A 55,098-nucleotide genomic window follows, 5' to 3' on the forward strand; every position below is an offset into this window, starting at 1 on the left:
AGACTTCCTCCACACCTACAACCACCACCGCTGCCACACCGCACTCGACGGACACCCGCCCATCAGCCGCGTCAACAACGCTGCGGGTCAATACACCTAGGGCCTGTCCGGCGGATCATGGCCGGGGCCCCGCCCCTCGGTGGCGAATTCGGCCCAGAGGGTCTTGCCCTCGCCGATGTACCTGACACCCCAGCTGTCGGCCAGGGAGCCACAGATCTGGAGGCCCCGCCCGCCTTCGTCCACGGCCTTGGCATGGCGTAGATGAGGAGCGGTCGGGGCGCTGTCGTTCACCTCGCAGATCAGCGTGCGCTCGCCCCTGATCAGCCGCAGGGTGATCGGTGCCGCTCCGTAGCGGATGGCGTTCGTCACGAGCTCACTGACGACGATCGACACCGCGAAGGTGTCGACGGCCACGCCCCACCGGCTGAGGTACTCGTCGACGTGCCGACGGGCGGGGCCGACGGACGAGGGGTCGGGAAGGACGGGCCACTCGTCCAGCTCGCTCTCGGGCAGGCGGAGCGTCCTCGCGACGAGCAGCACGCGGTCCCGCGCGAGCAGCGGCTCCACGGCGTCAGCCGTCTCCTCCGGTCCCTGCCCCGGGTGGCCCAGCGCGGCCACCAGCCGCTCCGTCGTCGGCCCCTGCCCGTCCGCCGTGGGCGCCGACGCGAGACACAGGATGCTCCCTTCCGGCAGCACCTGCGTGGTGCAGGCGAACGGGGGCCCTTCGGCCCCCAGCAGAGGAGTACGGCCCAGCGGGTCCATGTCCACCGAACCGTCGGGCCGGACGACGGCGAACAGGGATCCGCCGGCGGCCGCCGCGTCGATCCGTCCGCTGACCGGATCGTGCACCACATACGTACAGCTCGCCGTGGTCTCCTCGGCCCCGGCCATCGGGCTCGCCTCCTGGGTGAGCCGCAGCGTGGTGGCGTGGAGCCGCGCGAGGAGTTCGTGCGGGTCGGGATCGAGCATGGCCAGGCTGTACACGGCGGTCCGCAGTCGGCTCATCGTCGCGACCGCGCTGAGGCCGGTCCGCTCGACCTGTCCGACGACCAGGCCCACCCGGGCGCCGGGCAACGAGATCACGTCGAGCCAGGACCCCGCTCCGCTGCCGCCCGGCCGGTGGCGCTGGGCCACCTCGACCGCCCGTCGGGTCGAGTCCTCCTGCCGCAGCGGCCTGTTCTGGAGCGCCGTCATGACGATGTGCTCGCGGGTGAAGCGGAGGGCGTTCTCCAAGCAGGTCGCGGTTCGTGCGGCGACGCCGCCGGCGAGGACGAGGTCGTCGTACGTGTAAGGCTCCGCCCCCGGCTCGCGCCGGAAGTCCACCACCCCCAGGAACTGCCCCCGTACGGTGAGGGGTGCCACGATCCGCGGCCCGTCGGGGCCCCCGGGCGGGGGCGGCGCCAAGGCCGGCGCCGTCGGGAGCTCCTCGCCGAACAGCCCGGGGAGCAGCAGGGCTCCCTGGTGCGGCAGTTCGGTGTCCTCGCCTCCGGTGGCGGCGCAGCGCAGCAGCGGGGCGGAGGCACGAGGCGGCAGGTCGAGGCTCCTTCCCCGCATGACGGCGTCGGTGAGTGCGACCAGGGCGGAGTCGGCGAACGCCGGAACGGTCGCGTCGACCAGCTCCGCGGCCGTCCGGCCCACGTCCAGGCTGGTGCCGATCCGTTCACGCACGGTGTGGAGCAGGTCGAGTCTCTTCCGTGCCCGCTCCCGCTCGGTGACGTCCGTCGCGGTCACCACCAGCCCCAGGGGCTCCCCGGTCCGGTCGTGGAGGCGGTAGGCGGAGGCCGAGAAGATGTGTTCCCGCAGGGGGTCGGCCGGTGGGTGGGAGCGTTTCAGCACGTCCAGCGCCGGTCTGCCGGTGCGCAGCACGTCCCCGAGGATGTCCTCGTCGATGGGGATGCCCACCCGGTCGTAGGTCTCGGCCGCCGGCCGCCCGACGACGTCCTCCTCGAAGGGGCCGCGCACGCCGAGCGCGTACGAGTTGGCCCGGACCAGGCGGAACTCCGGGTCGAGGACGTGCAGCCCGACGGAGGACTGCGTGAAGACGGCGTCCAGGACGGCCTCGTCGAGCGCCGCGAGGTCGCGGTCCGCCCGCCACACTCCCCAGGCGGGTCCCTCCGGACGGTCGGGGACACGTGCGAGAAGCCAGCGGCCGTCCTCCGGCACGGCTGCGAGGAACGCGGCGACGGTCCGTCCCAGCGCGTCCGCCGCCCGACGGTCGAGCAGCCGCTCGGCGGCCTCGCTCCAGCCCACCACCCGCCCGCGCCCGTCCAGGGTCAGCAGCGGCTCGTACTCCGACGACATCGGCGCCTACCCGTCCTCAGGGTCCACGTCCCGTACGTCCACCCTGCCATCCGCCCCGCGGCCCCGCACCGCCGCCGCCCCCACTCGGAACCACCGCGGCCGCACCTGCGCCGCTGGACGGAGCCCTCGGCCTGGAGTGGGGGTCCGCGCCCACGCCGACTCCCGATTCGACGGGCGCGTGCGTCGAGAGCACGGCGGCTGCAAGACCTCAACCATTCTTCAGGTCATGCGTGCCTCGGCTCCCCGCTGTCAGGAACGGGCCATCAAGGCGGCGAGACCCGCCCGTGTGGCGACGTCCGTCTTGCGGAACACCCGCGAGAGGTGGGTCTCGACGGTACGCGGACTGAGGTAGAGCCTGGTGGCGATCGCCTGGTTCGTGAGGCCTTCCGCCGCCAGGTCGGCGATCTCCCGTTCGCGTGCCGTCAAGGAGGCCAGCCAGGGCGGGACGGTGGAGGACGTACGGGGGGCAGGCGGCCTCGTCATCTCGGCCAGACCGACCAGCAGACCCGCGCCTCCGGCGGTGGCCAGCCGGTGCCCCTGCTTCCACATGGCCTCACCGCGCGCTCCGTACCCGGCAGCCGTCATCGCCGGGGCCGCGAGCAGCAGCGACCGCGCCTCCCAGAACACCGCACCGGACCGGGCGCACTCCGTCGCCGCCTCCGAGAGCAGCGTTGCCGCCCTGCCGGCGTCGCCGTGGTGCAGGGCGAGCTGTGCCGCGCTCCGCATCGCGGAGGCCCGTTGCACGCGCAGGCCGAGCCGCTCCGCTTCCCTTCCTGCTCGCTCGGACCACGCGGACGCGGTCGGGACGTCCCCGGTGAAGAGGGCCGCCGTGACGAGGAGTTCCATCAGGAGGGGGCGCATCGAGGGCTGCAGGCCACGGAGGTCGTCTCCCCCGGCCCGGAGGAGGGCGTCCCGGGCGCGGTGCGGATCGCCGCCGGTGAGCGCCGCGTAGCCGAGCATGCACCAGGCCATGGAGGCGCGCCAGTTGTCGCTCGGTCCCATGGCCGCGACGGCCTCCTCCGCAGCCGCCAGTGCCTCCGGATCGCCGGGGGCGGACGACGCGACACGTACCTGGGCCTTGTTGGCCAGGACGAAGGCAAGCAGCTCGCCGCTGCCGATCCCGCGGGCGATGTCCTCGGCTTCGTCCGCCAGTTCCCGGGCCGACCGCAGTCGGCAGGTCTGGATCCGTACATGTGCCTTGCACAGCAGGAGGAGGGGAAGGAGGTAGATCTGTCCGCTGCGCCGGGCGATCCCGAGGCCGCGGTCGGCGTGACGTTCCGCGTCGGTGAAGCGGCCCAGGAACGCCTCCGCCCAGCCCAGCCTGCCCAGCGGTTCGCACAGGGCCGTGAGGTCTCCGTCCGGCAGGCCGTCCAGCACCCCGGCCGCCTGTGCCGCGTACGCGCTCGCCGCGATCACATCGCCCTCGTATGCCTCGCCGAACGCGGCGACCGCCAGTGCCCCCGCTTCGCCGCGTTCGTTGCCGAGGGATCGGGCGTCCGCGAGGGTTCGCGCGACTTCGCTCCGCATCTGCGGATAGGAGGCGTTGTGCGGTGCGGACGAGCTCAGTTCGATCCCGATCGCCACGCGGTCGGACGGTGACGGCTCCGGCTGCCTGCGCAACTCGCGGCGCAGCAGCGCGGTCGCCTCGGGATAGCTTCCGAGGTGCCGTTCCGTCAAGGCGCACAGCACGACGGCCGACGTCCTGACCTCGGTCTCGTCGGGACCGACCGTGCTGATCACCTCGTGCAACAGGTCGCGGCTCTCGCTCAGTCCGCCGGAGGCGCCGAGTGCTCGGGCGCGCCGCAGCGTCAGATCGCGTCGCTCGGCGGCGTGTTCGGGCGTGTGGGGCAGCAGTCGGAGGGCGGTCCGGAGCCAGTGTGCGCAGCTCGTGGGCGCCGTCGCGGCCGTCTGCTCGGCCGCCTGCTTGAGTACGGCGTGCGCCCGCGGGTCCCACGTGGTCACCGACTGTTCGATGTGCCGGGCCTGCTCGACGGCGGGAGCGCCGGTGCGGGCCAGCTCGGCCGCCGCGGCGTGATGGATCTCGGCACGCCGCCGATCCGCGGTGGACTCGTGGACCAGGCTCCGGATCACCGGGTGGCGCAGCACCACGCGGCCGCCCGGGCCCGGCCGAACGAGGTCACGTCGCGCCAGCGTGTCCAGATCGTCGTCGAGTTCGGCATCGGTGCGGCCGGCCACCCTCCCGATCATCGGGGGCGCGGCGTGATCGCCGAGCACGGCGATCACCTCCAGGGTCCGGCGCTGCGACGGGGTCAGCGGGGCCAACTCGCTGAGCAGCAACGCCCCCAGCCCGGTGGGCAGTTCGCCGAGGTCGATCTCGGCGGAGGTGGAGGAGGTCGTTCGGCGACATGCGGCGCCCTCGCGGTACGCGTGCAGGAGGGAGAGAAAGTAGAGCGGGTTGCCCTCCCCCGCCGCGTACAGCCGTGCGGCCCGGTCGCGTGGCAGGTCGGGGGCGAGCCCTTCGACACACTCCTCTTCCGTGAGCGGCGCCAGACCGATCCGGAGGACCGTCCCGGTGGCGGTCTCGCGGCTGAGCGCCGCGGTGAGCGCGGTGGGCGTCTGCCGGTCGCGGCGGGCGACGACGAGGACGACCGGGCCGGGCACGGGGTGCCGGACGAGGTGATCCAGCAGCTCGAGGGAGGCCGGGTCCGCCCAGTGCACGTCGTCCAGCGCCACCATCAGGCCTCCGGCGCCGCCGAGTTGCGTCATCAGCCGGGCCACGGACCGATGGAGACCGAAACGGTCGGCGGTGAGGGGCACCGGCTCGGCCGACGGCCCGGCGCCACGGCCGCCGCCGATGACGCGGGAGATCGCGTCCAGCAGGTCGTGGGCCGGCGGCGGACGGTGGTCCAGCTCGGCGAACGCGTCGGCGAACGGGTGGAACGGGAGGTGCCGCTCGTACTCCGCCGCGCGGCCGCGCAGCACTGTCAGCCCTCGCCGCCGCGCGTGGAGGCAGAACTCCGTCATCAGCCGGCTCTTGCCGATCCCTGCCGCGCCGGTGATGTCGACGAAGGACGGGGCACCGTGGCCCAGCCGGTCGATCACCGTGTCGAGCAGCCCCAGTTCGGCCGTGCGGCCGACGAGGGGGCTCCCACCGTCCCGAGGTGCGGCCGCATCTTCCGATGTGCCGATGGGCGTGTCTCCTCTACCGAACTCCACGGCATTGTCTACCACGTTGAACGGAGTGCCGTTCGAGAGCCGTACACACTCCGCGTACGAGACCCTCGCCGAGGGCGGGGGGCGTGCGGCCCCCGTCTCCTCAGTCGAACAGGCTGAACAGGGCGATGGCGATCGAGACGACGATGCCCACCAGGATTCCGAGGACCAGCGCGACGACCTCGGCGGCGATGAAGACCAGGGCGTAGTCGCCGTTGTGGCTCCATGTGCGCTCCCGCGCGCTGGCGCGGAACGACAGCGACAGGGCCAGGAACGGTCCGAGGATGAGCCCGGTGACGGTGATCCACGTTCCCAGCGCGTAGCCCGACAGCTCATGGGCTCTGCCCCTCGCCATCCGCACCTCCACGGTGCTGCCGGGCTTGTGCGTCGTGGCGGCCTTGTCCAGCGTGACCTGCCGTGAGGGCTCGCCCGCCGCACGCGGGGTGTACGTGCCTGTGCAGTTGGTGCCGTCCGAGTAACCCTGCGCGTCGGTGGCCTCGTAGCACGAGGCGATCCTCAGGTCGCCGTCCACGGGGCCGAACCCCAGGACAGCCGCCAGGTGGGGTCCCGGGAGCAGCCAGATCAGCCACCCCGCGACCGCGAGGCTGACCACCGCTCCGGTCAGACCCACCCTCCGTGCCCATGCCCCCGCCGCTCGCGCCACAGCGTCCACCCTCCTGAAGGCAGCCGGCATGCGGACCGCCTGTGATGTGTACGGCTCACCGAGCCGACCACGACTCGTGACTCCCCGACTCGTGACTCACGACTCGTGACTCTCCCACCCGTCTCGTTGCCGCGAGTCCGTGGTTTCCCTGACATGCCCTCCGTAGTTCAGGGTGCGTGCGGCCGGCCGCGCAGCCAATACGTGGACAAGTACGTGGTTCCACCGACGCCCTCGGGCAGCCGATCCTGCGAGCATCGGCCCCCGTGCCACAGCGCGGCCACGTGAGGCACCACAGCCACGAGCTGCGGCACGGCCGCGTGCCCGTCGCTGCCCGCACGCGGATGATTCCCCCGCCGAACAAGAGGTGCTTTCGTGTCACACCGTCTTTTCGTCTCCCCCGTCCTCGGAGTGCTCCTGGCACTCTCCCTCGCCGCCTGCGGATCCGCGGCGGACAAGGAACCGGCCCTCCCGGGAACAACGGCCGCGGGCAGTAAGGCCGATGGGCGCACGGCTGACGGGCGCGCGACCGGCGAGGGCGCCTCACAGGACTGCCCCGACAAGCACGCGGCGACCGTGCAGGACGACAAGTTCGGAGGGACGGCGGACATCGACCTGTGCGCCCGTCCCGAAGTGCACCGGACAGCCGTCAGCGCGGCCTGGGCCAGTGTCTACAGCAGGCCCACCGTGAGCCCGCCGCTCAACATCATGCCGGTCACCTGCGCGGACGAGACCGAGGGCAGCTGCAAGGTGATCAAGGTGGGTGACACCGAACTGTGCAATCAGGCCAAGCCCGATTGCCACCCGCAGCGCGGCGAGGAGGTGCCCGTGCTCTGTTCCGCCGTGGACAAGCTGAACTCCGACAGGCTGTACTACGGCGTGCTCCTCGACAGCAAGCGCCTGCTGGCCATGGGGACGGATCACGACCGCCGCTACACCCACGACTTCACCGACAAGGGCGACATCCCCGTGGGCTATGTGGATGCCAGGCTTCTGGAGAAGGTACGGGCCCAACTGCCCGCCTGTGACGGCACCCTGCTCCACGGCTCGGGGGCCCGTACCTTCGCGCAGATGCAGGGGCTTCCGCTCGACTGATCATCCCAGCGCTCCCTGCCCCTGCGCCGACCCGAGCGTCGCCGTGGGTACCGACGGTTACGTCATCGCCGGCCTGCTCCCCTCCATCGCCGCCGACCTGGAGGTGTCCACCCCGGCGGCCGGTCAGTCGGTGACCGTCTTCGCCCTGACGCCGGCGCTGCCCGCGCCGCTCATGGGAGCCCTCACCAGTGCCCTGGACATGCGGTCGGCGCGCTTCTGATCGCCCTCGGCGTGTTCGTGATCGGCACCATCGTCACCGCGTCGGGGACGAGTTACGGGGTGGCGATGGCCTCCCGCGTCGTGACCGCCGTGGGAGCGGGCGTCATCACCGCCGCCGCCTCCAGCACCGCGGCCGCCGTCGCACCGCCGGAACGCCGGGACCGGCCTGCTCGCGGCCGTCGGGATCGCCGTCGGCCTCCCCGAGGTGACGCTTCCCGCAGCCGCGCTGTCGGACCGCCCGCGTCCGCTCACGCAGGGCCGCGTGCCGGCACTGCTGGCGGTGACCTCCCTCGCCTTCCTCGGCACCGATCCCCTCCGCCACGACCCCGCACGCGTCCTCACCTGCACCCTCGTCCTCACCCCCCTCACCCTGGCCCGGGCACCCTTCGCGACCCGCACGCTCGCCACCACCCTGGTCTGGGCAGCGATCTGGGCGCGACCGTCGGCGTCGTCGTGGTCCACTCGCCGCGGGCATCACCGGCGTGGCCCTCCTCTGGCACCTGGGAACCGCGGCGCTGGCTCACCGGAGGACCGGCGTGGCCCCCGTCGCGGCGATGGAGAGGTCCCAGAGGCGTGCCGCCTCGTCGGGGTCGATGGCGTACGCGCGGACGCCGCCGTCGTCCATGGGCTGGTCGGGGGCGGAGACGCGGGCGATGTCGCAGTCCTCCAGGTAGAGGCCGCCGCGGCCGTCGAGGAGCGGGGACGTGGCGGCCCACAGGCCGGTGGCGGCTCCCTGGGAAGGGGTCTTGAAGTCCTCGCCGATCACGTTGCCGTGCCCGTCCACCCAGCCGCGGTCGATCTGTTCCTGGAGGTCCATCTCGCGCTGGAGTCCGGTGATGATCTTGCCTGGGTGAAGGGCGAAGGCGCGAACCCCTTCGTCGCGACCGAGGGCGTCCAGGTGCACGGCGAACAGGGCGTTGGCGGTCTTCGACTGGCCGTAGGCCAGCCACTTGTCATAGCCGGTACGGAAGCAGGGGTCGTGCCAGCGGATCCCGGTCAGGGTGTGCCCGGCGGAGCTGTTCACGACGACACGCGCGCCGCCGGCGGCCCGCAGGAGCGGGTAGAGCTCACAGACGAGTACGAAGTGCCCGAAGTGGTTGGCGGTGAACTGGCCTTCCCAGCCGGGCCCGACGCGCCGCTCCGGGGTGGCCATGACCCCGGCGACGGCCATCAGGAGGTCGAGCCGGCCGGCGATGTCGCTGATGTGCGCGGCGGCCGCGCGGACGCCGGCGAGGTCGGTCAGATCCATGGAGACGACCTCGCAGCCCGTCACTCCCTGGAGGGCGGCACGAGCGACGTGGGGGCGGCGGGCCGGAACGATGACCCGGACTCCGGCCGACGTCAGCGCCAGGGTGGTCTCCAGACCGAGTCCGGAGTAGCCCCCGGTCACCACGGCGGTCATGCCGGAGAGGTCCCGGCCGGCCACGATGTCGTCGGCGGTGGTGGCGGCGGAGAAGGGCGAGCCCAGCGGCTGCTGATCAGTGAGAGTCATGCCGCCGACGTTACGATCTAGAGCGAGGTCTAGATCAAGTCCGGGAGTGAGCAGGATGACGAGCGAGGCTGCCGTGCGGTCGCTGAGCATCGGCGAGGTGGCCGGACGGACCGGACTGAGCGTGCACGCCCTGCGCTTCTACGAGCGCGAGGGCCTGCTCGTCGGACCGGTCCGGCGCACGTCGGGCGGCAGGCGCCGCTACACGTCGTCCGACGTCGAATGGCTGCTGATCTGCGTCAGGCTCCGCGAGTCCGGGATGCCGCTCGCCGACCTCAAGCGCTTCGCCGAACTGGTGCGGAACGGTCCGGGCAACGAGGCGGAACGCCTGCGACTGCTCGACACCCATCACCAGCGCGTCGACGCACAGATCCAGGCGCTGGAGGAGTGCCGGACCGTGATCGCCTGGAAGGTCGGCGTCTACGCCGAGCACCTCGCCCGTGACGAGGCCGGCGGACTCTGGGATCCCACCGCCTGAGGCAGGCGTGACCGGCCGCGCCGCGCCGGTGGAGGACTCGCGCGGGGCGGACCGCCGGGTCTGCCGGGCTCCTGCGTGGGGTGCCGCTGTCTCAGCGCGCTTGGCGCGGTCGATCCTGGACAGACGGCCCGCATGCTGACGCTTCTTCTCGTGGTCCTGCCGGCCGTCGCCGCCCTCGCCACCGGCCTCCTCGCCGTCCTGTCGTCCCCCTGGTGGTGGTGCGCGGCCGGCCCCGCGCTCCTGCTCGCCGCCGTCGCGTCGTACGACATCGTCCAGCGACGCCACTCGATCCTGCGCAACTACCCGCTCCTGGGGCACCTGAGGTTCGCGATGGAGAAGATCCGTCCCGAGGTGCAGCAGTACTTCGTCGAACGGAACGTCGACGGCTCGCCCTTCGACCGGGACACGCGTTCCATCGTCTACGAACGGGCCAAGGGAACCGACGCGGAGGACCCCTTCGGCACGGAGCTGGAGCTGTACCGGCCAGGCACCGACTACCTGGTCCCCTCCATGGCCCCGCGCCCCGTGTCCCAGGAACCGCCCCGGGTGCGGATCGGCGGCCCCGACTGCACCAGGCCCTACGGCATGGCCCTGCTCAACGTGTCCGCGATGAGTTTCGGCTCCTTGTCCGGCCGGGCGGTCCGCGCCCTGAACGAGGGCGCCCGACGCGGTGGCTTCGCCCACGACACCGGCGAGGGCGGGATATCGGATCACCACCTGGCCGGCGGTGGGGACCTCGTCTGGGAGATCGGCACGGGATACTTCGGCTGCCGCACGGAGGACGGTGACTTCGATCCACGGAGGTTCGCCGAGAAGGCCGCCTTCGACCAGGTCGCCTGCGTCCTGCTGAAGATCAGCCAGGGCGCCAAGCCCGGCATCGGGGGCGTGCTGCCCGGGTCCAAGGTCAGCCGGGAGATCGCCACGACCCGCGGCGTCCCCGTGGGCCGCACCGTGATCTCCCCGCCGTACCACCGTGTCTACCGGACCCCGAGGGAGCTCGTGCGCTTCGTGGGCCGGATGCGGGAGCTGGCCGGAGGCAAGCCGGTCGGGTTCAAGCTGTGCGTCGGATCGCGCCGCGAGTTCCTCGCCGTCTGCAAGGCGATGCTGGAGGAGGACGTGACACCCGACTTCATCGTCGTCGACGGGGCCGAGGGCGGCACCGGGGCCGCTCCGTTGGAGTTCGCGGACACCGTGGGGCTCCCCCTCACCCAGGGACTGACGACGGTCCACCGGTCCCTCGTCGGCGCGGGACTGCGCGACCGGATCCGGATCGGCGCCTCCGGCAAGATCGCCACCGGCGGCGACATCGTCAAGCGGCTGATCCAGGGGGCCGACTACACCAACTCGGCCCGGGCCATGATGTTCGCCCTCGGCTGCGTCCAGGCCCAGCGCTGCCACACCAACACCTGCCCGGTCGGAGTCGCCACCCAGGACCCCCGGCGCGCCCGGGCCCTCGACGTCGCCGACAAGGCGCGCCGCGTCCAGCGCTTCCAGGAGGCGACGGTCAAGAGCGCCCTGCAGATCATGGCCGCCATGGGCGTCGACGAGCCGGGCGGCCTGACGCCGGGGATGCTGCTGCGCCGGGTCGGACCGGACACCGTACGGTCCCACGCCGACCTGTACGTACCGCTCGAAGCGGGGCAGCTCCTCGCTTCGGCATCGGTTCCGCCTTCGTGGGCAGGCGACTGGAACGCGGCTCATCCCGACCGGTTCGCCCCCCGGTGACCCGGTCGTCGTCCTTCTGAAAGGAGACCCCATGACTCGTACCGTTGCCCAAGTGATCGTCGACGGGCTCGCGGACCTTGGCGTCGGCCATGTCTTCGGCGTGGTCGGCGACGCTCTCAATCCCCTCACCGATGCCATCCGGACCACGGACGGCATCGAGTGGACCGGCTTCCGCCACGAGGAGGCCGCGGCGTTCGCCGCCGGCGCCCGCGCCCAGCTGTCGGGCGAGCTCGGGGTCTGCATGGGCACCGTGGGGCCCGGCTCGGTCCACCTCCTGAACGGGTTGTACGACGCCGCCAAGAGCGGCGCCCCGGTCCTGGCGATCTGCGGCCAGGTGCCGTTGTCGGAGGTGGGGGGCGACTACTTCCAGGAGGTCGACAACGACCTGCTGTTCCGGGACGTGGCCGTGTACCGGGCCACCGTGACCTCCCCCGCCCAGATGCCGAGGCTGCTGGAGTCCGCCGTCCGAGCGGCCGTGACCCGCCGGGGCGTGGCGGTGCTGACCGTCCCCGGGGACCTCGGCGACCAGAAGGTCGAGGACGACCGGCCGCCGAGGTTCGCGCTGCCGCGCCCGGCCGTGACCCGTCCCGACGACCCGGCGCTGGCAGAGGCGGCGGAGGCGATCGCCGCCGGCTCCCGGGTCACCCTCCTCGTGGGGCGCGGTGCCCGGGACTCCCGTGCGGAGGTGCTGCGCGCCGCCGAGCTCCTCGCGGCGCCGATGGTGCTCACGCTCAAGGCCAAGGAGGGGTACGAGGAGGACAACCCGTACGAGGTCGGTCAGACCGGCCTCATCGGCAACCCGGCCGCGGCCCACGCCCTGGACACCTGCGACACGCTCATCCTGCTGGGCACCGACTTCCCGTACCGCGACTGGTATCCGACGGACTGCCGGGTCGTGCAGATCGACGTCCGGGAGGAGCACCTGGGCCGCCGGGTCCCCGTGGACGTGGGGCTGGCCGGGGACGTCGGTGCGACGCTGCGGGCCCTGCTGCCGCTGCTCACCCCGATCGGCTCCCGGACCCACCTCGACGAGGCACGCGAGCGCTTCCTGCGCTGGCAGGAGGGCCAGGCGGACCTCGCCGACCCCGCCCACGACAAGCGTCTCCTCGGGCGGATGCGGGCGCTGTTCGACAACCGGGACGAGGAGATCCGCCCGGAGGCACTGGCGGCGGCGGTGGACCGTCACGCCGCCGACGACGCGATCTTCACCTCCGACACCGGCATGGCCACGGTCTGGCTGTCGCGTCACGTCAGGATGCGCGGCAGCCGCCGGCTGATCGGCTCGTACAACCTCGGCTCCATGGCCAACGCCATGCCCCAGGCCATCGGCGCCCAGCTGTGGGCACCCGACCGCCAGGTCGTGGCCTTCTGCGGCGACGGCGGCCTGAGCATGCTGCTGGGGGACCTCCTGACCATCCGGTCCGAGCGGCTTCCGGTCAAGCTCGTGGTCTTCGACAACCGCCGGCTCGGCATGGTCAAACTCGAACAGGAGCAGGCCGGTCTTCCCGAGTTCGGGACGGTTCTCGACAACCCCGACTTCGCCGCCGTGGCGGAAGCGCTCGGGCTGACCGGTATCCGCGTCACCGAGCCCGGAGAACTGGACGAGGCCGTACGCCGCGCCCTCGCCGTTCCCGGTCCGGTGCTCCTCGACGTCCTGACGAACCCCGCCGAGGTGGCCGTACCCGGCAAGCCGACCGTGTCCCAGGGCTGGGGCTTCGCCATCGCCAAGATCAAGGAGAACCTGCCGTCGGGCAGTGGCTGAGCGGCGCTTCCCTGCATGAGGGAGGGCCCGAACACCTCGTGTTCGGGCCCTCCCTCATGTGCCGTCAGACGTGACGACGGCCGTGGCCCGTGGTGAGGCGGCAGAGGGCGAACAGATGCGCTGAAAACTCCGCGACACAGGTGCGCGGTCCCTCCTCGCGCGGGCATGGAACAGGGCGCCTGCCCCAAGGCTTTCGCCTAGCAGACGCCCTGCGGCGCGGCGCGCCGGCCGGATCAGTCGGTTTCGAGCAGGCCCCGACGCAGGCGCTGCACGGTGCGCGAGAGCAGGCGGGAGACATGCATCTGGGAGCAGCCCAGGTGTTCCCCGATCTGGGACTGGGTGAGCTCTTCGACGAACCTCATGTGGAGGATCTGCCGGTCGCGCTCGTCGAGTTCCGCGATCAGCGGGGCGAGGGCATGGAAGTCCTCCACCAGCTCCATGGCGGGGTCCTCGCTGCCGATGAAGTCGGCCAGGGAGGCCTCGCCGTCCTCGTTCTCGCCGCTCAGCGCGGCGTCGAGCGACGAGGAGTTGTAGCCGTTGGAGGCGAGGCGGGCCTCGGTGACCTCCTCCTCGGTGAGGCTCATCAGCTCGGCGAGCTCCTTGACCGTCGGCGTCCGGCCCAGGCGCGTGCTCAGCTCCTCGGTCGCCTTGGCCAGTTCCACCCGGGCCTCCTGGAGGCGGCGGGGCACGTGCACCGACCAGGACGTGTCCCGGAAGAACCTCTTGATCTCCCCGACGATGTAGGGGACGGCGAACGTGGTGAACTCGACCTCCCTCGAGAGCTCGAAGCGGTCGATCGCCTTGATCAGTCCGATCATGCCGACCTGGACGATGTCCTCCATCTCGTCGCCGCGATGACGGAACCGCCCGGCCGCGTAGCGGACCAGACTCATGTTCATCTCGATGAGGGTGTTGCGCGCGTACTGGTACTCGTGCGTCCCCTCCTCCAGCACCGCGAGCTCCTGGAAGAAGACCTTCGACAGGACGCGTGCGTCCTTCGGCGCGACTGCCAACGCATCCGGGATCACCGGCAGCGTTCCCGTTCCGGCCTCAAATCCCTTGGCCGACATCATGGTGAGCGTCACGCCGTTCCCCTTTCACGTGTGTCCCGAGCCGGGAGTCTTGGCCCTGTGTCAGCTCGCCTACCCGGAGCGGCTAAGTCCACACCGACGAATTTTCGAGAGATTTCCCGAGGAGCGTAACCCGGGTGCGCTCGCCGGGTCGTCCGTACCGCATGTGAGGGGAACTCAGCGGCCCGCCCCAGGGTGTCCGTCGGGGCCGTCGAGCGCCGGGGCTCGCTTCTTCCGCAGGTCGCTGGGCAGAAGGAAGGCAACAGGAAGAGGTCCTGTACCCGGACGTCCCAAGGAGAGACATGGAACGCGATCCCTCGATGAGAGCCGTCGGCTGGGCCCGATCGCTCCCCCTCGGCAGCAGCGTGAAGACGGCACGCGACTGGACACGTGAGCACCTGGCGACCCTCGGCTGGGACCGTACCGCACCTGACTTGCTGGACTCCGTGGTGCTCGCCGTCTCCGAACTGGTCACCAACGCCCACGTCCACGCCCACAGCGACGCGCAGCTCATCCTCACGTGGGACGAGGAGTGCCTGCACGTGACCGCACACGACGCGTCGTCCCGTGTCCCCGAGCAGCGCCGCCCCGACGACGACGCCCTGGGCGGCCGCGGCATGCTCCTGATCGGCGCGCTCGCCGACGATGTGCGGATCCGCTCCTGCCCGCGGGGCAAGGACGTCACCGCCTGCTTCGGCCCGCCCTCGCCCGCCCGGCCCGAATGAGGAACACGCGCTTCACGCGTCCGCGTACGGCGGGGGTCGGCGCGCCTCGCCTCAGCGCCTGAGCGAGGCGAGCAGGGGCTGCCAGTCGATGTGGTTCTCCTCCGTGCCCTGCGGCACGAGGGCGAAGGTGTCGCGTACGAGGCGGGCGAGGCCTTCCTGGTCGCACCTGACCATGGCGCAGTGCCCGGCCGGGCCGAGCCGCAGGAGGAGCCGGCCGTCGGGCGCGGGCCGAAGATGGACTTCTCCCGCGCCGGTGGCGGTCAGCGATCCGGCGAGGACCATCTCACGGTCGACGCGCCACACGACGGGCTCCTCGCCCAGGAGATGGAAGACGATGCTCAGTGCGTGGGGGTCGCGGGAGGTGTAACCGACGGTGGTGTCGATCGGGACCGCCGCGTCCGGGGTCAGCAGCTCCATGGCCATGGGCTGCGTGAGGACGCGCGGCGAGGGAAGGGGCGCGACGGGGGGCTGGGGCATGAGGTCCTCCGGCTGAGGGACGTGGCGAGGGGGTGCGGTGTCCGCTTGACCCGTCCCGTCCCTGCTACACCTCATGCGTACGAGACGGATGCGCCGATGGCGTCGCGGTTTTGTGAAGGTCGCGGGAGCAGGGCCCGTCAGGAGCCGGGAGAGCGGACGCCCGCCAGGGGTCGGCGGAGCGGACGCCCGCCAGAGGTCGGCGAGCCGGGGTCCGTCCGCTGATCCGTTCCGGGCGTCTCAGTGCGGGTGCCGGTCCCCCGGGGCCGCCGAGTCGGCGTACTGCGGCAGGAGGGAGAGGCAGGCCCGGACCCGCTTCCCCTCCGGGTGCGGCTCCACGCTCAGGCTCTCGCAGACGGCGACGACGATCTCGACACCGTGCTGTCCGATCCGCCGGGGATCGTGTCCGCGGGGTACGGGAGCGGCGGCCTCACGGTCGAACACCGAGATCTCCAGGGTGTCCTCACGCAGCTCCAGGAGCAGACGGCAGGGGCCGGCCGTGTGCCGGAGCGCGTTGGTCACGAGCTCGCTGACCACCAACTGCGCCAGCTCGACGCGCTCGCCGGCCACCGGTGCACGCCGCACGGACGGGGCGGCCCCGAGGAAGTCGGCCGTGAAGGCGCGCGCGGAGGCGATCGCTCCGCCGCCGGAGGCGTCGTCGTAGACGACACTCGCGGACAGCAAGGGGTCCCGTGCCGCAGGCTCCGCGGTCATCGCGTCCGTCATGACGCTGGTACTCCCCTCGTTCGGTGGGTGCGCTGGCACCTCGTACCCCGCCTTTCCCCTCTTCGTGGTTTCCACACCGGTCTCCACACGGATCACGCCTTGGTAACGCGTCCGGGCCCCGGAGGCGTGGAGGTCGAACGCCGGCCCGGCGCGGGCCGTGGACCCCGACGGGCGGAGGAACGCCGCCGTGGGCCCGACATCACGGAAAGATATGGTTGCTGCGTGCACGGGACGCGACCGGCGGGGCTCGCGTCCACGGATACGTACGGCACCCGGCGGGTGCCAGGACCGGCGCCACGGGCCGCAGCGACGTGAATCCGTCGCCGAGGGAACCGCAGGCCGACGGAGGCGTCGGCGTACAACTGCGTGAGACTGGTACGGAGGGGGTCGGGAAGGAGGTGTGGTGTCGCCCCGCGCAGTGCGCCTTCCGCTGTCACGTGTCGATCCACCGGATCCGTACCGCCTTCTGGAGAGATGTGGAGATGACCGGTCCGTCGCAAGGCCGCTGTCCTCGGTCCCGGACGCCCGAGGAGTGTCGGCAGGCATGAACACCAACGCCACCCCGTCCGCACGCGAACCGCAGCAGGCGGCCGAGGCCGCCCGGGAGCTCATCGAGCTGCTGGAGGTGCTGTGGGAGCGCGGCCGGGACATGGTATCGGCGACACCGGTCTCGGCAAGCCAGCTGCGCGTGCTGTACAGCCTGGACCGTGAGGAGGGCATCAGCCTGCGCACCCTCGGCGACCTGCTCGGTTCCGCGCCGCCCTCGGTGAGCCGCATGTGCGACCGGCTGGAGGCGCTGGGCTTCGTCCAGCGGCTGCCCAGCCCCGTCAGCCGGAGGCAGCTGGAGCTGCATCTGACCGTGCAGGGCAAGGCGTACCTGCGGGAGCTCCGGGTCCAGCGGGAGAAGGCCCTGCTCGCGGTCATCGCCGACATGCCGCCGTCGAGCCGCAAGGCCCTGCTGCGCGGGCTCACGGGGTTCCACGAGGCCCTGGAGCAGAGCGGGCCGTCCGCCGCGTCCCGCCCGCGCACGCCGCTGAAGGACGTCAGCTCGGCCTGATCTCCGCACGACGCCGAAATGTACGCCAGGCTGGAAACAGGGGCGAGAGCAGGGGCCGGAGCGAGAGCCGACGTCGGCGGATACAGCCGTCACGTGGCGGCCGATGACGCGGCGCCGTGCCAGTCGAGACAGACGACGAGGGCATCGTCCTCCAACGGGCTGCCGCCGTGGTGGGTGGTCAGCTCCCGGAGCATCGCCTGCGGGACCTGCGTGGGCGGCAGCAGGCGCGTCCCCCTGAACGCGCGGGCCAGCGCCCGGTCGCCGTAGCTCTCCCCGGCCGGCGAGACGGCGGCGTACACGCCGTCGCTGCCGAGGAGCAGGCGGTCCCCCGGCCGCACGGTGAACCGCTCGGGGACGTAGACGGTGTCCTCGAACATGCCGAGGGGCAACTGCGCCTCGAAACCGATGGACTCGACGGACTGGCCCCGCAGCCGCCAGAGGCGGGGCGAACCGGCGTCCACGGCCTCCACCTCGCCCGTGGCCAGGTCGAAACACAGGAGGAGCACCGACACGAAGGCGTCGCCCCGGTACTGCGCGTACACGGCCTGGTCGGCCAGCGCGGCCTGGTCCGTGAGGGAGAGACCGGCCCGGCGGGCGTTGCGGAGCGCGTTGATCGCGAGGTTCGTCAGCAGGGCCGCCTCGATGCCCTCGCCCATGCCGTTGGTGACGGTGAGGCTCAGCCGGCCGTCGGAGACCGACCAGTCGTAGTTGTCCCCGAAGATGGCGTAGGCGGGTTCGAGATGGGCGGCGAGGGCGAACTCGGGGCGGGCGCACGAACGGCCCGGCAGGAGCTGCCACTGCATCTCCGCCGCGAGCGTGAGCCGCTTCGCCCTCCGGGCCAGGACGTACAGGTCCGTGTCGCGTTCGGCGACCAGGATCTCGTGGCCGAGCGCATCGCAGACCTGGGCGAGTCCGGGGAGCAGGGGCCGGAGGTCGGTCTCCGGGGACAGTTCGGCGGTGAGGACGCCCAGCCGGTCCCCGCGGACGGTGACCGGCAGGTGGAGCAGGACCGACGAGGGCCCCTCGACGGCGTACGGCTCCTGGGCGCCGAACGCGCGTCCTTGGGGACTGTCGTGGATCGGGACCGACGTATCCGCCCCGGGGGCACGCCCGACGAGCTGGAGCGTCCGCACGCCGTAGTCGGCGAGGCGGAGTTCCACCCGCAGCGCGTCGCAGTGCTTCCGCAGGGCGTCCTCGACGACGCTCACCAGCTGGTGCGGAGCTGCCCTGCGGAGCGCCCGCTCGACGTCGGCGATCTCGTGCACTGTCTTTCCTCTTCCTTCCTGGCCGGATCCGGTCCGGTGCCCGGGGACTCCGGCCCCTTTCGCTATCTCCCGGCGCCGGCCGCGGCCAGCGCCTCCGCCACGCGGTCGTGCGGCGGGAGCGTCGTCGTCAGCCCGGTGATCTCCAGGATGCGGCGCACCGCGGGGTTCGGCGCGGCGAGGTACAGGTCTCCGCCGGCCTCCCGTGCCCTGTGAACCGATCTGATGAGAACGTTCAGGCCGGACGAGTCCATGAAGTCGAGTCCGGACAGGTCGAGGACGAGATGATGCCGTCCTTGGCCGAACTGTTCCGCCAGGCGGTCGTCGAGCCGGCCGGCGGTCTCCATGTCCAGTTCACCCCCGACGGACAGCACTGCGGTACGGGCGTTGCGGATCTCGACGTCGACATCCAGGTTCGGTTCTCGCTCGGGCATGTTCCCTGCTTTCCGGGGTGGGGGAGGAAGGTCGTCGGGCACACGGTCTGGGGGACGGTCATGGGCGGACAGTCCGGGGGACGGCCCGGGGTGGGGCGTCAGCGGACGGTCGTCGGCGGACGGCCGGGATCGGGACACCTGGACGATCAGTACACCTGGACACCCACCACACACGTGTCGTCGTCCGTGTCCGACTTGCTGCGTGCCAGCAGCTGGTCCAGCCGCTGTTCGAGGCTGTCGGACGGCAGCTGGGCGACGGCGAGCAGCTGGGCGACGGAGTCCTGGACGGGGGTGTCCCGCCGTTCGACGAGACCGTCCGTGTACATCAGCACGACGTCGTCGGGTTCGAGCCGGAGCTCCGACTCCTCGAACTCGGCTTCGGCGAGCGCCCCCAGCAGCAGTCCCTGCAGGAGCGGCAGGTCGACCGCCTCGTTCCCCCGGACGAGCACCGGTGGCAGGTGCCCGGCCCTGGCCCACCGCAGGGTGCGGGTGCCGGGGTCGAAGATCCCGCAGACGGCGGTGGCCGTGACATGGGCGGTGAGGTGGTGGGCGACGTTGTTGAGCCAGGACAGGAGCTGTCCGGGCCCCGCGCCCGTGACGGCGAGGCCGCGGAGGGCGTTGCGGAGGACCACCATCCCGGTGGCGGCCTCCACCCCGTGGCCCGCGACGTCCCCGACGCACAGGAGCACCTTCTTGGAGGGCAGCACGACGGCGTCGTACCAGTCGCCGCCGACCAGGGACTCGGACTCGGCCGGGCGGTAGCGCACGGCGACGTCCAGGGCCGGAGCGTCGAGCGGCGGTTTGACCGGCGGCATGATGGCGTGCTGGAGCTGGAGAGTGAGCCGGTTGCGTTCCTCGGCGGCCTCCTCCGTGGCGACCAGCCGGTCGTGGGTGGCCGTGAGGGCGACCTCGGTCCAGTGCTGCGCCGAGATGTCCTGGTAGGCGCCGCGGACGGTGTCGAGGCCGCCGTCGACTCCCTGGGCGGGCTCGGCGGTCACCCGGATGTGACGCGTGACCCCGTCGCGTCGCAGCATGCGGAAGGCCGCGGAGCCCACCTGCCGCTGCTGCAGCACCGTCTGGAGGAACTGCCGGATGGTGCCGGAGTCGTCGGGGTGGGCGTGGTCGGCCAGGTCGCGCAGGGCGACCGGCGCCTCCGTCGGCCGACGGCCGAAGAGCTCGAAGAGCTGGCCGTGCCAGGTGATGTCTCCGGTGAGGGTGTCCTCCTCGAAGGCACCGACCCGGCCGAGACGCTGGGCGTGCTGCAACAGGCTGGCCAGGCGCGCCGACTCGTCCTCGACGCGCCAGATGAGGAGGACGCTCCCGCCGTGCCGGCTGATGCTGATGTCGGCGAGCGAGGTGAGCGGCACCTGGTCCACCAGGGCGGTGAGCCGGGTGCGGCGGGCGCGGAAGGGCTCGCCGGTGGCGTAGACCCGCTCGATCCGTTCGAAGAGTTCGCTCTCGTCGGCCGTCGCGGGGTACGCCTCCAGGAGCAGCGCCCCGTCGACGGCGCTGCGTGGGCGGCCCGCCGGGTCCTGGAAGTGCGCGTTGGCGTGCCGGATGCGGAAGTCGGCGAGCCTCCCCGCCTCGTCCAGGTGCGGGGTCAGGACGAGGGCGGGGTCGTAGAGCCCGTCGGAGAGTTCGGCCAGCTCCCGTGAGCCGTCCCCGGCGGGGAGGAGGGGGCGCGCCGGGGCCGCCTGTTCCGGCAGCGACTCCAGAGTGTGGGCACAGAGTTCCGCGAGTGCCTCGATCTGACGTTCCACGGCCTGCGGCTGGGGTTCCAGCGGGCGGGCCCAGCAGATCTCCAGGACGCCGTGGATACGGCCGCCGGTCCCGGCGGGGACGACGACCCGGCCTCCGTCGGGGTGGCGCGCGTGGCCGATCGAGGGGATGCCCGCGGCGGCCAGGGAGGGGTACCAGACGGTGCGGCGTCCGGTCAGCGCCTGCCTGGCCGCTGTGGTCACGCCGGGAGGGACGTAGTGCCAGCGGGCCGCCTCGTCGGCGCCGAACCCGGCGTGGCCGCGCAGGCTCAGCGACGCGTCCGGGCCGGTGGTCCAGATCGCCACGGCGACGGCGCCCAGGGGTTCGAGGGCGTGCGCGAGCAGGGAATCGGCGACGGCCTGGGTGTCGCCGGCGCTGAGCGCCGCGCTCTCCGCCGTGCGCAGACGCACGGCGACCGAGGCGGCGGCCCCGGCGGTGCCGGGCTCGCCGATGGTCGTCCTCACGAAGTCGCCGGCGACCTCGGCGACCCGGTCCCGGGCCGCCTCGTTGATGATGTCCGCGGCCAGCTCCAGTCGCGAGAGCCCGGCCCGGTCGGCGAGCTCGGTGAGCTGCCGAGCCGCTTGGGCCGGGCCGCAGCCCAGGCGCTCGACGAGGACTCCCTTGGCGAGTTCGATCAGGGCGCGTCCCTCGGTCGCCGCGTGCGCTGCGCGTACCTCGCCACGCAGGCGCTCCACCGTGGCGGCCAGCCGGCCGTCGGTGAGGTCGTCCCGTGTGGGCGGGTGCCCACCCTGGAAGGGAGGGAAACCGTCGGCGGGAGGGGAGCCCGGGACGTCGGCGGGGCGCCCGAAGGCCTCGGGGGTCTCCGAGGTCTCCGAGGTCACCGGGGCATCCGGGGTGGCGGGCGCGTCGGCCGTCGCGGGCATGCGGAGCCCGGGCGCCTCTGGGACCGCAGGCACTGCGGACACCTGAGGGGCCACAGGCACGTCGGACACCTCAGGCACCTCACGTGCCTCACGTGCCTCACGTGCCTCACGTGCCCCAGGGACCGGAACACCCTCCCCATGGAGCCCGGCAGACGGGTCTCCGTCGCGGAAGCGGGGGCCACTCACGTCGGCGACTCCTCGGTCAGGACGGCCTCGCGGCCGTCGCGCGGACGGGGACATGGTGCGCCGGGGCGGCGCGGGGCGCGCCCCGGCGTGCGGGACGGCCCGACGGGGACGGTCGCGGACCTACCCATCGTTCAGCCAGCGGCCGACGCAGGCGATGAGCTCGTCGGCGTCGACGGGCTTGGTCACGTAGTCGCTGGCACCCGACGCGAGGCTCTTCTCGCGGTCGCCCGGCATGGCCTTGGCGGTGACCGCGATAACGGGCAGTTCCGCGTACTGCGACAGCTGCCTGATCTGAGCCGTCGCCGTGTAGCCGTCCATCTCCGGCATCATCACGTCCATCAGGACGAGGGACACGGCCGGGTTCGCCAGGAGCGTCTCGATGCCCTTCCGGCCGTTCTCGGCGTGCAGCACCGTGACGCCGTGCAGCTCCAGGATGCCGGTGAGGGCGTAGAGGTTGCGGGCGTCGTCGTCGACCACGAGCACGGTCCTGCCGTGCAGCGTGGTGTCGATGGCCTGGGGTGCCGGAGCCCAGTGGTCCCCGCGGACCAGGGGCACGACGTCACCGGGCTGTTCGGCCGACAGGTGCAGGGCGATCCGCTCGCGCAGTTCGTCGAGGCTGGAGAGGAGTTCCAGCGGGCGGCGGCGGGCCAGTTCCTGCAGGGCGCCCTCCTCGTCGGCGGGGAGCCGGCGGTTGTTGTGGGCGAGGACGGGAACGGTGCGCAAGGCCTCGTCGCCGTCCATGGCGTCCAGGAAGCGCAGGGCGTCGCCGTCCGCCATGTCGACGTCGAGCACGACGCAGTGGAACGGCTGGGTGGCGAGCGCGGTGGCGGCCTCCTGAGGGCCGACGACCGCGATCAGTTCGATGTCCGTCCGCTCGGCGTGCCCCCCGTCGTCGGAGAGTTGGGTGACCGCGTTCTCGGCGACGACGGCGAGGAGCCCGCGCGGGCGCTCCTCGATCACGAGGAGGCGGCGCGTCGGCCGGGCCGTCGCCGCACCGGGTGCGGCGGGCAGCGCGAGAGAGGCACCCGGGGCCGGTGCCGGGACCTCGGCGGCCTCCGCCGGACGGACGGCCGGTTCGGGCTTCTCCTTGAAGTCGGTACGGGTGACGGGCAGGTAGAAGGTGAAGGTGCTGCCCTCTCCGGCCACGCTGGTGACGGTGATCGCACCGCCGAGCAGGTACGCGATCTCGCGGCTGATGGAGAGGCCCAGACCGGTGCCCCCGTACTTCCGGTTGGTCGTCCCGTCGGCCTGCTGGAAGGCGCCGAAGATGGCCTCCAGGTTCTCGGCGGCGATGCCGATGCCGGTGTCCGTCACGCGGAAGGCGACGACGGGCCCGCCCCGGTGGACCGACACGGGAAGCTCGTCGTCCGCCGCCGGTTCGATGCGGAGCTCGACGCTGCCGTGCTCGGTGAACTTGACGGCGTTCGAGAGCAGGTTCCGCAGCACCTGCCGGAGCCGGGAGTCGTCGGTGACCAGGTCGACGGGGACGCCGGCGGCCGTGGCGACCGAGAAGGCGAGGCTCTTCTGCGAGGTGAGGGGACGGAAGGTGGCCTCGACGTAGTCGAGGAGCCTGCGCAGGGGCACGCGCTCCGGGTTGAGGTCCATCTTCCCGGCCTCCACCTTGGACAGGTCGAGGATGTCGTTGATCAGCTGCAGCAGGTCGGACCCGGCGGAGTGGATGATGCCGGCGTACTCGACCTGCTTGGCCGTCAGGTTGCGGGTCGGGTTCTGGGCCAGCAACTGGGCCAGGATCAGGAGGCTGTTGAGCGGGGTGCGCAGCTCGTGGCTCATGTTCGCCAGGAACTCGGACTTGTACGTCGAGGCCAGCGCGAGCTGCTGTGCGCGGTCCTCGAGCTCCTGCCGGGCCTGCTCGATCTGCAGGTTCTTGGCCTCGATGTCGCGGTTCTGGGTGACGAGCAGGGCCGCCTTCTCCTCCAGTTCGGCGTTGGAGCGCTGGAGCTCCTCCTGCCGGACCTGGAGTTCCTCGGTGCGCGAGCGCAGTTCGCCCGCAAGCCGCTGGGACTCGTCGAGCAGTTCGTCGGTGCGGGCGTTGGCGACGATGGTGCTGAGATTGACTCCCACCGTCTCCATGAGCTGCTCGAGGAAGTCCCGGTGCACGGAGGTGAAGGGGCTGAAGGACATGAGTTCGATGACGCCGAGCACCTGGTCCTCGACGACGACCGGCAGCACCACGAGGCTGCCCCGGGCCGTGCTGCCGAGTCCCGAGGAGATCGTGACGTGGTCGGCGGGGACGTAGTCGGCGGGGACCTTCTCGGCGGCGATGGTGCGGCGGCTGCGGGCGGCCTGTCCCACGAGCGACTCGCCCAGCCGGAAGCGGTCCCGGTCCTGGTCCCCGGCGGGCCGGCCGTAGGAGCCGACGAGGCCGAGTTCGACGCCGTCCGATCCCTCCTCCGCCAGGTAGAAGGCGCCGTACTGGGCGGCGACGAGCGGCGTCAGCTCGTCCATGACGAGGTCGGCGACGACGGCCAGGTCTCGGTGGCCCTGCATCAGGGCGGAGATCCGGGCCAGGCTGGACTTCAGCCAGTCCTGTTCCTGGTTGGCCCGCGTCGTCTCGCGCAGCGATCCGACCATCGCGTTGATGTTGTCCTTGAGCTCGGCCACCTCGCCCGAGGCCTCGACGGTGATCGAGCGGGTCAGGTCGCCCTCGGCGACGGCACTCGCGACCTCGGCGATGGCTCGAACCTGCCGGGTGAGGTTGCCGGCCAGCTCGTTGACGTTCTCGGTCAGCCGCTTCCAGGTCCCGGAGACGCCCTCGACCTCGGCCTGTCCCCCGAGCCGGCCCTCGCTGCCGACCTCACGGGCGACGCGGGTGACCTCGGCGGCGAAGGCGGACAGCTGGTCGACCATGGTGTTGATGGTCGTCTTGAGTTCGAGGATCTCGCCGCGGGCGTCGACGTCGATCTTCTTGGAGAGGTCGCCGTTGGCGACGGCGGTGGTGACCTGGGCGATGTTCCGGACCTGCCCGGTCAGGTTGTTCGCCATGGAGTTGACGTTGTCGGTGAGGTCCTTCCAGGTGCCGGCCACGTTCGGCACCCGGGCCTGGCCGCCGAGCCGGCCCTCGGTGCCCACCTCGCGGGCGACGCGAGTCACCTCGTCGGCGAACGCCGACAGCGTGTCCACCATGGTGTTGATGGTGTCGGCGAGCGCGGCGACCTCGCCCTTGGCCTCCACGGTGATCCGGCGGGAGAGGTCACCGCGGGCCACGGAGGTGGCGACCTGGGCGATCGAACGCACCTGCCCGGTGAGGTTGGACGCCATCACGTTGACGTTGTCCGTCAGGTCCTTCCAGGTGCCCGAGGCGCCCCGGACGGTGGCCTGCCCACCGAGGTTGCCCTCGGTGCCCACCTCGCGGGCGACGCGGGTCACCTCGGCGGCGAAGGCCGAGAGCTGGTCGACCATCGTGTTGATGGTCGTCTTCAGCTCCAGGATCTCGCCGCGGGCGTCGACGTCGACCTTCTTCGACAGGTCGCCGGTGGCGACCGCGGTGGCGACGTGGGCGATCGCCCTCACCTGAGCGGTGAGGTTGCCCGCCATGGAGTTGACGGAGTCGGTCAGGTCGCGCCAGGTGCCGGACGCACCCTTCACGTCCGCCTGTCCGCCGAGAATGCCCTCCGTGCCCACGTCACGGGCCATCCGCGTGACCTCGTCGGCGAACGAGGACAGCTGGTCGACCATCGTGTTGATGGTGTTCTTGAGCTCCAGGATCTCGCCGCGCGCGTCCACGTCGATCTTCTGGGAGAGGTCTCCCCTGGCGACCGCGGTGGCCACCTGGGCGATGTCCCGGACCTGGGTGGTGAGGTTGCCGGCCATCGCGTTCACCGAGTCGGTGAGGTCGGCCCAGGTCCCGGAGACTCCGGGCACCGCTGCCTGGCCGCCCAGCGTCCCCTCCGTGCCGACCTCGCGGGCGACCCTCGTCACCTCGGAGGTGAACAGGGAGAGCTGGTCGACCATCCCGTTGAAGACCATGGAGATCTCGCCCATCAGGCCGTCCGCCTCGTCGGGCAGACGGGTGCCGAAATCACCGTCCCGCACCGCCGTGAGTCCGGCGAGGAGCTGTCGCAGCTCGGGCTCGCCCACCGCGGCCGGCCCGGGCTCCACCCAGGTCGAGGAGCCTTCGGTCGTCGTCTCAGACATGCCCCATCCTCGTTCCGCAACAAGCCTGCGCTTACGGACCGTTCGGTCCCGGTCACAGAACCGGACGCCCGCTCCCCCAGGACGACTCCGGCCGTGATCGTTGCCGTACGGCAATGATGACGACACTACCTCTCCGTGATCGACGAAAGGAGGGCGGTGCCACGTCATGCGGCTGGAACACGTCGTCCGCCCGGGTTCCCCGGGGCTGCGGGAGGGTTCCGCGAGGACGCGTCGGCGTCGGCCGCCCGAGCACGCGGGCGAGCCCGGCACGCTCCGTTCGGAGCGTGCCGGGCTCATTCGTGCCGGGGGTCGGGTCCACACCTCCGGTGGACGACCGGGGCCGCCTACCAGCGGTACCAGCGGCCCGTGCCGCCCTTGGGCCGGGCCACGAAGCCCAGCAGCCACAGGACGAGGACGAGGACGGCTATCCACCAGAGCATCTTGACCGCGAAGCCGAGGCCGAAGAGCAGCAGGGCGAGCAGGAGAACGAGAATCAGGGGAACCATGAAGGTCTACCTCCGAAGGGCGGTGGTGAAGGGTCCGGACGGACGGGGTACGAGGTGTACGCGCCGCCGGGAAGGGGGAGTCTCGCCCCTCAGGAGCGGCGCTCGAGGAACAGGGCCACCGGCCCGAGGTCACGTCGCCGCGCTCGCCGTCCCAGCGTGTACGCGAGGGTGAGCGCGGCCACCGTGCCCGCGGCGGCGCTCGCCGTCAGCGCCTTGTGCGCGCGGACGGTGGTCCACAGGGTGTTCCCGGTGCCGCGGGCGGCCTGCGCGGCCGTGCGGGCCCTCTCGGGGAACGGGTCGGGAAGGGCAGACAGCTCCCCCGGGGTCACGTCGATGTGCGCCGTGTCGGGGTCGTACGACTCCGCCGTGCCGGGCACGTACGACTCCGCCGTGTCGGGGTCGTACGTCTCCGTGACGTCGGGGAGGTCCGGCACGGCGTACAGCCTGGTCCAGGGGATCGGGTCCTGTCCGCTCTTCTCCGAAGCACTCATGAGACCCGTCTCACCGGATATGCCCGGGGCAAACCTGACGCGTCGTAGCGGGCGGGCTCCTCGTGCCGTCGCCGTGTGAACCGGCACGAACCCGGGCCACGGTTTGTCAGATGGCACCGGTGCCGCCCGAAAAAGGTCCGCCGGTTCGGTAGTACTGGGTGATCTCCTCGCGGTACTGCCGGTCCGCGAGGTGCTTGTCGGAGACGAACTCGGGTGCGTCCTTCACCTGTTCCTTGGACAGCGCGAGATGGATCGTGTAGTCCTCCAGGTCCACGCGGGTCACCGCGCTCGCCGGGATCAGGGCCTCCTTGCCGAAGATCCAGACGCCCGTGTCGACGACCAGATAGGCGTCGTCCACCTCGTCGGAGTGCTTGTCGACCTTGCCGATGTGTCCGTCGGACGCCTCGACCCGCCACCCGATGAGGTCGATGCCCGCCAGGTGGCCGGACTCCGTGCCGTAGGACCAGATGCGATCGGTCATCACTGTCACTCCTTGTCGTTGTACGTCGTGTCTGTCACGGCATCGAACGCGCGGGCCGCCTCAGAGCAGGTCACGCCGGTCGTCGGCGGCCGTGGGCGCCACGGGCGGAACCACCATCCGGCGGCGGCGCAGCACGCTCGTGTACACGGCGGTTCCGAGGAAGCCGACCGCCATGAGGATCAGGCCGACCAGGTCGAGGTCGACGGCTTCGAGCTCCCAGTCGGACGCGAAGGTGAGGATGGCGCCGACGGCGATCATGATGATGAACAGTCCCAGACCCATGATTGCTCCCTCCCGAAAGGGTTGGACGGCGTCCGCGTACCCGGCCCTCCCGGGATCATGCCGCCCGTGCCACGCCCGACGGTTTCGCGGTCCGGCGGATCCGGATGGTGTGGGACGGCGACGACGGGCAACACGGAGTGACAGAACACGAAGCCTGGCGGCACTCGCCCTCGTCGGAAGGAAGACAGCCATGGCGCACGACATCTGGACCTACGGGGCGACCGCGGCCCCTGCGGCGCGTCTCAACCTGACCGGGTACAGGGTCGAGGCCACGGACGGGTTCGCGGGCACGGTCGACACGTACGAGCCCACGGCCGGCCGCGCCCATGTCGTGGTGGACACGGCCCCCTGGATCCCCGGCAGACGCGTCATCGTTCCCGCGGGGGTCGTGACGGCGGTCGACCCCGATGGGGAGAGGCTCGCCATCGCCTGCTCCAAGCAGCAGATCGAGGACGCCCCGCGATTCGAACCGGGGCCCGACCGCGACCGGGACGACGACGAGCCCCACCGGATGGGGCTGATCGACTACTACCTGGCGTTCTTCCGATAGGCGATCCCCCGCTGGCACGTCCCGCCCTTGCGATCCAAGGAGACTCCCATGAGCGCAATACTGACCCGCATCAAGCGATTCGCCCACAGCCCGCAGGGCCGCGGCGCGGCGGCGTCCGTCCGCCGGGCCGCCGCCGACCCCCGCAAGCGCGCCCAGGTGCAGCGCCTTCTCACCAAGCTTCGCGGCCGCCGCTGACGGCCACTCACCCGGCACGGCAGGCCGGTGGAACGGCGACGCCCCGCGCTGCTACGGCGCGGGGCGTCGCCGCGTGCGGCGCCCGCCGGGGTCAGGGGTGGGGAAAGGCGGCGTTCGGCCGCTCCGCCGGAGGAGAAGCGGGCTGACGCCTTTCATGGCACCGCGCCGCCGCCCGGAAGGGGGAAGGACCGGGCGGCGGCTTTTGGGAGCGCGCGCCCCATCGGGCGGCTGCCCTGTCCGGCGGGATGTACACCTGGCGAGAAGCGCGGGACACGCCCGCGAGCGCCCTGCCCCGCAGCCGGCGGCAACACGAGCCCGGCCGGTCCGCCGCACGCCACCCCGGAGACGCGCCGGGTCCCCGCCCGGCGGACCGGTGTCACAGCCCGGCGGACCGGTGTCACAACGGTCTCGGCGAGAACGGAACATAGTCCGCCGCCGAGCCAGACGGAACGACCGTGTAGCTGGCCTGCGGCAGTTCGTTCCACACACCCGGCAGATCCCCCAGAGGCTCGGAGACGACGATGCGGGTCTCGTCGGAGATCTCCCTCAGGTAGTCCAGCTCAGGATGAAGACGCCGCACGGTCTCGGCCCTGCTGCTGTAGAAGAGCGAGCGGGCCTTTCCCTGACTGGAATAGCGAAAAGCCCATACGCGCTCTCCGTCACTCACCGCGACCGTCATCTGCAGGGGTTCCGGCACGCCGTGTCTCTCGCCGAGGCTCTCGACCAGGCCGGCCATGCGGGCGACCGCTCCCGGGGCGTCCTGATCGAGGCCGAAGGTGACGGCCAGGTAGAACATCACCTCGGAGTCCGTCGAACCTTCCATGAAGGGGAAGAGCACCGGATCGACGGCCATGCACAGGTCCCTCTGCAGCCGGGGAAAGTCCGCGATGGCCCCGTTGTGCATCCACAGCCAGCGACCGTGCCGGAAAGGATGGCAGTTCGTCTGCTGGACCGCGGAGCCCGTGGAAGCGCGGACGTGGGCGAAGAACAGGGAAGATCGGACATGCGACGCGAGTTCCTGCAGATTGCGGTTGTTCCAGGCCGGTCCGACATCGCGGAATACCGCGGGCGTCCCGTCGCCGTCCGAGCCGTACCAACCGACTCCGAACCCGTCGCCGTTGGTCGACTCGACGCCCATCCGGGCGTGGAGGCTCTGGTTGATCAGGGAATGTTCCGGGCGGTAGAGCACGGCGTCGAGCAGGAGGGGCGAACCGGAGTACGCCAGCCAGCGGCACATACGGACCACATCTCCTTCGAGGTCTGTTCCGAGCCTACGCCGGTCACCGCTGTCACGGGCCTCAGGTCGTTCCGCCCCTCACCGCCGACGAGTTTCACGCGTATCGGTAGGGATGACGGGTAGGCGCCGGGTTGTCCGCGGAATTTACATCGATCACGTGAGGAGAGTTCTCGTGAGCATGGTGAAGGAATCAATCGACGTCGACATTCCGCTGCACCACGTGTACAACCAGTGGACGCAGTTCGAGGAGTTCCCCAGCTTCATGGAGGGAGTCGAAGACGTTCGCCAGCTGGACGACAAGCATTGTCACTGGAGGACGAAGGTCGGGGGCGTCGAGCGTGAATTCGACACCGAGATCGTCGATCAGCTGCCGGACGAACGAATCTCCTGGCGCACGGTGAGCGGCGATTCGAAGCAAAAGGGAGTCGTCACGTTCCAGAGCCTCGACGAGGGGCACACGCGCGTGATCCTCGCGATGGACTTCCAGCCGGAGGGCATGGCCGAAAAGGCCGGCGACATGATGGGCGTCCTCGACCGCAAGGTCAAGGGCGATCTGCGGAGGTTCAAGGGCTTCATCGAAGAACGAGGGCGGGAAACCGGCGGATGGCGCGGCCGCATCACTCCCGGGCAGGCCGGTCCGGCGACGAACCCCTCGGGGAATGCCGGCCGTCCTATGGAGGGATGAGAAGCCGTTCACCGAACGTGCGCCGAACCACAGCCGTCAGGCCAGGCCCCGCGGGGCCTGGCCTGACGGCTGTGCCGGACATGCGCTCACAGCTCCCGCAGGGCCGGCAGGAGCTTCGTCTCCGCCCAGTCCAGGAAGGGTGCCTGTCGGTCGCCGCCGATCTGGACCAGGGCGATCTCGGTGAATCCGGCGTCGACGTAGGGGCGTACCGCGTCGACGAAGACCTCCACGTCGTCGCCGCAGGGTACGGCATCCGCGACGTCCTCGGGCCTGGTGTGCTGCGAGGCCTGGTCGAAGCTTGCGGGGCCGGGGAGTTCGGCGTTGACCTTCCAGCCCCCGAGTGCCCAGCGGAACTGGTCGTGGGCCCGGGCCACCGCCGCTTCCCGGTCGGGGTCGTACGAGACCGGGAGCTGGCCCACGCACGGTTTGCCGGCGCCTCCGTACGCGCCGAACGCGGTCAGGAGCTCCTTCTTCGGCTCGGTGGCGATGAGCAGGTCGCCGTGGAGGCCGGCGATCTCGCAGGAGCGGTCTCCGGAGACGGCGATCCCGATCGGGGGCGGCTCGTCGGGGAGGTCCCAGATTCTGGCGTTCTCGACGTCGTAGTGGGGGCCGTGGTGGCTGACGTACCCGCCGGCGAACAGGGAACGGATGATCTCCACGGCTTCTTCGAGCATCTCCAGGCGGACGGGGGCGGCGGGCCAGCCCTCGCCGACGATGTGTTCGTTGAGGTTCTCGCCCGACCCGAGGCCCAGCCGGAAGCGCCCCTGGGACAGGAGCTGCATCGTGGCCGCCTTCTGGGCGACCACCGCGGGGTGGTAGCGGAACGTAGGGCAGGTCACGTACGTCATGAGCGGGATCCGGGAGGTCGCCTGCGCGGCGGCGCCCAGCACGCTCCACGCGTAGGGCGCGTGTCCTTGGGCCTCCAGCCAGGGGAAGGAGTGGTCGGAGATGACGGAGAAGTCGAATCCCGCCCGCTCCGCTCCCACCACATGGTCGACCAGCTCCCGGGGTCCGGCCTGCTCGGTCATCATCGTGTATCCGATTCGCACCATACCGGGCGGCTTTCCGCTTCGGTCCCCCTGAAACGTGTCGGCCCTCCCCTGCGGGGCGGCGGTGTGGGGCAGGGGTGGGCCGCGGCCCGCGTCGGCCGGGCGGATCACGCCGTACCGGTCCCCCGCGCCGTCCGTGGGCTCAGGCCGGGTGGCCCGCGTCCAGGTCCCGTACCTCCCGGAAGCGGAGCAGCACGGGCGGTGGGCCCTCGGCCGGCGGGCACACCGCCACGGGCGCCAGGAGGAATCCCACGTGGTCGCCGCCCTCGATACGCCCCTCGATCCGGCCGGTGAACCAGGTGGCCGGCTCCTCCAGGATCGGGCTGCCCCCCTCTCCGGGCCGCCACCCGATCGCGGCGAACTTGTCGACCCGGTCGCCCGTCTCCTCACCGAAGAGGGCCGCCAGCTCCCGCTCGTCCCGGTGGAGCAGATGCACGGTGAGGTACTCGGCCTCGCACGCGACGCGGTACGTGTGGTTGGCGACCGACAGCCACACGGCGAACCTCGGCGGGTCGATGGAGCACTGCGAGGCGAAACCCACCAGGCAGCCCGCCCGCTCACCGCCGGACGCGGCCGTGACGACGTACATCGGGCCGTCGAGTGCGTCGGTGAAGGGGTCCGCGTCCGTCATGGCGCCTCCTGTGTTTCCACGTGGTCCTGGTCCTGTGGGCGGCGGGGCCTCTTCCGGCGCCGCGGGCCTCACAGACCGAGGTCGAGCAGGGCGTTCTCCACGACCTCGGTGAGCGCGGGATGGATCCAGTACGGGGACTCGGCGAGGGTGGTGGCGTCGATCCCGAGCGTCGCCGCCAGGACGAGGGGCTGGATGAGTGTCGAGGCCTCGGCACCCATCAGATGGGCGCCGAGGATACGGCCCGTGCCCGGCTCGGCGAGCACCTTGCAGAATCCGCTGGTGTCCTCCATCGCCCAGCCGTAGGCGACGTCGCCGTAGCCGGCCAGCCCCACGACGTGGTCCACGCCCCTGTCGCGGCAGTCCTGCTCGGTGGCGCCGAGCGAGGCGATCTGGGGCTGGGTGAAGACCGCTGCCGGTACCAGGTCGTGGTCGGCGGCGATGAGGTCGTCGGGGTGGCGGAGGTTGTGTGCGACGACCTTGGCCTCACGGTTGGCGACGTGTTTGAGCGGCACCGGTGAGCAGATGTCCCCCAGGGCGAAGACGCCTTCGGCGGTGGTGCGCTGATGCCGGTCGACGCGCACCCGGCCGTCGTCGTGGGTGGCGATGCCGGCCGCTGCCACGTTCAGCCGGTCGCTGTTCGGGGCCCGGCCCACGGCGACGAGCAGCATGTCCGCGTCGACCGTCGACCCGTCGTCCAGGCTGAGCCGCAGCGCGCCCGGCCGGCCGCCGACCGCGGTGAGCTCCCGGCCGAGCCGGAGGTCGTAGCGGGAGCGGACCAGTTCCGTGAAGCGCTCCGCGACGGTCTCGTCCTGCGGGCCGAGCAGGCGCTTCTCCTTCTCCACGACGGTGACGGAGCAACCCGTCTGTGCGAACACCTCGGCCAGCTCCGCGGCGATGTATCCGCCGCCGAGGACGGCCAGGCGCCGTGGCGGAGCGTCGATCCGCATGATGGTGTCGGACGTCTCGTACGGCAGGCCCACCTCCGCGACGGGTCCGGGGATCACGGGCCTGCTGCCCGCAGCGACGACGATCTGCCCGGCGCTGACGTCGACGGTCCCGTGCTCGCTCTCGATCCGAAGGGTCCTGGGCCCGATGAACCGGGCGCTGCCCTCGTACACGGTGACCGAGTCCTGCTCCACGCGCCCCTGACGGCCGCTGTCCCGCTCGGCGTCCAACCGCCCGAAGACCCGGTCGCGCGCCTGGCGCCAGCGCACCGCCCGCAGCTCGGCGTCCACGTCGTACGCCCCGGCCTCCCGTACGGTCCGGGCGATCTGGGCGGTGTACGCGAGCATCTTGCTCGGGATGCACCCGGAGTTGAGACAGGTGCCGCCGAACCAGCGTTCCTCGACGATCGCCACGTCCAGATCGGCGAACGAGTCATCGACCACCGCGTTGCCGGACCCCGCACCGATGACGACAAGATCGTGGTGACGCATCCGGCCAGCGTACGAGGCTCGTTCCGGGGCCGATGCGCTGACGCACCGGCCTCCGTCGGAATCGTTCATCGGGTTCACCACCGCGGAGCCCTCATTCGGCACGCTCCCGGGTCCGTGCGCTCAAGGGCGTGCGCAAGGCGCTGCGTCCCTCGCCCCAGGCCGCGCCGATGTGCTCCGCGAGGCGGTCCTCCAGGTGGACGGTGGCCGCGCAGCCGAAGGCGATGTCGGCCTCCAGGTCCGGCTCGTCCGCGAGGAGTCCGCCGATGACCTCGTGGCGCACGACCTGCTCGTGCACGGCGTCCGCCTCGACGTGCTCGGCGTAGAAGTGCTCGGCCGCCGCTCCTGCCCCGCAGCGCCGCATCGCCTTGGCGAGTCGCCTGGAGCCGGGTGAGGAGGTCACCTCGACACAGGCGAAGTGACCGACGAGAAAACCTCGGTGGGACCGGTGGAGCCCGAAGAGGGACATCAGGTTGACGGTGGCGAGCAGCGGCGCGGGGGCCTGGTCCAGGTAGCGGCCGTACGCGGGGTCGAGGCCGAGGTCCACCATGAGGTCGGCGAAGAGCCGGGCGTGGATCCGGTCGGGGTGGCCGGCACCGAACTCGTCGAATTCGATGGCGGCCATCGCGGCCTTGGCCCGGCCCCGCAGCCGGGGGATCACCCAGACGTGCGGGTCGGCCTCCTTGAGGTGGTAGAGCGAGCGCAGAGCCGCGTACTCCCGCAACTGCCACAGCTCGCCCTTCCGTTCCAGGTGGCGGCTGAGACTGCCGGCGGAGTCCAGCGGCTCGACGAGCAGCGGGGCGAAGGCCTCCTCGACCGATCGGGGGGCGGCGGACAGTTCGGTGCTCAGGGCGTGCAGGAAGCGGGCTTCCATGGCCTGGCGCAGCCGGAGGAGCTCCGGGTCCCATTCGCGGTCGTCGTCCACCCCGTCGAAGCCGCGGTAGTGGAGCTCGTACAGGAGGTAGAGACCGAGCTGGAGGTCCTCGCCCCAGGGGTCGGCTGTCAGGACGGCGCCCGGGCGGTACGTCGGACTGCTGTTCGACCGGAGTGCCTCGGTGACGGCGGCCGACAAGGGGCCGCGCGGTGCGACCAGGCGGGGGCCGACGGGGGCCGCGGTGCTCGCGATCGCCGTGGTGGCTGGGGTGCGCAAGGTGCTCGTGATCGAGGGCGTCATGAGGGATTCCTGTCCTCGGAGGGCGGGACGGCGCGCTCGCGGGGGCGGTGGCTGGTGTCGCACCACGGGTAGATGCGGCTGCGGCGGCAGGTGCAGAGGGCGACCATGAAGCGCTCGGAGCGGGCGACCGTTCCGTCGTCGAGGACCATCTCGACCGGCCCCTCGACGAGGGCGGGGCCCTTGGGGTCCTTGGCCGCCCGGTGGGCCGGCGCCTTCTCGCGGGCCGGCGCCTTCTCGCGGGCCGGCGCCTTCTCGCGGGCCGGCGCCCTCTCGCGGGCCGGGCGGGGGGTGTTCCGGGCGTCGCCGGGGGTGTCCGGGGAGTCGGAGTCAGCGTGCACGGATGACCACCAGCTCTTCCTGTTCCTCGGTCTCGGCCGCCAGGCCCACCCGGGCCAGCCAGGTCCGGCGCGAGCGCAGGACCGGCCCCCAGGGCACCGAGGCCCGGGCCGTGACTTCCGCGATCATGCCCGCCGCGGTCAGTCGGTCCACGGTCTCCTGGGCCCCGCACATCTGTGAATGCACCAGGAGCAGGACCCCACCGGGCCGGAGCAGCGCCGGAGCGTTCGCGCAGATGCGATCGATGATGGCTCGCCCGTCCGGTCCGGCGTCCCAGGCCCGTTCCGGCCCTCGCGAGGGCGGCAGGACGTCCGGTGCCGGCACATAGGGCGGATTCGAGACGACGAGGTCGAAGCGGCGGCCCGCGCTGCGCGCCGCGAAGTCGCCGTGAACGACGCGCAGGGGCAGTCTCTGACGCAGGGCGTTGAGACGGGCTGTGACGACGGCGGGCCACGAGACGTCGACAGCCGTGACCCGGGCCCGTCGCCGAGCCGCGTCGAGGGCGAGTGCGCCGGTGCCCGTACCGATCTCCAGCACCTCGGTCCCCGGCCCGAGGTCCTCCTGGGCCAGGGCGTGGGCGAGCAGACGTGTGTCCGCCTGCGGCCGGTAGACGCCCGGCAGGGCGATGAGCCCGCCTGGCCGTGCGCCCAGGGTCAGAGCCGTACCGGACACGGGATACCTCCATCATCGACGGGACCGATCGTGGGCGTGACGGCGCCGACCGGCTGCTCCCTGCTGCGACTGCCCCGTGCGGGGCCGCTCATCCACGGCGCGGCGATCTTTCGACGCGCGGGGAGGCGACGGACACGAGGAGTGACGTCGGGCATGGGCACGGGGTCGACGCCGCCTGCCTGTGCGGGGGCGACGGATCAGACCTCGCGCCACTTGGACTGGCCGAAAGAGAACGCCCCGAAGAGCGCGAGACCGACGGCGACGGCGACCAGAAGCCACGGGCCCGCCGGGGTCTCCGCGAACGAGCGGATCGCGTCGTCCATGCCCTTGGCCTCACCCGGATCGGACTGGCTCGACGCCTTCAGACCGAAGAAGCCGACGGCGGCGAACACGAGCCCGCGCGCGACGCCGCCCGCTACGCCCGTCACATCCATGAAGCGGCGCTGCAGCGTCGACATCCGCTGCCGTTCCAGATGGTCCCGGTACTTGCGCAGCACGGCCCGGCCGGCGATCCACAGCCCCGCGCCCAGGATGCCCGCGGCCGCCGCCCCCACCCACCACGGGCCGCCGGGCAGTGCCAGGAGACGGCTCGTGACGTCATGGCTCTGCCGGTCGGTCGACCCCGCGCCACTGCCCCGGTCCCCCGTCGCGAAGGACAGGACGAGGAAGGAGGTGACCGCGTAGAAGACGAACCGGCCACCGGACAGAGCGCGCTTGCCGGGGCGGTCGCCCTTGGGCCCGGCGGCCCCGAAGACCGCTTCCGAGAGCCGCCACAACGCCATGCCGGCAAGGCCGACGCCGAGGGCCCAGAGCAGGACGACCCCGAACGGCGTCGTGACGACCTGCGCGAGGGCTCCGCCCCGGTCGGCCTGCTCGCCCGTGCCCGTCAGTCCGATGCGTACGGCGAGGGCTCCGACGAGAAGGTAGAGCACCCCTCGCGCCACGAAGCCCGCCCTCGCGCCTGCCCGTACGAGCTCTCCGCGGCCCGCTCTTCTCGCCGCTCTCATGGACGACTCTCCTGTGGCCATGACCGGTCACTCCCCTCGGGTTGGAACCTTCGGGTGCCCCGTCCGAGCGATCCGAACCAGGTCGGCCCGCGCCACGTCGTCGGGCGGGAACGGGGGCGGACTCGCGGGGCTGACAGCGTTTCAAGTGCCGCCGATCGGTCAGCCGAAGAGAAGACACCCACGGACAGGAGGAATGACATGGACAGCTGGCGCGCATCCGCTGCCTGCCAGGACGTCGACCCCGACCTCTTCTTCCCGGTGGGAACCGGCGCCCCCGCTCTGGTCCAGGCCGAGGAGGCCAAGGAGATCTGCCGAGGCTGCCCCGTTCGGGAGGCCTGTCTCGATTGGGCCATGGACGACTCCCGCCAGGTCACAGGAGTGTGGGGCGGTCTCGACGAGAACGAACGCCGGGCCCTGAAGCGGCGGTTGCGCAACCGCGCGGTCAAGGCGCGGTGAGGAACCGCCCGAGCGGTCTCGGTCTCGGCAGGGCATCCGGTGGCCGGGCCGCACCCCTTGGCCCATGGTGAGTGTGTGGCGCACCGACCTCTCCCCCCTCGACGCATGACCACTGGCCGGCGGCCGCGGCTGCGGCTGCGGGCGGGACGGATGTCGAGAACGCGACACCGGCTCCGTCCCCGGGGCATCGGCGGCCACCACCGGTCGCACGAGGACGAAGGAGAGACCAGCATGGCGATTCAGCGGATGGACAACGTCGGCATCGTGGTCGACGACATGGATGCCGCCGTCGCGTTCTTCGTGGAACTCGGTATGGAGCTGGAGGGCAGGGGGGAGGTCAAGGGCCGCTTCGCCGACCAGTGCACCGGACTCGAAGGCGTCCACTGCGACATCGCGATGGTCCGGACCCCCGACGGCCACAGCCGGCTCGAACTGGCGAGGTACCGCAGCCCCGCGGCGACCGGCGGCGAGCCGCGCGACCGGCCGCACAACGTCCTGGGCACGCACCGCGTCATGTTCGCCGTCGACGACATCGAGGACACCGTCGCCCGCCTGCGCCCTCACGGCGCCACCCTCGTCGGCGAGATCGCGCGGTTCGAGGACAGCTATCTGCTCTGCTACGTCCGGGGCCCGGAAGGCATCATCGTCGGACTGGCCGAACAGCTGAGCTGAGGATGCGTCGGCGGAGGGCCGCCGTCCTCGCGAGGCGAAGCCCGGCGTCTTCGGCCGGATTCCGCCGTCAGGACTGCGGTTCCGCCGGGTCCCGCTCCATGAGGTGGCTGCCCATCGTGGCGTTCGGGTCGATCACGACGGTCCCGCCGGCCCATGAGCTGCGCAGACCACAGCGCCGAGACCGGCCACCCCGGGTCAGCGCACCCGACCCCGGGCCTTCAGCTGGGTCGCCGGGACCTCCGGGGCGTCCAGGCGGGCGCCGTCGTAGCCCTTCACCTCGCCGAAGCGGTCGCTCGTCATCCACTCCTCTCGGGCCTTCCTGATCTCCTCGTCCGTGCGGCCCACGAAGTTCCACCACATGACGATCTCCTCCTCGAACGGCTCGCCGCCGAGGAGCATCAGACCGGCGTCCGAGGCCGCGCGGAGGGGAAGCTCGGTGCGGCCGCAGCCGAGGTAGAGCATGGAGCCGGGCAGCACCGGGACGCCGTCGACGTGGACCTCGCCGGACATGGCGAGGACCGCGTACTCGAAGTCGGGGTCCAGGGGGAGGCGCGCCTCCGTGCCGGAGGTGAGCGCGAGGTCGGCGCCGACGATCGGGCTGTACGTCGTGCCGGGCGAGACGGCGCCGTCGAGCTCGCCGAGGATCACCGTGGCCGTCAGGCCCGGCCTCGTGACCCGGGGCAGGTCGGCGTGGTGCTGGAAGTGCGGCTCCACATGGCGGTGGGCGTCGGGGAGGGCCACCCAGAGCTGCGCGCCGTGGAGGTAGCGGGCGTGCGGCCGCGGGCTCTCCTCCGAGTGGGAGATCGCCCGGCCCGAGGTCATGAGGCCGAGCTCGCGGGGGCGGATGGCCTGGAGGCTGCCGGTGGAGTCGCGGTGCAGGACCTCGCCCTCGTGGAGCCAGCTGACGGTCTGGAGTCCCATGTGCGGGTGCGGCGGGACCTGCATGCCCGGTTCGTCGGCGATGTCGTCGGGGCCGTAATGGTCGACGAACGCCCAGGCCCCGACCATCCGCCTGCCCAGGTTCGGGAGCAGTCGGCGGACCTCGGTCGACTCACCGAGCTGGACACGGCGGGGGCTGAGGAGTTCCCGTACCGGCTCGGCGACGACGAATCCGCGGCCGCCGCACACGGTCAGCGCGGCCTGACGATCAAGATTGCTCATGCTCAACCTGTTCCTGTCCGGAGACGGCAATCATTGTGGAATGTTAAACCATCTCGGTGTGTTGACGTGGTCGACCACCCCACAGGGTGGCAGATCCGGGCCTCGGGAAAGGGCGCGCAAGTGAGCGACACGTACTACGAGTTCGGAACGGCCGGCGAGCGCTGGGAGCGCGCCCGGTTCTTCTTCGACGCGAAGGAGTACGGAACGGCCGTCCGCATCCTCACCGGGCTGGTGGCGGAGCACCCGGAGCAGACTGCCCAGCGGCTCCTTCTCGCCCGCGCCTACTACCACTCCGCCCAGCTCTCCCGGGCCGAGACCGAGCTCCGGGCGATCCTGGAGCGCGACCCGGTCGAGCACTACGCCCGGCTGATGCTCGGCCGCACCCTGGAGCGCCTGGGACGCGCCGACGAGGCCGCGCCGCACCTGCGGATGGCCGCCGCGATGGCGGGCGAGACACCGCCGGCCTGACGCGCCCCTGATACCCCCGTCCGGTATATTCGGCGGCCAGGAGGTATGGCCGTGTGTACACACCGAGCGGAACGCCGCAGACGAGCGGAAGGTGCCCTGGCGCACCTTCTGCTCGTCGTCCTGCTCGCGCTCGGGGTGTTCCTGATGCACGCCGTCGGCCACCCCGACGGGTCCGCCGGGGGCATGGAGACCGGCTCGGCGTCGGCCCATCACTCCGTCACCTCCCACGGTGACGAGGGCTCCGAAGCCGACGCGCGCTCCGACGGCGACGCGGGGCACGAGCCGGGCTCGGGGATGGACATGACCACTCTGTGCGTGGCCGTCCTCGCCGGCTGGCTGCTCGCGGGGCTCGTCAGGGCCGCGCTCGGACGCCGCCCCGACTGGCTCACCCTGTTGCTCGCGCGGCTGGCGCCCGCGCCGGGACCGCACGCGCCCCCGCCCCTGCCTCCCGACCTCGCCCAGCTGTCCGTCCTGCGGATCTAGGCCGTACCGCCGCCGCGGGCGCCTCGCGCTGCCCGTGAACGTCTTCGGCCTGCCCCTTTCCGTCTGTACGACCAGCACACGAGGTATCACCCATGCGTTCCTTCACCCATCGCACCGCCAGGAAGTTCGCCCTCGTCGGCGCCGCCACCGCGACCGGGCTGCTGCTCACCGCCTGCGGCACGGACGACGGCAAGAGCGGAATGGACCACGGCGGTACGTCCGCCACGGCGTCCGCCTCCGCCTCCGCGTCCGGCTCCGGCGGCGTGGCCGCCGCACCCGGCGCCTTCAACGACGCGGACGTCATGTTCGCGCAGATGATGATCCCCCACCACGAGCAGGCCCTGGAGATGGCGGAACTCGCCGAGGGCCGCGCCCAGGACCCCGAGGTCAAGAAGCTGGTCACCGCGATCGAGCAGGCCCAGGACCCCGAGATCCAGAAGATGAGGGCCTGGCTCAAGGGCTGGGGCAAGCCCGAGTCCGCCGGTCACGGCACCGGCGGCGGGGGCGGCCACGGCATGGCCGGGATGATGTCCGAGCAGGACATGAAGGACCTCGCCGCGGTCAAGGGCAAGGCCTTCGACCGCAAGTTCGCCGAGCTGATGATCGCCCACCACAACGGCGCCGTCGACATGGCGAAGGACGAGCGGAAGAACGGCGAGAACCCCACCGCCAAGGCACTCGCCGACGACGTCGTACGCACCCAGTCCGACGAGGTCGCCGCCCTGAGGAAGATCCTCGACCGGCTCTGAGCCACCCGGCTCCCCCTGGTCGTAGACACGGCATACGGGTACGTCCGCGCGCCACGGGCGGCCCGCCCCTCTTCGGGGCGGGCCGCCCCCGCCGCCGTACCCCCGCGCGCTCCCCGCTCAGCGCTCCACGACCACCTCGCCGCCCACCACCACGGTCTCCGCCACCGTGCCCGGGATCTCCTCCGGGGCGATGCGCAGGATGTCGCGGGAGAGGACGACGAAGTCGGCGAGCTTGCCGACGGTCAGCGAACCCCGTTCGTGTTCGAGGAAGTTGGCGTACGCGGAGCCCATCGTGTAGCCCTCGACAGCGGTCTCGACGTCGATCGTCTCCCCCGCCGTCCACGCCTCCCCGCCACCGGGCGGCCGGCGGGTCACGGCGGCGTGGATGCCGACCATGGGGTCCATCTCGGCGACGTTCCAGTCGCTGGAGAGGGCGAGGACGGCGCCCGCCTCGCTCAGGCTGCGCAGCGGCCAGGCCTTGTGCCAGCGGTCGGGGCCGACGTTCTCGGCCCAGTCCTGGCCCGGTCCCGCGATGTCCGGGGCGGCGTGCCGGGGCTGCATGCAGGCGACGACGCCGAGTTCGGCGAAGCGCGGGGTGTCGGCCGGGTCGAGGCACTCGACGTGGACGATCTGGTGGCGGGCGTCGCGCGGCCCGTTGGCGGCGCGGGCCCGCTCGACGGAGTCGAGCACGGTACGGATGCCCCGGTCGCCGGTGGCGTGGACGAAGCACTGGAAGCCGCGCGCGTCGAGCCGGGTGAGCAGCTCGGCGAACTCCTCGGGCGGGTAGAAGGTGTCGCCGCGGTGGTGGGCGCAGCCCGCGTACGGTTCCAGGAGGGCGGCCGTACGGGGTTCCACGACGTCGTCGATGTACAGCTTGAGCGGCCCGACCCGCAGCCGGTCGTCCGCGAACTCCTGCGACACGGCCCGGAATTCGTCCAGGTCGCTGTCGGTCGTGCCGCGCGGGTGGAAGAGCGCGGCGACGATCCGGGAGCGCAGGCGGCCCTCGGCGCGGGCGCGCTGGAAGAGGGCGAGGTCGTCGAGGGAGTTCTGGGGTTCGACGACGGTGGTGATGCCGAAGCCGATGGCGTCGTCGAGGCTCTTGGCGAGCCGGCCGTACTGCCGGTCCGGGGCGGCCCAGGGGACGCCGAGGTCGCGCAGGGCGCGGTGGCCGTCGCGGGAGAGCCCCTTGACGGCGAAGTCCTTGACGAATCCGGTGGGTTCGCCGGTCGTCGGGTCGGTGACGGCCCGCCCGAAGGGGAGGTCGGTGTGGTCGCGGTCGACGCCGAGCCTGCGGAGGGCGGCGGTGTTGAGCCAGGCGGTGTGGACGTCGTAGCTGAGGACGAGGGCGGGGGTGTCGCCGGTGGCCGGGTCGAGGTCGGCGGCGGTGGGCATGCGCCCGTCGGGGACGGCGGAGTAGTCGAAGGCCTCGGCCTCGATCCACGCGGCGTCGGGGTGCTTGGTGCGCCAGGCGCGGATGCGGTCGTGGATCGCGTCGAGGGTGCGGGCTCCGGCGAGCTGGACGCAGGCGTCGTCGGAGCCGAGGCGGACGTGGTTGTGGGCGTCGACGAAACCGGGCAGGACGAGCCGTCCGCCGGCGTCGAGGACCCGGGTGCCGGGCCCGGCCCAGGCGCGCGCCTCCGCGTCGGGGCCGATCCAGACGATCCGGCCGTCACGGACGGCGAGGGCCTCGGCCTCCGGGAGCGCGGGGTCGACGGTGTGGATCCGGGCGCCGGTGAGGAGGAGGTCGGCGGGGGAAGGGGTGGTGGTGCTGTTCATGCGGGGTGACTCCGTGACGTGCGTACGAGGGGTGTTCATGCGGTTTCCGGGGGCTCAGGGGTGTACCGACGCCGTTCCGGTGGGACCGAGGGGTCAGGGATGAACCGGCGCCGGCTCCGGGTCCGGGTCCGGCGCGACCGTCCCACGCGCGAGGAGCACGTAGACGAGAGCCGAGACTCCCGCGCCGAGCAGCGTGAGGTCCGCGCCGCCGAGCGGGGCGACGAGCGGGCCGGTCCACAGCTCGGAGTCGCAGGTCAGCGCCGAGAAGAGCAGGCCCGCGAGGAGCGCGGTCAGGCCGGGCGGGTGCCAGCCGGCGCGGTACCAGTAGGCGCCGCCGGTGCGCGCGTGCAGGCCCGCGGAGTCGTACGTGCAGCGGCGGAGCACCATGTCGGCGAGGAAGACCCCGCCCCAGGGGGCGAAGACGATGATCAGGAGGGAGAGGAAGGAGAGGAGCGAGGTGGTGAAGTCGGTGAGGAAGAGGGCGCCGAGGGAGCCGGCGGCCGTCACGGCGGCGCTGATGACGATGGCGCGGGCCCGGCTCCAGGGGATGCCGAGGACCTGGAGGTTCAGGCTCGACGAGTAGAGCGTGATGATCGAGTTGGTGACGGACCCGCCGAGGACCAGGGCGAGGAAGAGCGGCTGGAACCAGCCGGGGAGCAGGCTCTCGGTGCCGGCGACGGCGTCGGTCATGTCGGCCTGGGTCGCGGCGGCCACCCCGGCCACGCCGAGGGCGACGGAGGAGACGAAGCCGCCGAGGGCTCCGCTCCAGGTCACGGCCTTGAGGGAGGTCGTGCGGGGCAGGTAGCGGGTGTAGTCGGCGGGCATGGGGAGGTACGAGAAGGGGCCGGCGAGCATCACGACGAAGGCGAGGCTCCAGCCGGCGGCGCCGGGTGCGGCGGAGGGTGCGGCGGTGTCGGCGCCGGGCAGGACGAGAACGAGCAGGGCGGCGAAGCCGACGGCGAGGACGTACGCCATCCAGCGTTCGGCGAACTGGACGGTGGCGTGGCCCCAGAGGGCGACGGCGAAGGTCAGCGCGAGGGTGACCCCGAGCGCGAGGGCGCGGGTGGTGGGGCCGCCGCTCCAGCCGAGGTCGGCGAAGAAGGCTTCGAGGGCGAGGGTGCCCACCACGGTGTTCACGATGGTGTAGCCGATGCTGACGATCCAGTTGAGCAGACCGGCCGGCCAGTTGCCGCGCAGACCGAAGGCGGCGCGGGAGATGACGAGGGTGGCGGTGCCGGTGCGGACGCCGCTCAGGCCTGCCGCGCCGATGGCGAGGAAGGAGAGGCCGCCGATCACGACGACCGCGGTGGCCTGCCAGAAGGAGAGCCCGAAGGCGACGGCGAGGGCGCCGTTGATGACGTAGGTGAAGGTGAGGTTCGAGCCGAACCAGAGCCAGAAGACGTCCTTGGCGCTGCCGTGCCGTTCGGCGTCGGGGATGGGGTCGATCCCGTGCTCCTCGACCTGGAACACCTCGTCCCGGGCCGTGGCCGCCGTGGCCCCCGTACTCCCGGGCGCCGTCTCGTGTCCGAGCACATCGCACCTCCTGATCCTGAGCGTCGTCGCGGACGCTGCCGTGAACCTTTTCGTGAACGCCGTCTCGAACGCTGTCTTGAATGACGTTCTAAGTTCTTGAATGGCATTCAAGATGTGCGATGGGTTCCGGCCACGTCAAGACCTTGGGGGTTGCGATTAAGGTCGATCCAGCAGAGACACCGGTGGATCGGCGGAACGGGGACAGTGGCGGTGGCAGGGGCGGCACGACGGCGGGACGGGCACGTCACCCAGGAACGGATGCTGGAGGAGGCCATGACGGCGATCGCCGAGGACGGCCTCTCCTCGCTCACGATGTCGGCGCTCGCGGAGCGGCTCGGCACGAGCGGCGGCCACATCCTGTACTACTTCGGCAGCAAGGACCTGCTGCTGCTCGCCGCCCTCCGGTGGAGCGAGTCCGCGCTGGCCGAGGAGCGCCGCGCACTGCTGTCCCGACGGATCACGGCCGAGCGCAAGCTCGACCGGTTCCTGCGGCTTTATCTGCCGCGCGGGCCGCGCGATCCGCGCTGGACCCTGTGGATCGAGCTGTGGGCCCGCACCCCCGGCAACAGCGCGCTCGGCGAGGCCCAGGAGGAGCTGGACCGGGGGTGGCACGAGGACCTGGAGACGCTCCTGACGGCGGGCGTCGCGCGGCGGCGCTTCGCCCCGCTCGACGCCGGGGCGCGCGCCTCCGAACTCCTGGCCCTGCTCGACGGGTTGAGCACCCGGGTCGTCCTGGGCCAGGAGTCAGGTCGCGATCCGCGACCCGCTCTTGAGGTGGCCCGCTCGGCGGTACGGGCGCTGATCGCCCCGTACGCCTCCGGTGCCGACGGCGAACCGAGCGTCGGCGCCGACGCCCCGGACGCTGCCGACGGCGAACCGAGCGTCAGCGGCGACTCCTCGGACGGTGCCGCCGGGGGCCCGAGCGTCACCGACAACGCCCCGGACAGCGCTGCCTCATGACGGCTCGTCAGCCCCGGTAGGCCTCAAGGAGCCGCAGCCACGCCTCGCTCAGCGTCGGGTACGACGGTACGGCGTGCCACAGGCGGGCGATCGGGACCTCGCCGACGACCGCGACCGTCGCCGAGTGGACGAGCTCGCCGATGCCCGGGCCGACGAAGGTGGCGCCGAGGATCACCTCGCGGTCGAGGTCGACGACCATCCGGGCGTGCCCCTGGTAGCCCTGGGCGTAGAGCCCGGCCCCGGCGACGTGGCTCATGTCGAGGTCCACGGCACGGACCCGGTGGCCGGCCCGCTCCGCCTCGGCGAGCGAGAGCCCGACGGCGGCCGCCTCGGGGTCGCTGAACACCACCTGCGGTACGGCGGCGTGGTCGGCGGTGGCCGCGTGCGCGCCCCAGCTCGACTCGTCCAGGGCTTCCGCACCCTGCGCGCGGGCCGCGATCGCGGCGCCGGCGATCCGGGCCTGATACTTGCCCTGGTGGGTCAGGAGCGCGCGGTGGTTGACGTCCCCGACGGCGTACAGCCAGTCGGTGCCGGTGACCTTGAGGCTGTCGTCGACATCGAGCCAGGAGCCCGGCTTCAGGCCGACGGTCTCCAGGCCGATGTCCTCGGTGCGCGGGGCCCGGCCGGTCGCGAACAGCACCTGGTCGCCCTCGACGTGGTCGCCGCCCTCCAGGACCACGGTGACCGGTCCCGTACCGCCGTCGCGTACGACCGCGCTGACCGAGACGCCGGTCAGGATGTCCGCGCCGCGCGCGGTGAGGGCCGCGGCCACGTGCTCGCCGACGAAGGGTTCCATCCGGGGCAGCAGTCCCCCACCCCGTACGAGCATCGTCACCTTCGACCCGAAGGCGTGCCAGGCGGTCGCCATCTCGACGCCCACGACTCCCCCGCCGACCACGATCAGCCGCCCTGGCACCCGGTCGGAGCTGGTCGCCTCGCGGCTGGTCCAGGGGCGCGCCCCGGAGAGTCCCGGCAGGTCGGGGAGGACGGCGCGGCTGCCGGTGCAGACGGCGACCGCGTGGCGGGCGGTGAGGACGTGCCGCTCGCCCTCGGGGCCCGCGACCTCGACCCGGCGCGGCCCGAGGAGACGGCCGTGGCCCCGGAAGATCCGTACGCCGATCGAGTCGAGCCAGTCCACCTGGCCGTCGTCCGTCCAGTCGCCGACGACCTCGTTCCGGTGGGCGAAGACCTCCGGGGCGTCGAGCGGGCCTTGGACCGACGCGCGCAGGCCCGCCACCTTCCGGGCGTCGGAGCGGGCGATCACGGGGCGCAGGAGGGCCTTGCTGGGCATGCAGGCCCAGTACGAGCACTCGCCTCCGATCAGCTCGCTCTCGACGATCGCGGCGCTGAGGCCGGCGGCCCGCACCCGGTCGACGACGTTCTCCCCCACGGGTCCGGCCCCCAGGACCACCACGTCGTACTCGTGCTCGTGCTCGCTCTCCACCGTTCGCGTCATGGGTGACAGTCTGGCTCAGCGGTGCGGAATAGCGCGGCTCGATACGCCGTTGTGCCGGGCGAGTCCCCAGGGGACCGTGAGGACACCGCCAGGAGATCCCCGAAAGGTAGGAACAATGAGCACCGTAGAGCTCACCAAGGACAACTTCGACGAGGTCGTGAGTGGGAACGATTTCGTCCTGATCGACTTCTGGGCTTCCTGGTGCGGTCCCTGCCGTCAGTTCGCCCCGGTCTACGACGCGGCGTCCGAGCGCCACGAGGACCTGGTCTTCGCCAAGGTGGACACCGAGGCGCAGCCGGAGCTCGCGGCGGCGTTCGAGATCCGCTCGATCCCGACGCTGATGATCGTCCGCGACAACGTGGCGATCTTCGCGCAGCCCGGCGCCCTGCCGGAGGCCGCGCTGGAGGACGTCATCGGCCAGGCACGGAAGCTGGACATGGACGAGGTCCGCAAGTCCGTCGAGGACGCCAAGCAGAAGTGATCCACCGCGAGGGGGGTACGGGATCCGCTCCCGTACCCCCCTCGCGTGCTGTCCGGGTGCTCAGCGCTCCAGGACCAGGGCGAGGCCCTGGCCGACGCCGATGCAGAGGGCGGCGAGGCCGGTGCCCGAGCCGGCCGCCGCCAGCTGGTGGGCGACCGATCCTGCGAGGCGCGCGCCCGAGGCACCCAGCGGGTGGCCGATGGCGATGGCTCCACCGCGAGGATTCACGATGTCGGGGTCCAGTTCCGGCCATTCCGCGAGGCAGCCGAGGGACTGGGCCGCGAAGGCCTCGTTCAGCTCGAAGGTCCGCAGGTCGGCGAAGGAACGACCCGACTTCTCCAGGGCCCGCCGGACCGCCTCGACCGGGCCGAGGCCGAAGAGCTGGGGCTCGATGCCGGTGACCGCGGAGGTGCGGATCCGGGCGAGCGGCTCCCGGCCGGTCTCCCGCAGCCCGTCCTCGTCGACGAGCAGCAGGGCGGCGGCGCCGTCGTTGAGCGGGGAGGAGTTGCCCGCCGTGACCGTGCCGCCCTCGGGGCGGAAGGAGGGCTTCAGCTTGGCGAGGGCCTCCAGGGACGTGGAGTCGCGGATGCATTCGTCGCGGGCGAGCTCCACCCCCGGGTAGGGGACGATCTCGTCGTCGTACAGACCCTTCGCCCGTGCCTCGGCGGCCTTGCGGTGGCTGGCGAGCGCGAAGGCGTCCTGCTGCTCGCGGGTGATGCCGTGCCTGTCGGCGATCAGCTCCGCGCCCTCGCCGAGCGGGACCGTCCACTCGGCGGGCATGCGCGGGTTCGTCATGCGCCAGCCGAGGGTCGTGGAGTGCAGCTGCTGGTGGCCCGCCGGGAAGGCCCGCTCGGGCTTCTGCAGGACCCAGGGGGCGCGGGACATCGACTCGACACCGCCGGCGATCGCCACGGAGGCGTCGCCGAGGGCGATGGCGCGGGCCGCCTGGATGACGGCCTCGAGACCGGAGCCGCAGAGGCGGTTGACGGTGACGCCGGGCACGGAGACGGGCAGCCCGGCGAGCAGCACGGCCATCCGCGCGACGTCGCGGTTGTCCTCGCCGGCGCCGTTCGCGTCGCCGAAGTAGACGTCGTCGACGCGCGCCGGGTCGAGTGCGGGAGTGCGGTCCACGAGGGCCCGGACGACGTGTCCGGCGAGGTCGTCGGGACGTACCGGGGCGAGGGCACCCCCGAACTTCCCTATCGGGGTGCGGACGGCGTCGACGATGTAGACGTCGCGGATGCTCATCGGTTCTCTCCCACGTGACCTTCGGAACGACTCTGTTCGCCTGGTGACAGGACTTTCGCCCCGCACACTCACGTCTTGGCGCGCGCGCAGAGTCTCTGCCCGTCGGACCGCCCTGTCAACGGGCCCCCTTCAAGGCAGGACGCCCCAGGTCAGTCGCGTCCCGCCGGGCGGGCGAGGGCCGTGAGGCCGTAGTCGAGCTCCCGCCCGTCGACGAGCAGCGCCTCCACGGTGCGCGTCTCGGGGTCGATGTCGGCCCTGATGCCGTGGCCCTCGTAGATCGGATATCCCGACTCGCCGTACCGCCCGGTGGCCTCCACGACGGCGGTGCGCACGGCGCTGTCCGTCACGGCGGCGCCGCCCCGGTCCTCGACGTGCGCGGGCACCAGCAGGATCTCGAAACGCTGCGGAACTGTGCTCATGGATCGACGCTAAGCGCTCGGCCGCCCGCTCGCCGGGCGGCCGGTCAGCTGGACTCGCGCCGGACGACCTGCGAGGCGAGGAGCGCGCGGGTGCGGGGCGGGACCTCCGGCTCCCGGACGGCCCGGTCGACCAGCTCCGCGAGTTCACGTCCGAGCACCATGTCGATCCGTACGGTGCTGAGCCGGGGCCGCAGGAGCCGGCCGAGCAGCAGATCGTCCGCGCCGACGACGGCGACCTCCTCCGGCACGGCCAGGCCTGCGTCCTGGAGCGCCCGCATCAGGAGCATCGCGTACTCGTCGTTGTAGGCGAAGACGGCGTCGAGGCCGAGCTCCCGCCAGCGCGCCGCGAGTTCGTCCGCCGACTCCTCGTCGTAACGAAGCGGCAGGGGTACGACGGTGGCGTCGGTGCCGTGGACCGCGCGCCGCGCGCCGTCGAGGCGGGGGCCGGAGAACATCGCGAGGCCCGGCTCCTCGGGGATGACGACGCCGATCCGGCGGCGGCCGCTCTCCACGAGGTGGGCGGTGGCCACCTCGCCCACCCGTCCCTGGTCCATGACGAGGGCGTGGGTGCCTTCGACGCCCTGGGTGCCGAGGGTGATCACGGCCCGCGCCCCGGACCTCTTGAGGATCTCGACGCCCTGCCCGGTCAGCTGGACCTCGCCGAGCGAGACCACGGCCACCGGCCGGAGCTCGGCCCAGGCACGGGCGGCCTCCTCGGCCTCCAGGCCGACGCTGCCGTACTGGACCACCGTGTAGTCGAGGCGCCGCAGGGCCCACTGGAACTCGTTGAAGAACTGGCTGTACAGCGGTCCGACCGGCACGTGAGAGGTCGGCAGCAGCACCATCCGGCTGTGGCCGGCCCGCAGGCTGCGGGCGGCCGCGTGCGGCACGTACCCCAGCTCCTCGGCCGCCTCGCGCACCCGGCGGCGGGTGGGCTCGCTGATGCGGACGGCCGAGGTGTTGTTCAGGACGTACGAGACGGTGGCCCGGGAGACGCCCGCGAGACGGGCGACATCGGCGCTGGTCGGGACCGCGCGCCCGACGGGGCGTTCGGGGGTGTGTTCGGTTGGCTGACTCATCGCTTCGGCATCTTTCCAGAACAATCCGGCCCGGGGTCTGGCGGATGGCCGGAAACGGGTGCTACACAATGCTCACACGTGTCACTGACACGTGTAACTAACTCGTTCGATCCGCTTCTCGCCCCTCTTCGGGCGATCTCCCCAGGAGGGCACCGTGGCCCTTTCCTCCCCCGGCTCCACCACCTCGGGCACCGGCGATCCGGGTACCGGCTCCGCCGCGGCCGGCCGGCCGACCCGAGGCCTGCTGCCCCTGCTCCTCGTCGGCAACACCGCGATGTACGCCCTGTACATCGGCGTCCCCGGACTGCTCCTCGCGCTCCAGATCGAGGAGATCGACCCGGCCGGCAAGGTGGCGAACTTCGGCCTCGTCTCCGGCATATCCGCGATCTTCGCCACCGTCTTCAACCCGGTGGCGGGCGCCCTCTCGGACCGCTCGGGCCGCCGCAACCCGTGGATCCTCGCCGGCGGTCTGCTCGCGCTGCCCGTGATGCTGCTCCTCGGCAGCGTCCACACGATCCTGCTGGTGACCATCGCCTGGTGCCTCGGCCAGGCCGTCATGAACATCTACCAGGCGGCCCTGACCTCCGTGGTGCCCGACCGGGTCCCCATGGCCGCCCGCGGCAAGGCCTCGGCGGCCGTCGGCCTCGGACTCCCCGTCGGCTCGACGATCGGCGCCCTGGTCGGCGCCGCCTTCTCCGAGGACTACCGCACCGGCTATCTCGTCTTCGGCGCGATCGTCGCGGCCACCGCCGTGCTCTTCACGGCCTGCGCCCGGGAGCGGCGCATGCCCGCGAAGGCCCCGCTGCCCGTGAAGGAGCAGCTCGCGGCCTTCGGCAGCGCGCTCGAGGACCACGACTTCCGCTGGGCCTTCATCGGCCGCGCCCTGCTGGTCCTGGGCTATTTCGCGGTGGCCGGGTTCCAGCTGTACATCCTCAAGGACCACACCGAGCTGCCCGCCGGGCTGAGCCCCGAGGAGGCGGTGGCGATCCTCATGCCGCTCGACGCGGTCGCCATGGTGGTCTCCACCGTGCTGGGCGGCTGGCTGTCGGACCGCTTCGACCGGCGCAAGCTCTTCGTGGGCGCCTCCGCCGCGCTGGCCGCCGTCGCCCTGCTGATCCCGGCCGTCTCGACGAGCTGGACGGCGATGCTGGCCTTCTCCGCGGTCAACGGCCTCGGCTTCGGCTGCTACATGGCCGTCGACACCGCACTGGTGACCATGGTGCTGCCGAAGGCCGAGGACGCCGCCCGTGACATGGGCGTCCTCAACGTCGCCAACGCCGGGCCGCAGATCATCGCCCCCTTCGTGGCCTCGCTCGTCGTCTCGCTCAGTGGCGGGTACACGGCACTCTTCTTGATCGCCGCCGTACTGTCGGTACTCGGCGCGCTCGCCGTGCGCCCCATCCGCAGCGTGCGCTGACCCCGGCCGGCGCCCGCCCCGCACCGTCAGAAAGGCCGCACCGTGCGTCTGCACACGACCACTTGGGGTTCGGGCGACCGGATCGCCCTGCTCGTCCACGGCCTCATGGCCGACCACCGCACCTGGCGGCGGGTCGGCCCGGCGCTCGCGGAGCGCGGCTACCGGGTGATCGCGGTGGACCTGCGGGGGCATGGGCGGAGCGGGCGGGCCTCCGGGCCGGCGGAGTACCGGCCGGAGGACCACGCCGCCGATCTCGTGGAAACCCTTCCGGCCGGTGCGGAGTTGGCGGTCGGGCACTCGCTCGGCGGGCTCGTGCTCGCCCGGGCGGTGGAGCGCCTGACGCCGGCCCGGGCGGTGTACTCCGACCCGGCCTGGCACCTGGCGGCCGGCCCCTGCGGCTACCGGGCCGAGCTGTTCGTCCGGGGCAAGGCGATGACCCGGGAACAGATCAAGGGGTTCAACCCGCACTGGCCGGACGAGGACGTCGACGTGGAGATGGCGTCGGTCCGGGACTGGGACGAGCGGACGGCGCACGGCCTCACGGCGTTCGTGGGCGTCGACATGTGGCCGGTCCGGCCCGTGGTGCCCTCGCTCGTCACCCTCGCCGATCCGAGCACGCTGGTGCGGCCGGAGCACGCCCGGATGCTGGCGGACCGCGGATTCGCGCTCCGCACGGTGGAGAAGGCGGGTCACACGATCCACCGGGACGACTTCGACGGGTTCATGTCCGCGCTGGACGACTGGATCTGACGTACCGTTCAGCCATGGACGACGCGTCGATGGACTCCTCGATGGTGGGACTGCTCGGCCGGGTGACCGGCACCGTCGGGCCCGGTCTCGTCGGTGAGGTGATCGTCCGGATCCGGGGCGGTGCCGAGCACTTCCTCGCCCATCCGGCCTCCCCGAAGGAGCGGATCGGCGTCGGAACGGTGGTGATGGTCATGGAACATCTCCCTCCACGCACCGTCTATGTCACAGCCGCGTACGACAGTTGACGCAACCGTTGAGCGGCGCCGGTCGCGGGCGCACACTCCCTTCACCGGATCCGCACCGGCTCCGGTGAAGGGGGACCATGTCCATGGGCATCGGTATTCTCGCGGGCGCCGTCGTCGGCGCCTTCGCCGTTCTCATCATCGTCTTCAAGATGATGTGGCGCGTCGCGGAACCCAACGAGGCGCTGATCATCTCCGGCTCCAACCACAAGAACGAAGGTCTCGGCGCGGGCATGGGGTTCCGCATCGTCACCGGGCGCGGCACGCTCGTCCTGCCGGGCGTGCAGGCGGTGCGCAAGCTCTCGCTCGACCTCAACGAGACCCAGCTGTCCGTCGAGTGCGTCACCCACCAGGGCATTCCGCTGAAGGTCCGGGGTGTGGTGATCTTCAAGGTCGGTGACGACTTCGTGTCGATCGCCAACGCCGCACGCCGCTTCCTCGACCAGCAGAAGCTGATGAGCGAGCGGGTGCACATCGTCTTCGCCGGTCACCTCCGCGCCATCGTCGGCGGGTTGACCGTGGAGGACATGATCCGTGACCGGGAGAAGCTGACCGGGCAGGCGCGTTCGGCCTGTGGCACGGAGATGGAGAAGCTCGGTCTGATCGTCGACTCGCTGCAGATCCACGAGATCGAGGACCCGACCGGGTACATCAAGAACCTGGCCGCCCCGCACGCGGCCGCCGTCCAGCGGGACGCGCGGATCGCGCAGGCCGAGGCCAACCGACGGGCGACCGAGGCCGAGCAGCAGGCAGCGGCACGCATGTCGGAGGCGACCCGGGACAGCGAGATCCTCCAGGCGGGCTACCAGGCCGAGCGGGACCAGGCGTCCGCGAAGGCCCGGCAGGCCGGTCCGCTGGCGGAGGCGGCCTCGCGCCAGGAGGTCGTCGTCCAGGAGACCCGGGTGGCGGAGCTGGAGGGCCACCGCAAGGAGCAGCAGCTCCAGGCGGAGGTCCGCAAGCCGGCCGACGCGATGGCGTACGAGACCCGGACGCTGGCCGCGGCCGAGCGTGACGCCCGGATCTCGGCGGCCGAGGCCGACGCGAAGGAGACCGAGCTGGCGAGCGCGGCCAAGGCGACGGCGACCCGGCTCACCGGTGAGGCGGAGGCGGCGGCGCAGCACGCCAAGGGGCTCGCGATCGCGGAGGCGACGCGGGCGAAGGGTCTGGCGGAGGCCGAGTCGATCAAGGCCCGTGCGGCGGCGCTCGCGGAGAACCAGGAGGCCGTCGTCGCGCAGCAGCTGGCTGAGAAGTGGCCGGAGATCGTCTCCGCGGGCGCCTCGGCGTTCGGGAACGTGGACCAGATGGTGCTGCTCAACGGCGCCGACGGCATGGCGGACGTGTTCGCCAAGGCGCTGACCATGGGCGGGACCGGTCTGGGTCTGGCCCGGCAGCTGCTCTCCACGATGAACCCGGCCGCTCAGGAGCGGCTGGGCACGGGGGTGCCTCCGGCGCCGCGGGCGGCGGAGGCGAGCGTCGAGATCACGGTCGGCGACGGGGAGTAGCCGGCGTTCGGCAGGAGGGACACGGGGCGGGGCCCGGTGCCGTGACGGCGCCGGGCCCCGGCCTCGTACCCCTGTCGGCTCCCCGCCTCGCTCCGCGCCCGCCCGGTGGGGCCGAACGCGGCCGTGACCACACTCAGGTGGGGCCGAACTCAGCCGTGACCGCGCTCAGTTGTGGCCGAACTTCCGCTCCTTGCGGTGCGACGCGTGCTCCACCAGGGGCATCGACGTCTCGCTCTTGGGAGCCGCCGAGGTCTGTTCCTTCGTGGTCGCCTCGGTGCGGTGCTCATGGCCGCCGGTACGGGCTCCCCGGTTCGTCCGGGTCTGTTTCTTGCCCACGATCGTGCCTCCCGTGACGGGTGTCGGACGGTGGTCCGTATCCCCTCAGCCTGGCACGGGCGTCCGGGCACCGCATGTCAGACGGCGGCCGCCCCGACGACCCGGGCGAAGGCGGCCAGGGTCGGTGTGCCGGGGGCGCGGTCCAGTACGGCGAAGACGATCTCCTCGAAGTGGCCGGCGAAGCGGCCGTCCCCGGTGAGCAGCGCCGTGAAGGCGCCGGCGACCTGTTCGGGGTCGTTCTGGAAGACGCCGCAGCCCCAGGCGCCGAGCACGAGCCGGCGGTAGCCGGCCGCGGCGGCCGTCTCCAGGACCCGCTCGGCACGGGAGGCGAGGGCGCCCGGCAGGCGGTCGACGAGGGCGGGGGTGCGGCGGCGGAGGACGCCGGCGTTGGGCGCGGGCGAAGTGAGGAAGCCGACGGTGAAGGGCTGGGCGAGGAGGGCGCCGCGGTCGTCGCGGAAGACCGGTACGCGCGGCGAGTGGATGACCCGGTCGGTGTAGAGGACGTCGCGGTCCTCGCGGTGGTGCGCGTAGTAGCCGGGGGCGCGGAGCAGGGTGGCGTGGAGGGCGGAGGAGCGGCAGAGCGCCTCCTCCTGGGCCTGGGCGCCGTTGAGGTAGCCGCCGCCGGGGTTGCGGGCGGAGGCGAAGTTCAGGACGGCCACGGGGCGGGTCGCGTCGGCGGCGGTCATCCGCCGGGCGGCGGCGAGGCTGCTCTCGCCGGTGACGTCGAGGATGGGCGTCCTGTCGGTGTCGGGGGTGACCGTGACGGGCTCGGGGCCGTGGAGTCGAGTTCCGGCCAGGGCGGCGGCCAGGTCTTCGGCGAGGGAGACGGTACGGCCGTCGGGGGCCTGGTAGTGGCCTGCGGCAACGATCTCCTCGGTCTGCCGCGCGATCGCGCGCAGTCGTGCACTCATGGCCTCAGGATGATCGTTTCGTCCCGGCCCGGGCAACGGAATTTCCCGGGATCCGGCCGGGTCCCGGCAGGAGCTGCCCCCGGCGGTTTCCGGCCGGACGGGGGCGCGGGGGGCGCGTTCGGCGGGTTCGGGGCGCTCTTGCACGCCGCTCGGCGGTGGCTTTAGGTGGAAGCAGAACTTCCCGGGGCCGGTCCTGACGACCGGCCTGACGACCAGGAGGTGTACGGATGTCGTCCAGCGGCATACGGAGCGGCGAACCCCCTCTCGCCGAGGCGGAGGCGGAGGAACTGCTGCGATGTATCTGCTTCAAGACCGGCCCGCCCCGCACCGTGGGGGTGGAGCTGGAATGGCTCGTGCACGAACTGCGTGACCCCCGGCTCCCCGTCCGCCCGCCGAGGCTCGCTACGGCCCTCGACACCGTACGGTCCCTGCCGCTGGTGTCGTCCCTGACCTTCGAACCCGGCGGGCAGCTGGAGCTCAGCTCGCGCCCGGCCGGTTCGCTCATGGAATGTCTCGACTCACTCGCCGCCGACCTCCGGGCGGTTCGGTCGGCGCTCGGACCGCTCGGCCTCACCCTCAGCGGATACGGGGTGGACCCCTGGCACTCCCCGCGCGGCCGGGTGCTCCACGAGCCG

General features: G+C 72.0%; 54 protein-coding genes and 1 pseudogene (1 of these 55 only partly in view). 23 read left to right on the plus strand and 32 right to left on the minus strand.

The genetic code is table 11. The annotated features are described in order from the left end of the window. Window positions 1-100: pseudogene (locus tag ACIP8Z_RS09410) on the plus strand (IS481 family transposase); the annotation flags it as partial. On the opposite strand, the gene ACIP8Z_RS09415 reads toward ACIP8Z_RS09410, so the two are convergent. The 3 genes from ACIP8Z_RS09415 to ACIP8Z_RS09425 all read right to left on the minus strand — a co-directional run bounded on the left by ACIP8Z_RS09415 (window position 97) and on the right by ACIP8Z_RS09425 (window position 6,106). Next, a complete protein-coding gene (locus tag ACIP8Z_RS09415; RefSeq protein ID WP_402080870.1) occupies window positions 97-2,301 on the minus strand; it encodes a SpoIIE family protein phosphatase in 2,205 nt (734 codons plus the stop codon). The pseudogene ACIP8Z_RS09410 and the gene ACIP8Z_RS09415 overlap by 4 nt on opposite strands. 249 nt (window positions 2,302-2,550) lie before the next feature. Next, a complete protein-coding gene (locus ACIP8Z_RS09420; protein WP_402080872.1) occupies window positions 2,551-5,478 on the minus strand; it encodes an AAA family ATPase in 2,928 nt (975 codons plus the stop codon). Between the two features lie 100 nt (window positions 5,479-5,578). Next, window positions 5,579-6,106 carry a hypothetical protein gene (locus ACIP8Z_RS09425; RefSeq protein WP_402080874.1) on the minus strand — a complete coding sequence of 176 codons (528 nt, stop codon included), beginning with the start codon at window positions 6,104-6,106 and terminating at the stop codon, window positions 5,579-5,581. A gap of 405 nt (window positions 6,107-6,511) precedes the next feature. On the opposite strand from ACIP8Z_RS09425, the gene ACIP8Z_RS09430 reads away from it, so the two are divergent. Both ACIP8Z_RS09430 and ACIP8Z_RS09435 read left to right on the plus strand, forming a co-directional pair. Further along, window positions 6,512-7,231 (plus strand): hypothetical protein, encoded by a 720-nt coding sequence (locus tag ACIP8Z_RS09430; RefSeq protein WP_402080876.1) that lies wholly within the window; start codon window positions 6,512-6,514, stop codon window positions 7,229-7,231. 43 nt (window positions 7,232-7,274) lie between these two features. After that, window positions 7,275-7,451, plus strand: coding sequence for a hypothetical protein (locus ACIP8Z_RS09435; RefSeq protein ID WP_402080879.1), 177 nt, complete (start codon window positions 7,275-7,277; stop codon window positions 7,449-7,451). Between the two features lie 519 nt (window positions 7,452-7,970). Here ACIP8Z_RS09435 and ACIP8Z_RS09440 read toward each other — a convergent pair. Further along, window positions 7,971-8,942, minus strand: a complete 972-nt coding sequence (locus ACIP8Z_RS09440) for an SDR family NAD(P)-dependent oxidoreductase (RefSeq protein WP_402080881.1) — start codon at window positions 8,940-8,942, stop codon at window positions 7,971-7,973. A gap of 55 nt (window positions 8,943-8,997) precedes the next feature. Between ACIP8Z_RS09440 and ACIP8Z_RS09445 the strand changes: the two genes are divergently transcribed. The 3 genes from ACIP8Z_RS09445 (at window position 8,998) to ACIP8Z_RS09455 (ending at window position 12,904) form a co-directional block, all read left to right on the plus strand. Then, window positions 8,998-9,417: a MerR family transcriptional regulator gene (locus ACIP8Z_RS09445; RefSeq protein WP_402080883.1), complete on the plus strand. Its 420-nt coding sequence runs from the start codon at window positions 8,998-9,000 to the stop codon at window positions 9,415-9,417. Window positions 9,418-9,549: 132 nt separating this feature from the next. Continuing rightward, window positions 9,550-11,142, plus strand: coding sequence for an FMN-binding glutamate synthase family protein (locus tag ACIP8Z_RS09450; protein ID WP_402080886.1), 1,593 nt, complete (start codon window positions 9,550-9,552; stop codon window positions 11,140-11,142). 31 nt (window positions 11,143-11,173) lie between these two features. Then, window positions 11,174-12,904, plus strand: coding sequence for a thiamine pyrophosphate-dependent enzyme (locus tag ACIP8Z_RS09455; protein WP_402080889.1), 1,731 nt, complete (start codon window positions 11,174-11,176; stop codon window positions 12,902-12,904). A 233-nt stretch (window positions 12,905-13,137) separates the two neighbouring features. On the opposite strand, the gene ACIP8Z_RS09460 is transcribed toward ACIP8Z_RS09455, so the two are convergent. Next, window positions 13,138-13,977 (minus strand): RNA polymerase sigma factor SigF, encoded by an 840-nt coding sequence (locus tag ACIP8Z_RS09460; protein ID WP_402082318.1) that lies wholly within the window; start codon window positions 13,975-13,977, stop codon window positions 13,138-13,140. 299 nt (window positions 13,978-14,276) lie between these two features. On the opposite strand from ACIP8Z_RS09460, the gene ACIP8Z_RS09465 reads away from it, so the two are divergent. Next, a complete protein-coding gene (locus ACIP8Z_RS09465; RefSeq protein WP_402080892.1) occupies window positions 14,277-14,699 on the plus strand; it encodes an ATP-binding protein in 423 nt (140 codons plus the stop codon). 51 nt (window positions 14,700-14,750) lie between these two features. Here ACIP8Z_RS09465 and ACIP8Z_RS09470 read toward each other — a convergent pair whose 3' ends face one another. Beyond that, the gene (locus ACIP8Z_RS09470; protein WP_402080895.1) at window positions 14,751-15,176 is read right to left on the minus strand and encodes an SsgA family sporulation/cell division regulator; all 426 of its coding nucleotides are present in this window, start codon (window positions 15,174-15,176) and stop codon (window positions 14,751-14,753) included. 237 nt (window positions 15,177-15,413) lie between these two features. Further along, window positions 15,414-15,899: an ATP-binding protein gene (locus ACIP8Z_RS09475; RefSeq protein WP_402080898.1), complete on the minus strand. Its 486-nt coding sequence runs from the start codon at window positions 15,897-15,899 to the stop codon at window positions 15,414-15,416. Between the two features lie 544 nt (window positions 15,900-16,443). Here ACIP8Z_RS09475 and ACIP8Z_RS09480 point away from each other — a divergent pair. Continuing rightward, window positions 16,444-16,956: a MarR family winged helix-turn-helix transcriptional regulator gene (locus tag ACIP8Z_RS09480; protein WP_402080901.1), complete on the plus strand. Its 513-nt coding sequence runs from the start codon at window positions 16,444-16,446 to the stop codon at window positions 16,954-16,956. An 89-nt stretch (window positions 16,957-17,045) separates the two neighbouring features. Here the strand turns inward: ACIP8Z_RS09480 and ACIP8Z_RS09485 are convergent, their stop codons facing one another. From ACIP8Z_RS09485 to ACIP8Z_RS09520, 8 genes are all read right to left on the minus strand, one after another. Further along, the gene (locus ACIP8Z_RS09485; RefSeq protein WP_402080904.1) at window positions 17,046-18,221 is read right to left on the minus strand and encodes a PP2C family protein-serine/threonine phosphatase; all 1,176 of its coding nucleotides are present in this window, start codon (window positions 18,219-18,221) and stop codon (window positions 17,046-17,048) included. A 62-nt stretch (window positions 18,222-18,283) separates the two neighbouring features. Further along, on the minus strand, window positions 18,284-18,652 hold the full coding sequence (locus tag ACIP8Z_RS09490) for an STAS domain-containing protein (protein ID WP_402080907.1): 369 nt from the start codon (window positions 18,650-18,652) through the stop codon (window positions 18,284-18,286). Window positions 18,653-18,798: 146 nt separating this feature from the next. After that, on the minus strand, window positions 18,799-21,294 hold the full coding sequence (locus ACIP8Z_RS09495) for a SpoIIE family protein phosphatase (protein ID WP_402082320.1): 2,496 nt from the start codon (window positions 21,292-21,294) through the stop codon (window positions 18,799-18,801). 306 nt (window positions 21,295-21,600) lie between these two features. Beyond that, the gene (locus tag ACIP8Z_RS09500) at window positions 21,601-25,635 is read right to left on the minus strand and encodes a HAMP domain-containing protein (RefSeq protein WP_402080910.1); all 4,035 of its coding nucleotides are present in this window, start codon (window positions 25,633-25,635) and stop codon (window positions 21,601-21,603) included. A gap of 344 nt (window positions 25,636-25,979) precedes the next feature. Then, window positions 25,980-26,141, minus strand: a complete 162-nt coding sequence (locus tag ACIP8Z_RS09505) for a DUF5670 family protein (protein ID WP_402080912.1) — start codon at window positions 26,139-26,141, stop codon at window positions 25,980-25,982. 89 nt (window positions 26,142-26,230) lie between these two features. Continuing rightward, the gene (locus tag ACIP8Z_RS09510; RefSeq protein WP_402080915.1) at window positions 26,231-26,632 is read right to left on the minus strand and encodes a hypothetical protein; all 402 of its coding nucleotides are present in this window, start codon (window positions 26,630-26,632) and stop codon (window positions 26,231-26,233) included. A gap of 106 nt (window positions 26,633-26,738) precedes the next feature. Beyond that, window positions 26,739-27,113, minus strand: a complete 375-nt coding sequence (locus ACIP8Z_RS09515) for a PRC-barrel domain containing protein (RefSeq protein WP_402080917.1) — start codon at window positions 27,111-27,113, stop codon at window positions 26,739-26,741. Between the two features lie 60 nt (window positions 27,114-27,173). Beyond that, entirely contained in the window at window positions 27,174-27,395 is a 222-nt protein-coding gene (locus ACIP8Z_RS09520) for a DUF6458 family protein (protein ID WP_319314162.1), read from the minus strand. Window positions 27,396-27,585: 190 nt separating this feature from the next. On the opposite strand from ACIP8Z_RS09520, the gene ACIP8Z_RS09525 reads away from it, so the two are divergent. Both ACIP8Z_RS09525 and ACIP8Z_RS09530 read left to right on the plus strand, forming a co-directional pair. Continuing rightward, on the plus strand, window positions 27,586-27,945 hold the full coding sequence (locus ACIP8Z_RS09525) for a PRC-barrel domain containing protein (RefSeq protein ID WP_402080920.1): 360 nt from the start codon (window positions 27,586-27,588) through the stop codon (window positions 27,943-27,945). A gap of 48 nt (window positions 27,946-27,993) precedes the next feature. Further along, window positions 27,994-28,140, plus strand: coding sequence for a hypothetical protein (locus ACIP8Z_RS09530; protein ID WP_402080923.1), 147 nt, complete (start codon window positions 27,994-27,996; stop codon window positions 28,138-28,140). A gap of 397 nt (window positions 28,141-28,537) precedes the next feature. On the opposite strand, the gene ACIP8Z_RS09535 is transcribed toward ACIP8Z_RS09530, so the two are convergent. After that, the gene (locus ACIP8Z_RS09535; protein ID WP_402080926.1) at window positions 28,538-29,377 is read right to left on the minus strand and encodes a class II glutamine amidotransferase; all 840 of its coding nucleotides are present in this window, start codon (window positions 29,375-29,377) and stop codon (window positions 28,538-28,540) included. 172 nt (window positions 29,378-29,549) lie between these two features. Between ACIP8Z_RS09535 and ACIP8Z_RS09540 the strand changes: the two genes are divergently transcribed. Beyond that, entirely contained in the window at window positions 29,550-30,062 is a 513-nt protein-coding gene (locus tag ACIP8Z_RS09540) for an SRPBCC family protein (protein WP_402080928.1), read from the plus strand. An 86-nt stretch (window positions 30,063-30,148) separates the two neighbouring features. Here ACIP8Z_RS09540 and ACIP8Z_RS09545 read toward each other — a convergent pair whose 3' ends face one another. The 7 genes from ACIP8Z_RS09545 to ACIP8Z_RS09575 form a co-directional block, all read right to left on the minus strand. Next, complete coding sequence (locus ACIP8Z_RS09545; protein WP_402080931.1) at window positions 30,149-31,114, minus strand: LLM class F420-dependent oxidoreductase; 966 nt, start codon at window positions 31,112-31,114, stop codon at window positions 30,149-30,151. 139 nt (window positions 31,115-31,253) lie between these two features. Continuing rightward, on the minus strand, window positions 31,254-31,742 hold the full coding sequence (locus ACIP8Z_RS09550) for a flavin reductase family protein (protein ID WP_402080934.1): 489 nt from the start codon (window positions 31,740-31,742) through the stop codon (window positions 31,254-31,256). A 68-nt stretch (window positions 31,743-31,810) separates the two neighbouring features. After that, on the minus strand, window positions 31,811-33,178 hold the full coding sequence (locus tag ACIP8Z_RS09555) for a mycothione reductase (RefSeq protein WP_402080937.1): 1,368 nt from the start codon (window positions 33,176-33,178) through the stop codon (window positions 31,811-31,813). A gap of 91 nt (window positions 33,179-33,269) precedes the next feature. After that, window positions 33,270-34,349 carry an iron-containing redox enzyme family protein gene (locus ACIP8Z_RS09560; protein ID WP_402080939.1) on the minus strand — a complete coding sequence of 360 codons (1,080 nt, stop codon included), beginning with the start codon at window positions 34,347-34,349 and terminating at the stop codon, window positions 33,270-33,272. Continuing rightward, complete coding sequence (locus ACIP8Z_RS09565) at window positions 34,346-34,687, minus strand: CDGSH iron-sulfur domain-containing protein (RefSeq protein ID WP_402080942.1); 342 nt, start codon at window positions 34,685-34,687, stop codon at window positions 34,346-34,348. The genes ACIP8Z_RS09560 and ACIP8Z_RS09565 overlap by 4 nt, the downstream gene beginning before the upstream one ends. Beyond that, window positions 34,677-35,357 carry a HemK2/MTQ2 family protein methyltransferase gene (locus ACIP8Z_RS09570; RefSeq protein ID WP_402080945.1) on the minus strand — a complete coding sequence of 227 codons (681 nt, stop codon included), beginning with the start codon at window positions 35,355-35,357 and terminating at the stop codon, window positions 34,677-34,679. Before ACIP8Z_RS09570 ends, ACIP8Z_RS09565 begins: the two co-directional genes overlap by 11 nt. Window positions 35,358-35,554: 197 nt before the next feature. Continuing rightward, window positions 35,555-36,364, minus strand: a complete 810-nt coding sequence (locus ACIP8Z_RS09575) for a DUF1206 domain-containing protein (RefSeq protein ID WP_402080947.1) — start codon at window positions 36,362-36,364, stop codon at window positions 35,555-35,557. Window positions 36,365-36,562: 198 nt separating this feature from the next. On the opposite strand from ACIP8Z_RS09575, the gene ACIP8Z_RS09580 reads away from it, so the two are divergent. Beyond that, entirely contained in the window at window positions 36,563-36,820 is a 258-nt protein-coding gene (locus tag ACIP8Z_RS09580) for a WhiB family transcriptional regulator (RefSeq protein ID WP_319314140.1), read from the plus strand. A 231-nt stretch (window positions 36,821-37,051) separates the two neighbouring features. Then, window positions 37,052-37,492 (plus strand): VOC family protein, encoded by a 441-nt coding sequence (locus tag ACIP8Z_RS09585; RefSeq protein ID WP_402080948.1) that lies wholly within the window; start codon window positions 37,052-37,054, stop codon window positions 37,490-37,492. 195 nt (window positions 37,493-37,687) lie between these two features. On the opposite strand, the gene ACIP8Z_RS09590 is transcribed toward ACIP8Z_RS09585, so the two are convergent. Further along, window positions 37,688-38,653: a pirin family protein gene (locus tag ACIP8Z_RS09590; RefSeq protein WP_402080950.1), complete on the minus strand. Its 966-nt coding sequence runs from the start codon at window positions 38,651-38,653 to the stop codon at window positions 37,688-37,690. A 120-nt stretch (window positions 38,654-38,773) separates the two neighbouring features. Here ACIP8Z_RS09590 and ACIP8Z_RS09595 point away from each other — a divergent pair, with 120 nt between their 5' ends. From ACIP8Z_RS09595 to ACIP8Z_RS09605, 3 genes are all read left to right on the plus strand, one after another. Continuing rightward, a complete protein-coding gene (locus tag ACIP8Z_RS09595; protein ID WP_402080953.1) occupies window positions 38,774-39,121 on the plus strand; it encodes a tetratricopeptide repeat protein in 348 nt (115 codons plus the stop codon). Between the two features lie 45 nt (window positions 39,122-39,166). Then, complete coding sequence (locus ACIP8Z_RS09600) at window positions 39,167-39,604, plus strand: DUF6153 family protein (protein WP_402080956.1); 438 nt, start codon at window positions 39,167-39,169, stop codon at window positions 39,602-39,604. 92 nt (window positions 39,605-39,696) lie between these two features. Continuing rightward, the gene (locus tag ACIP8Z_RS09605) at window positions 39,697-40,353 is read left to right on the plus strand and encodes a DUF305 domain-containing protein (RefSeq protein ID WP_402080958.1); all 657 of its coding nucleotides are present in this window, start codon (window positions 39,697-39,699) and stop codon (window positions 40,351-40,353) included. A 117-nt stretch (window positions 40,354-40,470) separates the two neighbouring features. Here ACIP8Z_RS09605 and ACIP8Z_RS09610 read toward each other — a convergent pair whose 3' ends face one another. Together ACIP8Z_RS09610 and ACIP8Z_RS09615 are read right to left on the minus strand one after the other, a co-directional pair. Next, on the minus strand, window positions 40,471-42,129 hold the full coding sequence (locus tag ACIP8Z_RS09610) for an amidohydrolase (RefSeq protein WP_402080960.1): 1,659 nt from the start codon (window positions 42,127-42,129) through the stop codon (window positions 40,471-40,473). Between the two features lie 93 nt (window positions 42,130-42,222). Then, a complete protein-coding gene (locus ACIP8Z_RS09615; RefSeq protein WP_402080962.1) occupies window positions 42,223-43,662 on the minus strand; it encodes a purine-cytosine permease family protein in 1,440 nt (479 codons plus the stop codon). Window positions 43,663-43,872: 210 nt separating this feature from the next. Here ACIP8Z_RS09615 and ACIP8Z_RS09620 point away from each other — a divergent pair, with 210 nt between their 5' ends. Then, entirely contained in the window at window positions 43,873-44,622 is a 750-nt protein-coding gene (locus ACIP8Z_RS09620) for a TetR/AcrR family transcriptional regulator (protein WP_402080965.1), read from the plus strand. Between the two features lie 7 nt (window positions 44,623-44,629). On the opposite strand, the gene ACIP8Z_RS09625 is transcribed toward ACIP8Z_RS09620, so the two are convergent. Continuing rightward, a complete protein-coding gene (locus ACIP8Z_RS09625; RefSeq protein ID WP_402080967.1) occupies window positions 44,630-46,078 on the minus strand; it encodes a dihydrolipoyl dehydrogenase family protein in 1,449 nt (482 codons plus the stop codon). Between the two features lie 115 nt (window positions 46,079-46,193). Here ACIP8Z_RS09625 and trxA point away from each other — a divergent pair, with 115 nt between their 5' ends. Further along, window positions 46,194-46,559 (plus strand): thioredoxin, encoded by a 366-nt coding sequence (gene trxA / locus ACIP8Z_RS09630; protein ID WP_355965405.1) that lies wholly within the window; start codon window positions 46,194-46,196, stop codon window positions 46,557-46,559. A 60-nt stretch (window positions 46,560-46,619) separates the two neighbouring features. Here trxA and ACIP8Z_RS09635 read toward each other — a convergent pair whose 3' ends face one another. The 3 genes from ACIP8Z_RS09635 to ACIP8Z_RS09645 form a co-directional block, all read right to left on the minus strand. After that, window positions 46,620-47,807 carry a thiolase family protein gene (locus ACIP8Z_RS09635; RefSeq protein ID WP_402080970.1) on the minus strand — a complete coding sequence of 396 codons (1,188 nt, stop codon included), beginning with the start codon at window positions 47,805-47,807 and terminating at the stop codon, window positions 46,620-46,622. Window positions 47,808-47,956: 149 nt separating this feature from the next. Beyond that, the gene (locus ACIP8Z_RS09640) at window positions 47,957-48,226 is read right to left on the minus strand and encodes a hypothetical protein (protein ID WP_402080972.1); all 270 of its coding nucleotides are present in this window, start codon (window positions 48,224-48,226) and stop codon (window positions 47,957-47,959) included. 44 nt (window positions 48,227-48,270) lie between these two features. Continuing rightward, a complete protein-coding gene (locus ACIP8Z_RS09645) occupies window positions 48,271-49,305 on the minus strand; it encodes a LacI family DNA-binding transcriptional regulator (protein ID WP_402080975.1) in 1,035 nt (344 codons plus the stop codon). 154 nt (window positions 49,306-49,459) lie between these two features. Here ACIP8Z_RS09645 and ACIP8Z_RS09650 point away from each other — a divergent pair, with 154 nt between their 5' ends. From ACIP8Z_RS09650 to ACIP8Z_RS09665, 4 genes are all read left to right on the plus strand, one after another. Then, window positions 49,460-50,722 carry an MFS transporter gene (locus ACIP8Z_RS09650; protein ID WP_402080977.1) on the plus strand — a complete coding sequence of 421 codons (1,263 nt, stop codon included), beginning with the start codon at window positions 49,460-49,462 and terminating at the stop codon, window positions 50,720-50,722. Window positions 50,723-50,764: 42 nt separating this feature from the next. Beyond that, entirely contained in the window at window positions 50,765-51,472 is a 708-nt protein-coding gene (locus ACIP8Z_RS09655) for an alpha/beta fold hydrolase (protein WP_402080978.1), read from the plus strand. 14 nt (window positions 51,473-51,486) lie between these two features. After that, on the plus strand, window positions 51,487-51,717 hold the full coding sequence (locus ACIP8Z_RS09660; RefSeq protein WP_266971690.1) for a hypothetical protein: 231 nt from the start codon (window positions 51,487-51,489) through the stop codon (window positions 51,715-51,717). Between the two features lie 83 nt (window positions 51,718-51,800). Further along, on the plus strand, window positions 51,801-53,216 hold the full coding sequence (locus ACIP8Z_RS09665; protein WP_402080981.1) for an SPFH domain-containing protein: 1,416 nt from the start codon (window positions 51,801-51,803) through the stop codon (window positions 53,214-53,216). Window positions 53,217-53,381: 165 nt separating this feature from the next. On the opposite strand, the gene ACIP8Z_RS09670 is transcribed toward ACIP8Z_RS09665, so the two are convergent. Then, window positions 53,382-53,552 carry a hypothetical protein gene (locus tag ACIP8Z_RS09670; protein WP_167346832.1) on the minus strand — a complete coding sequence of 57 codons (171 nt, stop codon included), beginning with the start codon at window positions 53,550-53,552 and terminating at the stop codon, window positions 53,382-53,384. A gap of 77 nt (window positions 53,553-53,629) precedes the next feature. Continuing rightward, entirely contained in the window at window positions 53,630-54,463 is an 834-nt protein-coding gene (locus tag ACIP8Z_RS09675) for a TIGR02452 family protein (RefSeq protein ID WP_402080984.1), read from the minus strand. Between the two features lie 227 nt (window positions 54,464-54,690). On the opposite strand from ACIP8Z_RS09675, the gene egtA reads away from it, so the two are divergent. Further along, window positions 54,691-55,098 carry the 5' portion of an ergothioneine biosynthesis glutamate--cysteine ligase EgtA gene (egtA, locus tag ACIP8Z_RS09680; protein ID WP_402080987.1) on the plus strand. It continues 852 nt past the right edge of the window, so 408 of the gene's 1,260 nt are visible here — the first part of the coding sequence; it begins with the start codon at window positions 54,691-54,693; the stop codon falls past the right edge of the window.

Origin of the sequence: Streptomyces sp. NPDC088553, from assembly GCF_044752965.1 — a bacterium.
In the GTDB taxonomy this organism is placed as follows: domain Bacteria; phylum Actinomycetota; class Actinomycetes; order Streptomycetales; family Streptomycetaceae; genus Streptomyces.

Coding starts and splice junctions, on each gene's coding strand:
- ACIP8Z_RS09415 (WP_402080870.1), bottom strand. CDS start 2,301: ATGTCGTCGGAGTACGAGCCGCTGCTGACCCTGGACGGGCGCGGGCGG.
- ACIP8Z_RS09440 (WP_402080881.1), bottom strand. CDS start 8,942: ATGACTCTCACTGATCAGCAGCCGCTGGGCTCGCCCTTCTCCGCCGCC.
- ACIP8Z_RS09445 (WP_402080883.1), top strand. CDS start 8,998: ATGACGAGCGAGGCTGCCGTGCGGTCGCTGAGCATCGGCGAGGTGGCC.
- ACIP8Z_RS09450 (WP_402080886.1), top strand. CDS start 9,550: ATGCTGACGCTTCTTCTCGTGGTCCTGCCGGCCGTCGCCGCCCTCGCC.
- ACIP8Z_RS09455 (WP_402080889.1), top strand. CDS start 11,174: ATGACTCGTACCGTTGCCCAAGTGATCGTCGACGGGCTCGCGGACCTT.
- ACIP8Z_RS09460 (WP_402082318.1), bottom strand. CDS start 13,977: ATGATGTCGGCCAAGGGATTTGAGGCCGGAACGGGAACGCTGCCGGTG.
- ACIP8Z_RS09465 (WP_402080892.1), top strand. CDS start 14,277: ATGGAACGCGATCCCTCGATGAGAGCCGTCGGCTGGGCCCGATCGCTC.
- ACIP8Z_RS09470 (WP_402080895.1), bottom strand. CDS start 15,176: ATGCCCCAGCCCCCCGTCGCGCCCCTTCCCTCGCCGCGCGTCCTCACG.
- ACIP8Z_RS09475 (WP_402080898.1), bottom strand. CDS start 15,899: ATGACGGACGCGATGACCGCGGAGCCTGCGGCACGGGACCCCTTGCTG.
- ACIP8Z_RS09480 (WP_402080901.1), top strand. CDS start 16,444: ATGAACACCAACGCCACCCCGTCCGCACGCGAACCGCAGCAGGCGGCC.
- ACIP8Z_RS09490 (WP_402080907.1), bottom strand. CDS start 18,652: ATGCCCGAGCGAGAACCGAACCTGGATGTCGACGTCGAGATCCGCAAC.
- ACIP8Z_RS09495 (WP_402082320.1), bottom strand. CDS start 21,294: ATGCCCGCGACGGCCGACGCGCCCGCCACCCCGGATGCCCCGGTGACC.
- ACIP8Z_RS09500 (WP_402080910.1), bottom strand. CDS start 25,635: ATGTCTGAGACGACGACCGAAGGCTCCTCGACCTGGGTGGAGCCCGGG.
- ACIP8Z_RS09505 (WP_402080912.1), bottom strand. CDS start 26,141: ATGGTTCCCCTGATTCTCGTTCTCCTGCTCGCCCTGCTGCTCTTCGGC.
- ACIP8Z_RS09510 (WP_402080915.1), bottom strand. CDS start 26,632: ATGAGTGCTTCGGAGAAGAGCGGACAGGACCCGATCCCCTGGACCAGG.
- ACIP8Z_RS09515 (WP_402080917.1), bottom strand. CDS start 27,113: ATGACCGATCGCATCTGGTCCTACGGCACGGAGTCCGGCCACCTGGCG.
- ACIP8Z_RS09520 (WP_319314162.1), bottom strand. CDS start 27,395: ATGGGTCTGGGACTGTTCATCATCATGATCGCCGTCGGCGCCATCCTC.
- ACIP8Z_RS09525 (WP_402080920.1), top strand. CDS start 27,586: ATGGCGCACGACATCTGGACCTACGGGGCGACCGCGGCCCCTGCGGCG.
- ACIP8Z_RS09530 (WP_402080923.1), top strand. CDS start 27,994: ATGAGCGCAATACTGACCCGCATCAAGCGATTCGCCCACAGCCCGCAG.
- ACIP8Z_RS09535 (WP_402080926.1), bottom strand. CDS start 29,377: ATGTGCCGCTGGCTGGCGTACTCCGGTTCGCCCCTCCTGCTCGACGCC.
- ACIP8Z_RS09545 (WP_402080931.1), bottom strand. CDS start 31,114: ATGGTGCGAATCGGATACACGATGATGACCGAGCAGGCCGGACCCCGG.
- ACIP8Z_RS09550 (WP_402080934.1), bottom strand. CDS start 31,742: ATGACGGACGCGGACCCCTTCACCGACGCACTCGACGGCCCGATGTAC.
- ACIP8Z_RS09555 (WP_402080937.1), bottom strand. CDS start 33,178: ATGCGTCACCACGATCTTGTCGTCATCGGTGCGGGGTCCGGCAACGCG.
- ACIP8Z_RS09560 (WP_402080939.1), bottom strand. CDS start 34,349: ATGACGCCCTCGATCACGAGCACCTTGCGCACCCCAGCCACCACGGCG.
- ACIP8Z_RS09575 (WP_402080947.1), bottom strand. CDS start 36,364: ATGAGAGCGGCGAGAAGAGCGGGCCGCGGAGAGCTCGTACGGGCAGGC.
- ACIP8Z_RS09580 (WP_319314140.1), top strand. CDS start 36,563: ATGGACAGCTGGCGCGCATCCGCTGCCTGCCAGGACGTCGACCCCGAC.
- ACIP8Z_RS09585 (WP_402080948.1), top strand. CDS start 37,052: ATGGCGATTCAGCGGATGGACAACGTCGGCATCGTGGTCGACGACATG.
- ACIP8Z_RS09590 (WP_402080950.1), bottom strand. CDS start 38,653: ATGAGCAATCTTGATCGTCAGGCCGCGCTGACCGTGTGCGGCGGCCGC.
- ACIP8Z_RS09600 (WP_402080956.1), top strand. CDS start 39,167: ATGGCCGTGTGTACACACCGAGCGGAACGCCGCAGACGAGCGGAAGGT.
- ACIP8Z_RS09605 (WP_402080958.1), top strand. CDS start 39,697: ATGCGTTCCTTCACCCATCGCACCGCCAGGAAGTTCGCCCTCGTCGGC.
- ACIP8Z_RS09610 (WP_402080960.1), bottom strand. CDS start 42,129: ATGAACAGCACCACCACCCCTTCCCCCGCCGACCTCCTCCTCACCGGC.
- ACIP8Z_RS09625 (WP_402080967.1), bottom strand. CDS start 46,078: ATGACGCGAACGGTGGAGAGCGAGCACGAGCACGAGTACGACGTGGTG.
- trxA (WP_355965405.1), top strand. CDS start 46,194: ATGAGCACCGTAGAGCTCACCAAGGACAACTTCGACGAGGTCGTGAGT.
- ACIP8Z_RS09635 (WP_402080970.1), bottom strand. CDS start 47,807: ATGAGCATCCGCGACGTCTACATCGTCGACGCCGTCCGCACCCCGATA.
- ACIP8Z_RS09640 (WP_402080972.1), bottom strand. CDS start 48,226: ATGAGCACAGTTCCGCAGCGTTTCGAGATCCTGCTGGTGCCCGCGCAC.
- ACIP8Z_RS09645 (WP_402080975.1), bottom strand. CDS start 49,305: ATGAGTCAGCCAACCGAACACACCCCCGAACGCCCCGTCGGGCGCGCG.
- ACIP8Z_RS09660 (WP_266971690.1), top strand. CDS start 51,487: ATGGACGACGCGTCGATGGACTCCTCGATGGTGGGACTGCTCGGCCGG.
- ACIP8Z_RS09665 (WP_402080981.1), top strand. CDS start 51,801: ATGGGCATCGGTATTCTCGCGGGCGCCGTCGTCGGCGCCTTCGCCGTT.
- ACIP8Z_RS09675 (WP_402080984.1), bottom strand. CDS start 54,463: ATGAGTGCACGACTGCGCGCGATCGCGCGGCAGACCGAGGAGATCGTT.